At 67.2% G+C, this 57671-nt stretch carries 43 protein-coding genes and 1 riboswitch (2 of these 44 cut by a window edge); of the genes, 23 read left to right on the plus strand and 20 right to left on the minus strand.

What is annotated here, in order from left to right:
- The 3 genes from ACIBK2_RS29700 to ACIBK2_RS29710 form a co-directional block, all read left to right on the plus strand.
- Positions 1-10826, plus strand: partial view of a non-ribosomal peptide synthase/polyketide synthase gene (locus tag ACIBK2_RS29700; RefSeq protein ID WP_396971819.1) — the 3' portion only. Its footprint begins 14422 nt before the window's first position; only the last 10826 of its 25248 coding nucleotides appear in the window; its start codon lies beyond the left edge, outside the window; its stop codon occupies positions 10824-10826.
- Between the two features lie 41 nt (positions 10827-10867).
- Positions 10868-11086, plus strand: coding sequence for an MbtH family protein (locus tag ACIBK2_RS29705; protein ID WP_396971821.1), 219 nt, complete (start codon positions 10868-10870; stop codon positions 11084-11086).
- A gap of 123 nt (positions 11087-11209) precedes the next feature.
- Positions 11210-11371: a hypothetical protein gene (locus ACIBK2_RS29710; protein ID WP_396971823.1), complete on the plus strand. Its 162-nt coding sequence runs from the start codon at positions 11210-11212 to the stop codon at positions 11369-11371.
- A gap of 99 nt (positions 11372-11470) precedes the next feature.
- Here the strand turns inward: ACIBK2_RS29710 and ACIBK2_RS29715 are convergent, their stop codons facing one another.
- On the minus strand, positions 11471-12817 hold the full coding sequence (locus tag ACIBK2_RS29715; RefSeq protein WP_396971825.1) for a helix-turn-helix domain-containing protein: 1347 nt from the start codon (positions 12815-12817) through the stop codon (positions 11471-11473).
- A 256-nt stretch (positions 12818-13073) separates the two neighbouring features.
- Here ACIBK2_RS29715 and ACIBK2_RS29720 point away from each other — a divergent pair, with 256 nt between their 5' ends.
- Positions 13074-13262 carry a hypothetical protein gene (locus tag ACIBK2_RS29720; RefSeq protein ID WP_396971827.1) on the plus strand — a complete coding sequence of 63 codons (189 nt, stop codon included), beginning with the start codon at positions 13074-13076 and terminating at the stop codon, positions 13260-13262.
- A gap of 49 nt (positions 13263-13311) precedes the next feature.
- On the opposite strand, the gene ACIBK2_RS29725 is transcribed toward ACIBK2_RS29720, so the two are convergent.
- The 3 genes from ACIBK2_RS29725 to ACIBK2_RS29735 form a co-directional block, all read right to left on the minus strand.
- Entirely contained in the window at positions 13312-14184 is an 873-nt protein-coding gene (locus ACIBK2_RS29725) for an aldo/keto reductase (RefSeq protein ID WP_396971829.1), read from the minus strand.
- Between the two features lie 142 nt (positions 14185-14326).
- A complete protein-coding gene (locus ACIBK2_RS29730) occupies positions 14327-15022 on the minus strand; it encodes a type 1 glutamine amidotransferase domain-containing protein (protein WP_396971831.1) in 696 nt (231 codons plus the stop codon).
- 51 nt (positions 15023-15073) lie between these two features.
- On the minus strand, positions 15074-15895 hold the full coding sequence (locus tag ACIBK2_RS29735; RefSeq protein ID WP_396971832.1) for a carboxymuconolactone decarboxylase family protein: 822 nt from the start codon (positions 15893-15895) through the stop codon (positions 15074-15076).
- Between the two features lie 133 nt (positions 15896-16028).
- Here ACIBK2_RS29735 and ACIBK2_RS29740 point away from each other — a divergent pair, with 133 nt between their 5' ends.
- Positions 16029-17156, plus strand: a complete 1128-nt coding sequence (locus ACIBK2_RS29740; RefSeq protein WP_396971834.1) for a serine hydrolase domain-containing protein — start codon at positions 16029-16031, stop codon at positions 17154-17156.
- A gap of 76 nt (positions 17157-17232) precedes the next feature.
- Here ACIBK2_RS29740 and ACIBK2_RS29745 read toward each other — a convergent pair whose 3' ends face one another.
- Complete coding sequence (locus tag ACIBK2_RS29745; RefSeq protein ID WP_396971836.1) at positions 17233-18132, minus strand: oxygenase MpaB family protein; 900 nt, start codon at positions 18130-18132, stop codon at positions 17233-17235.
- Positions 18133-18422: 290 nt separating this feature from the next.
- Here ACIBK2_RS29745 and ACIBK2_RS29750 point away from each other — a divergent pair, with 290 nt between their 5' ends.
- Genes ACIBK2_RS29750 through ACIBK2_RS29795 form a run of 10 tightly spaced genes read left to right on the plus strand, consistent with a single transcriptional unit; the run spans position 18423 to position 27856 of the window.
- Positions 18423-18647 carry a hypothetical protein gene (locus ACIBK2_RS29750; protein ID WP_396971838.1) on the plus strand — a complete coding sequence of 75 codons (225 nt, stop codon included), beginning with the start codon at positions 18423-18425 and terminating at the stop codon, positions 18645-18647.
- A 14-nt stretch (positions 18648-18661) separates the two neighbouring features.
- Positions 18662-19516 carry an MlaE family ABC transporter permease gene (locus tag ACIBK2_RS29755; protein ID WP_396971840.1) on the plus strand — a complete coding sequence of 285 codons (855 nt, stop codon included), beginning with the start codon at positions 18662-18664 and terminating at the stop codon, positions 19514-19516.
- 1 nt (position 19517) lies between these two features.
- Complete coding sequence (locus ACIBK2_RS29760) at positions 19518-20381, plus strand: ABC transporter permease (protein ID WP_396971842.1); 864 nt, start codon at positions 19518-19520, stop codon at positions 20379-20381.
- An 8-nt stretch (positions 20382-20389) separates the two neighbouring features.
- A complete protein-coding gene (locus ACIBK2_RS29765) occupies positions 20390-21751 on the plus strand; it encodes an MCE family protein (protein ID WP_396971844.1) in 1362 nt (453 codons plus the stop codon).
- Between the two features lie 2 nt (positions 21752-21753).
- Positions 21754-22776: an MCE family protein gene (locus ACIBK2_RS29770; RefSeq protein ID WP_396971845.1), complete on the plus strand. Its 1023-nt coding sequence runs from the start codon at positions 21754-21756 to the stop codon at positions 22774-22776.
- Positions 22776-23798, plus strand: a complete 1023-nt coding sequence (locus tag ACIBK2_RS29775) for an MCE family protein (RefSeq protein WP_396971847.1) — start codon at positions 22776-22778, stop codon at positions 23796-23798. Before ACIBK2_RS29770 ends, ACIBK2_RS29775 begins: the two co-directional genes overlap by 1 nt.
- On the plus strand, positions 23798-24898 hold the full coding sequence (locus ACIBK2_RS29780; protein ID WP_396971849.1) for an MCE family protein: 1101 nt from the start codon (positions 23798-23800) through the stop codon (positions 24896-24898). Before ACIBK2_RS29775 ends, ACIBK2_RS29780 begins: the two co-directional genes overlap by 1 nt.
- 59 nt (positions 24899-24957) lie before the next feature.
- The gene (locus ACIBK2_RS29785) at positions 24958-26028 is read left to right on the plus strand and encodes an MCE family protein (RefSeq protein ID WP_396971850.1); all 1071 of its coding nucleotides are present in this window, start codon (positions 24958-24960) and stop codon (positions 26026-26028) included.
- A complete protein-coding gene (locus tag ACIBK2_RS29790; RefSeq protein ID WP_396971852.1) occupies positions 26025-27203 on the plus strand; it encodes an MCE family protein in 1179 nt (392 codons plus the stop codon). Before ACIBK2_RS29785 ends, ACIBK2_RS29790 begins: the two co-directional genes overlap by 4 nt.
- Before the next feature lie 11 nt (positions 27204-27214).
- Positions 27215-27856: a hypothetical protein gene (locus ACIBK2_RS29795; protein WP_396971854.1), complete on the plus strand. Its 642-nt coding sequence runs from the start codon at positions 27215-27217 to the stop codon at positions 27854-27856.
- Here ACIBK2_RS29795 and ACIBK2_RS29800 read toward each other — a convergent pair whose 3' ends face one another.
- The 3 genes from ACIBK2_RS29800 to ACIBK2_RS29810 form a co-directional block, all read right to left on the minus strand.
- Positions 27857-29101, minus strand: coding sequence for a TetR/AcrR family transcriptional regulator (locus tag ACIBK2_RS29800; protein WP_396971856.1), 1245 nt, complete (start codon positions 29099-29101; stop codon positions 27857-27859).
- A 188-nt stretch (positions 29102-29289) separates the two neighbouring features.
- Positions 29290-30534, minus strand: a complete 1245-nt coding sequence (locus tag ACIBK2_RS29805) for a TetR/AcrR family transcriptional regulator (protein ID WP_396971858.1) — start codon at positions 30532-30534, stop codon at positions 29290-29292.
- A gap of 211 nt (positions 30535-30745) precedes the next feature.
- Entirely contained in the window at positions 30746-32086 is a 1341-nt protein-coding gene (locus ACIBK2_RS29810; protein WP_396971859.1) for a cytochrome P450, read from the minus strand.
- 132 nt (positions 32087-32218) lie between these two features.
- A riboswitch (M-box (ykoK) riboswitch) is annotated at positions 32219-32388 on the plus strand.
- 259 nt (positions 32389-32647) lie between these two features.
- Here ACIBK2_RS29810 and ACIBK2_RS29815 point away from each other — a divergent pair.
- Positions 32648-32824, plus strand: a complete 177-nt coding sequence (locus ACIBK2_RS29815; RefSeq protein WP_357385732.1) for a hypothetical protein — start codon at positions 32648-32650, stop codon at positions 32822-32824.
- Between the two features lie 33 nt (positions 32825-32857).
- On the opposite strand, the gene ACIBK2_RS29820 is transcribed toward ACIBK2_RS29815, so the two are convergent.
- From ACIBK2_RS29820 to ACIBK2_RS29845, 6 genes are read right to left on the minus strand one after another with little or no spacing between them, the layout of a single operon-like run.
- Positions 32858-34840 (minus strand): acetoacetate--CoA ligase, encoded by a 1983-nt coding sequence (locus tag ACIBK2_RS29820; protein WP_396971861.1) that lies wholly within the window; start codon positions 34838-34840, stop codon positions 32858-32860.
- A 30-nt stretch (positions 34841-34870) separates the two neighbouring features.
- Positions 34871-35683 (minus strand): HpcH/HpaI aldolase/citrate lyase family protein, encoded by an 813-nt coding sequence (locus ACIBK2_RS29825; RefSeq protein WP_396971863.1) that lies wholly within the window; start codon positions 35681-35683, stop codon positions 34871-34873.
- Positions 35680-36180, minus strand: a complete 501-nt coding sequence (locus ACIBK2_RS29830) for a MaoC family dehydratase (protein WP_396971865.1) — start codon at positions 36178-36180, stop codon at positions 35680-35682. The genes ACIBK2_RS29825 and ACIBK2_RS29830 overlap by 4 nt, the downstream gene beginning before the upstream one ends.
- Positions 36177-37337, minus strand: a complete 1161-nt coding sequence (locus tag ACIBK2_RS29835) for an acyl-CoA dehydrogenase family protein (RefSeq protein WP_396971867.1) — start codon at positions 37335-37337, stop codon at positions 36177-36179. Before ACIBK2_RS29835 ends, ACIBK2_RS29830 begins: the two co-directional genes overlap by 4 nt.
- A complete protein-coding gene (locus ACIBK2_RS29840; protein WP_396971868.1) occupies positions 37334-39373 on the minus strand; it encodes an acetyl/propionyl/methylcrotonyl-CoA carboxylase subunit alpha in 2040 nt (679 codons plus the stop codon). Before ACIBK2_RS29840 ends, ACIBK2_RS29835 begins: the two co-directional genes overlap by 4 nt.
- Positions 39374-39378: 5 nt before the next feature.
- On the minus strand, positions 39379-40977 hold the full coding sequence (locus ACIBK2_RS29845) for a carboxyl transferase domain-containing protein (RefSeq protein WP_396971869.1): 1599 nt from the start codon (positions 40975-40977) through the stop codon (positions 39379-39381).
- Between the two features lie 144 nt (positions 40978-41121).
- Here ACIBK2_RS29845 and ACIBK2_RS29850 point away from each other — a divergent pair, with 144 nt between their 5' ends.
- Positions 41122-41715 (plus strand): TetR/AcrR family transcriptional regulator, encoded by a 594-nt coding sequence (locus tag ACIBK2_RS29850; RefSeq protein ID WP_396971871.1) that lies wholly within the window; start codon positions 41122-41124, stop codon positions 41713-41715.
- An 8-nt stretch (positions 41716-41723) separates the two neighbouring features.
- Here ACIBK2_RS29850 and ACIBK2_RS29855 read toward each other — a convergent pair whose 3' ends face one another.
- Together ACIBK2_RS29855 and ACIBK2_RS29860 are read right to left on the minus strand one after the other, a co-directional pair.
- A complete protein-coding gene (locus tag ACIBK2_RS29855) occupies positions 41724-42470 on the minus strand; it encodes a 3-hydroxybutyrate dehydrogenase (protein ID WP_396971873.1) in 747 nt (248 codons plus the stop codon).
- On the minus strand, positions 42467-43849 hold the full coding sequence (locus tag ACIBK2_RS29860; protein WP_396971875.1) for an MFS transporter: 1383 nt from the start codon (positions 43847-43849) through the stop codon (positions 42467-42469). Before ACIBK2_RS29860 ends, ACIBK2_RS29855 begins: the two co-directional genes overlap by 4 nt.
- Before the next feature lie 140 nt (positions 43850-43989).
- On the opposite strand from ACIBK2_RS29860, the gene ACIBK2_RS29865 reads away from it, so the two are divergent.
- Positions 43990-44925 (plus strand): LysR family transcriptional regulator, encoded by a 936-nt coding sequence (locus tag ACIBK2_RS29865; protein WP_396971878.1) that lies wholly within the window; start codon positions 43990-43992, stop codon positions 44923-44925.
- Positions 44926-44946: 21 nt separating this feature from the next.
- Here the strand turns inward: ACIBK2_RS29865 and ACIBK2_RS29870 are convergent, their stop codons facing one another.
- The 4 genes from ACIBK2_RS29870 to ACIBK2_RS29885 form a co-directional block, all read right to left on the minus strand.
- A complete protein-coding gene (locus tag ACIBK2_RS29870; protein ID WP_396971880.1) occupies positions 44947-45234 on the minus strand; it encodes a hypothetical protein in 288 nt (95 codons plus the stop codon).
- Positions 45222-45698 (minus strand): hypothetical protein, encoded by a 477-nt coding sequence (locus ACIBK2_RS29875; RefSeq protein ID WP_396971882.1) that lies wholly within the window; start codon positions 45696-45698, stop codon positions 45222-45224. Before ACIBK2_RS29875 ends, ACIBK2_RS29870 begins: the two co-directional genes overlap by 13 nt.
- A 142-nt stretch (positions 45699-45840) precedes the next feature.
- Entirely contained in the window at positions 45841-46581 is a 741-nt protein-coding gene (locus tag ACIBK2_RS29880; RefSeq protein WP_396971883.1) for an ABC transporter ATP-binding protein, read from the minus strand.
- Positions 46582-46614: 33 nt separating this feature from the next.
- Positions 46615-47673: an ABC transporter permease gene (locus ACIBK2_RS29885; RefSeq protein WP_396971886.1), complete on the minus strand. Its 1059-nt coding sequence runs from the start codon at positions 47671-47673 to the stop codon at positions 46615-46617.
- A gap of 130 nt (positions 47674-47803) precedes the next feature.
- Between ACIBK2_RS29885 and ACIBK2_RS29890 the strand changes: the two genes are divergently transcribed.
- The 5 genes from ACIBK2_RS29890 to ACIBK2_RS29910 all read left to right on the plus strand — a co-directional run.
- Positions 47804-48991: a sensor histidine kinase gene (locus ACIBK2_RS29890; RefSeq protein WP_396971888.1), complete on the plus strand. Its 1188-nt coding sequence runs from the start codon at positions 47804-47806 to the stop codon at positions 48989-48991.
- The gene (locus ACIBK2_RS29895) at positions 48988-49605 is read left to right on the plus strand and encodes a response regulator transcription factor (protein WP_364723167.1); all 618 of its coding nucleotides are present in this window, start codon (positions 48988-48990) and stop codon (positions 49603-49605) included. The genes ACIBK2_RS29890 and ACIBK2_RS29895 overlap by 4 nt, the downstream gene beginning before the upstream one ends.
- Positions 49606-49674: 69 nt before the next feature.
- Positions 49675-50100, plus strand: coding sequence for a PPOX class F420-dependent oxidoreductase (locus ACIBK2_RS29900; RefSeq protein WP_396971890.1), 426 nt, complete (start codon positions 49675-49677; stop codon positions 50098-50100).
- Positions 50101-50127: 27 nt separating this feature from the next.
- On the plus strand, positions 50128-50877 hold the full coding sequence (cobM, locus tag ACIBK2_RS29905) for a precorrin-4 C(11)-methyltransferase (protein ID WP_396971892.1): 750 nt from the start codon (positions 50128-50130) through the stop codon (positions 50875-50877).
- Positions 50878-51254: 377 nt separating this feature from the next.
- Positions 51255-57671 carry the beginning of a non-ribosomal peptide synthase/polyketide synthase gene (locus ACIBK2_RS29910; protein WP_396971894.1) on the plus strand. Its footprint extends 37395 nt past the window's final position, so the window shows 6417 of its 43812 coding nt (coding positions 1-6417); its start codon is at positions 51255-51257; the stop codon falls past the right edge of the window.

The raw sequence follows: 57671 nt of genomic DNA on the forward strand, positions 1-57671 counted from the left end.
TGCGCATCGAACTCGGCGAGATCGAGACGGCACTGACCGCCGTGGATACGATTTCGCACGCGGTTGTCGTGCTGCATTCCGATGATCGGCTCGGTGACCGGCTGGTGGCGTACGTCGTTGCCGCCGAGGGGCATTCAGTGGACGGCAACCGGTTGCGGTCGGTGTTGGGCACGGAATTGCCCGCGTACATGGTGCCTTCGGTGATCATGTCGCTGGCCGAGTTCCCGCTCAACGGATCCGGCAAGCTCGACCGCGCAGCACTGCCCGCACCGCTTATCGAGGCGACCGACTATCGCGCGCCGGCGACCGACGCCGAACGTACGGTCGCGGACATCATCGGCGAGCTACTAGGCCTCGACCAGGTCGGCGCGGACGACGATTTCTTCGCCCTCGGCGGCAACTCCCTGATCGCGACACAGGTCGCGGCCCGGCTCGGCACCGCGTTCGACGCCGAGATCCCGGTGCGGATGCTGTTCGAGGCACCGACCGTCGCCGGACTCGCGGCACGGGCCGGACGGCACATCGGTACCGGCAACAGGCCGCCGCTCACGGCACGTCCGCGCCCTGAACGGGTGCCGCTGTCGCCCGCCCAGCAGCGCATGTGGTTCCTCAACCGCTTCGACCCGACCGGCACCGTGCACAACATCCCGGTAGTCGTCCGGCTCACCGGCTACCTCGACCCGAATACGCTGACCGCCGCCATCGCCGATGTGGTCGGCAGGCACGAAACGCTGCGCACCGTGTACCCGGATATCGACGGCACCGGCTACCAACGGATTCTCGACGCCGACCATGTACCGCCGCTGCACACGCTGGATTCGGCCGCATCGCTGCCGGAATTCGTCGCTACGCCGTTCGATGTGACCGGCGAGGTGCCGTTGCGTATCAGCCTGATCCGCTTGACGGATCGTGCGCACCTGCTCGCCCTGGTCGTGCATCACATTGCCGCCGACGGCTTCTCGATGGCCCCGCTGGCGCGCGACATCGCTACCGCATACGCGGCGCGCGCCACCAGAACAACACCCGCCTGGGCCGAATTGGCGGTCCAGTACGCCGATTACGCGCTGTGGCAACGGGAAGTTCTGGGTGCCGAGGACGATTCGGACTCGGTCGCCGCCCGCCAACTGAGCTACTGGCAGGAAGCGTTGCGCGCCTTGCCCGTACAGCTCGATCTGCCCACCGACCGACCGCGCCCGGCGGTCGCCACCCATCGGGCGGCCAGCACGACCATCGCGCTGGACAGCACTGTCCGCGACGGCATAGCCGCCGTGGCGGCCCGCTATGACGCGACCCCGTTCATGGTGGTGCACGCCGCGCTCGCCACCCTGCTGGCGCGACTGTCCGGCAGCGGCGACATCGCCATCGGCGCGCCGATCGCGGGCCGTGGCGCCGCTGCCCTCGACGACCTGGTCGGCATGTTCGTCAACACCCTCGTGCTGCGGGCCGAGGTCGCCGGGGCGGATCCGTTCGCCGCGGTCCTGCGCCGCGTGCGTGCCGGCGACCTCGACGCCTTCGCCAACGCGGACGTGCCGTTCGAGCGACTCGTCGAGGTGCTCGATCCGGTGCGATCCGAGGCGCGGCATCCGCTCTTCCAGATCGCGCTGTTCTTCCAGAATCTCGCCGACGTCGAGCTGGATATGGCGGGAGTCGCCGTCGCCGAGCACGAGCTGGATTACGAGACAACACCATTCGATCTGCAGCTGACCGTGACCGACGACGTGCTCCGGTTCACGTACGCCACCGACCTTTTCGACGAGAGCACCATCGCGACCCTCGGCTCCCGATTCGTCCGGCTGCTGGGTGCCGTCACCACGGATCCCGAGCAGGTGATCGGTGACATCGACCTGTTCGGCACCGGCGAGCTGCATCGAGTGGTGACCGAGTGGAACGACTCGGCGCACACCGCCTGCCTCGCCGAGATGCTCCTCGACGAATTCGAGGCACAGGCCGCGGCGACACCGGACGATCCGGCGCTGATCTACGTTCCGGACGACGCCACGGCCGCGACGACGATGACCTACGGCGAGCTCGACCGCAGGACCAACCAGCTGGCCCGCCATCTGATAGCGGCCAATGTCGGACCGGAATCGTTGGCGGCGTTGGCGATCCGGCGTTCGGTGGACTTGGTCGTCGCCATGTACGCGGTGCTCAAAGCGGGCGGCGCCTACGTACCGATCGATCCGGACCATCCGGCCCGGCGGATCGCGCACATCCTCGATACCGCCCGGCCCGCAGTGCTGCTCACCACCACGGCCGATCGGGCGAGCATCGATTACACCGGTCCGATCATGTGCGTGGACGGTCTTGCGCTCGACGGATACGCCGATGACCCGATCGCCGTGCACGAACGCATCGCGCCGATCCACCCGCAGCACCCGGCGTACGTGATCTTCACCTCCGGCTCCACCGGAAAACCCAAGGGCGTCAGCGTCTCCCACGCCGCGATCGTCAACCAGATGACCTGGATGCAGTCCGAATACCAACTCGCCGCCGAGGATGTGTATCTGCAGAAGACGGCCACCACCTTCGATGTATCGCTGTGGGGTTATTTCCTGCCGTTGCGCATCGGCGCCACCCTGGTGCTCGCCGCCCCGGACGGCCATCGCGATCCGGGCTACCTGACCGAGGTGATCGCCGACCATGGCATCACTGTCACCGATTTCGTGCCCTCGATGCTCAGCGTCTTCGCTGGGCACATCGAAACCGCCGGTCTGCGTACGGATCTCGCCTCGCTCCGCACCGTCTTCGTGATCGGCGAGGCGCTACCCGCCGAGACGGTGCGGGCCTTCAGTGCCGTCAGTCCGGCCGGGCTGCACAACCTGTACGGCCCGACCGAGGCGGCGGTGAGCATCACCTACCGCGACGTCACCGGCGAAATCGACCGCACAGTCCTCCCGATCGGCAACCCGGAGTGGAACAGCCGGGTCTACGTGCTGGATTCGCGGCTACGCCCGACCCTGCCCGGCGTCGCGGGCGAGTTGTACCTCGCCGGTACCCAGCTGGCGCGCGGCTACCACGCAAGACCTGATCTGACCGCGGATCGGTTCGTGGCCAACCCCTTCGGCACGCCTGGTGAGCGCATGTACCGCACCGGCGACCTCGTGCGCTGGGATACCCACGGTGACGCCGCAGAGCTGATGTACCTGGGCCGCACCGACTTCCAGGTGAAGTTCCGCGGCCAGCGCCTCGAGCTGGGCGAGATCGAGGCGGCCCTTGCCGCCGTACCGGGCGTATCCCAAGCAGCCGCAGCAGTAGTCGCCACTCGCACCGGTGACCAACTTGTCGGTTACGTGACCACGCAAGCCCTGGTGGCCGAAAGTGACGTGCTGGGCGCAGTCGGTGAGACCTTGCCGTCTTATATGGTCCCGTCGACAGTCGTTGTGCTGGAGGCTTTCCCGCTCAACGCTTCCGGGAAGCTGGACCGAAAAGCGCTGCCGGAACCCGTGTTCGATCGAGTGACCTACCGTGCGCCGATCACCCCGGCCGAACGTCTAGTGGCCGAAGCTTTCGAGACAGTGCTGGCGAACGGTCCGATAGGCACCGATGACAGCTTCTTCGACCTGGGCGGCAACTCCCTGATCGCCACCCGTGTGATCGCCCGGCTCGGTGCGCGCCTCGGCCATCGCGTTCCTGTCCGGTTGGTCTTCGAGGCGCCGACCGTGCGCGCGCTGGCCGCTCGGATCACCGATGAGGCTGCCGCGCTGGAACACTCGGTGCCGCTCATCGCGGGTCCCCGCCCGGCGACGATTCCACTGGCACCGGTGCAGCGCGGCATGTGGTTCCTCAACCGGCTCGACCCCGCCTCGGCCACCCACAACATCCCGGTCGCGCTGCGCATCGCGGGCGAACTCGACGTGGTGGCGCTGCGTGCGGCGTTCGCCGATGTCGTTGCCAGGCACGAGGTGTTGCGCACGCGGTACCCGGTGGACGCCACCGGCAGCGGCCATCAGGTGATCCTGCCCGCCGAGCCGACACCGGTACCCCTCGTCACGGAGGAGCTCGACGGGCGCCCGGTTGCCGAGCGGATCGCCGAATTCCTGGTCGCCGGTTTCGATGTCACCACCGAAGTGCCGGTGCGCGCGGTGCTCCTACGTGCCGACGCGTCCGAGCACGTGTTGGTCGTGGTGCTGCACCACGTCGCCGCCGACGGCTATTCGATGAGCCCCCTGCTACGAGACCTGCTGTCCGCCTACCTATCTCGCGTGCTGGATACAACGCCGAACTGGCCGGAACTTCCCGCGCAGTACGCCGACTACGCCCTGTGGCAGACCGATGCGGTGAATTCCACGGCAGCGGAGCAACTCTCGTATTGGGCGGAGACGCTGCACGACCTTCCCGCGGAACTGGCGCTCCCGGCAGACCGTCCGCGCCCGGCCATTGCCACCGAGCGCGGTGCGAGCGTGCGGGCCCGAGTCGGCCGCGAGGTCGCCAGCCGATTGAGTGACATCGCGTTGCAGCACAACGCAACTCCGTTCATGGTGGTGCACGCTGCCTTGGCCGTGCTGCTGGCCCGGCTGTCCGGTTCCGGCGATATCCCGATCGGCACCCCGGTGGCCGGACGCGGCGAGGCGGCCCTCGATGACCTGGTCGGTATGTTCGTCAACACCGTGGTCCTGCGCACCCGGCTGGATCTCGACCGATCGTTCACCGACCTGATCGCCCAGACCAGGGCCACCGACCTGGCCGCATTCGACAACGCGACCGTGCCGTTCGAGCGCGTCGTCGACGAATTGGGTATCGAACGCTCCCCGGCCAGGCATCCACTTTTCACCGTCGCGCTGAGCTACCTGAATACCGGCGCGGCCACCTACTCGGTGCCCGGCCTCGACCTCACCGCGGTCGAATTCGACGAACCCGTTGCCCGGTTCGATCTGCAGTTCACCGTCGCCGCCGAGCCGGACGCAGACGGACACCTTGCCGTCGAACTCGATTACGCCACTGACCTTTTCGACGAGGCCACCGCAGCGAGCCTGCTACGCCGGTTCGGTCGTCTACTCGGCACACTCACCGCTGATCCGGATAAGCCGATCGGCGCAGCGGACCTGCTCGCCCCGGCCGAACGCGCCGAGTTACTGGCCAGGCGCGGTGCGGAACCCGTCGAACCGCGCACCCTCGCCGAACTGATGACCGCAGCGGTGGCCATGAACCCCGACGCCACCGCACTGATCGCGACGGATCGCACGCTGACCTACCGCGCACTCGACGAACAGTCCTCGCGCCTGGCCAGAATGCTGATCGGGCACGGGATCGGTGCCGAGGACGTGGTCGCCATCGCCATACCCCGCTCGGTCGAGTCACTGCTCGCCGTGTGGGCGGTAGCAAAGACCGGCGCCGCTTTCGTTCCCGTCGACCCGACCTATCCCGCTGAGCGCATCACCCACATGCTCTCGGATTCCGCGGCCGCCATCGGACTGACGACGAGCAGGTCGTCCCGCGCCCTACCGGCAGACACCGAATGGCTGGTGCTCGACGCACCCGCGACCGCAGCGAGGATGCGGCACACCAGCGCGGCCCCGATTGCTGTCAACGAGCTGATTCGCCCTGCGCACGTGGGCAATCCGGCCTGGATGGTTTACACCTCCGGGTCGACCGGAACCCCGAAGGGCGTGCTCGCGACGCACGCCGGTCTCGCCGGAGTGGCCTGCGCCCAACGCGATCGGTACGAGATCACCGCCGCCGCCCGGATCCTGCACGTGGCCTCACCGAGCTTCGACGCGGCCATGCTCGAACTGCTGCTCGCACTGTCGGCGGGCGCCGCACTGGTGATCGCGCCGGCCGGCGTCTACGGCGGCGCCGAGCTGACGACACTCCTGCGCGAGCAACGCGTGTCGCACGCCTTCCTCACCCCCGCCGTGGTGCGCACCCTGGACCCGACCGACCTCGATGACCTCCGGCACCTGACCGTCGGCGGCGAGTCCTATGGCCCGGACATGGTGCGCCGCTGGGGAATCGATCGCGCCTTCTACAACACCTACGGCCCCACCGAGACAACGATCATCGCCACGATCAGCGCCCGCCTGCGCCCGGGCGACCAGTTCGATATGGGCACACCGATCCACGGCATGTCCGCGGTGATCCTCGATGCCCGGCTGCGGCCGGTCCCGGTCGGCGTCACCGGTGAGCTGTATCTGCGCGGCCCTGGCCTGGCCCGGGGGTATCACACGCGACCTGGACTTTCGGCCGAGCGGTTCGTCGCCGACCCGCACGGTCCCGCGGCCGGACGCCTCTACCGGACTGGGGATCTGGTCCGGTGGACCACGGCGGGCGCGATCCGCTACGTTGGGCGCTCGGATCAGCAAGTGAAGGTACGTGGGTTGCGCATCGAACTCGGCGAGATCGATGCGGTGCTCACCACGCACGCGTCGGTCGAGGCAGCGGCCACCCTGGGGCACACCGATGCCGCAGGCGTGACGTCGCTGGTTTCCTATGTGGTCGGCCGGGCGATAGACACCGAAGAGCTGCGGACCTTCGCCGGTCGCTCGCTGGCGGCCTACATGGTGCCCGCCACCGTCATGGTGCTCGACGAACTCCCGCTGACCCCGGTCGGCAAGCTCGATCGGAAGGCACTGCCGGAGCCGGAATTCCGGGTGGCCGAGTTCCGTGCGCCACGGACCGCTGCGGAGCAGACCGTCGTCGAGGTCATCGCGGATGTGCTCGGCTTTGCCGGGCCGATCGGACTCGATGACGACTTCTTCGCCCTCGGCGGAAACTCGTTGACCGCAACACAACTCGCCGCTCGACTCGGCAACAGGCTGGCCGTCGATATCGGTGTGCGGCAGGTATTCGAGCACCCGACCGTCGCCGCGCTCGCTGCTTGCGGTGCGGCGCAGTCGGGTCCGGTGTTGACGAGGCGCGTCGAAGCCGGTCCGGTGCCACTGTCGCTGGCACAGCAACGCATGTGGTTCCTCAACCGCCTCGATCGGCAATCCACCGCGTACAACATCCCACTCGCCGTCCGACTGACCGGCGATCTCGACATCGCCGCACTCAATGCCGCGATCGCGGACGTGGTCGACCGGCACGAGGTGCTGCGCACCGTCTACCCGCAGCATGACTCGGGTCCGGTGCAGGTGGTGCTCCCGGCGGGGGAGTCGGGGACGCCGGTGCTCGCGCCCATCGCCATCCCCGCCGACGACCTCGCCGCCGCCGTCGCGGACTTCGTCGGCGACGGATTCGATGTCGCCGAGGCGGTTCCGGTGCGGGCCCGGTTGTTCGTGCCGGTCGAAGCCGACGCGGTGGCGCGCGAGCACGTGCTGGTGGTCGTCGTGCATCACATCGCCGCCGACGGTTCGTCGTTGGTGCCGCTGGCCCGCGATGTGATGGTCGCCTATGCCGCCCGCAGGCAAGGTCACGCGCCCGAATGGATGCCGCTTCCGGTCCAATACGCCGACTACAGCCGATGGCAGCGCGAGCTCCTCGGCACCGAGGACGAATCGAATTCGCTGGTCTCGCGCCAACTCCGGTTCTGGACCGACACCCTGGCCGGGCTGCCCGCCCAATTGCCCCTGCCCACCGATCGGCCGCGTCCGGCCATCGTCGCCACCCGGGGCGGTCATGTCGACTTCGCGATCGACGCGCGGTCGCACGCCGGGCTGATCGTGCTCGGCCGGGAGTCGGGGGCCACGCTGTTCATGGTGTTGCACGCCGCGTTCGCGGTGCTGCTCGCCCGGTTGTCGGGCACCGCGGACATCGCGGTCGGCACCCCGGTCGCCGGGCGCGGTGCCGCCGAACTCGATGACGTGGTCGGCATGTTCGTGAACACGCTCGTGCTGCGAGCCCGGGTCGACGCGGGCAACGGGTTCACCGAGCTGCTCGATCAGGTGCGCACCGCCGACGTGGCCGCGTTCGCCAACGCCGACGTCCCGTTCGAGCGTCTGGTCGAGGTGCTGAACCCGGAGCGATCCACCGCGCGGCACCCGCTGTTCCAGGTCGGTTTCTCCTTCCACAATCAGGCCGGAGCAGACTTCGCCTTGGACGGATTGACTGCCACCGCAGTCGATTTCGACGCCGAGGTGGCGCAGTTCGATCTGCATCTGGTGGTCACCGATCGCTACGACGCCGACGGTGTCCCGACCGGGCTGGCGGCCTCGATCACCTACGCGACCGCGCTGTTCGACGAGAGCACCGTCGCCGGCTTCGCCGGTCGGCTGCAACGACTGCTCGACGCGGTCTGCGCCGCCCCGCAGCTGCCCGTCGGCGATCTCGCCCTGCTCGACCCGGCCGAGTCCGAGCGCATGTTGGTCGCCTGGAACCGGTCTGAGCGGGAATTCGACTCGGCCACACTGACTACCGCCTTCGAGGCACAGGTTGCCCTTACCTCGGACGCGGTGGCCATCGTCGACGACGCCGAGACACTCACCTACGGCGAATTCGGTGCGCGAGTGAACCGGTTGGCCCGCGTGCTGATCGGCCGCGGCGTCGGACCGGAATCGATTGTCGCCCTGGCTATTCCACGTAGCGTCGAGCTGCTGGTCGCGATGTACGCGGTGGTTACCGCAGGCGGTGCCTACCTGCCACTCGATCCGGCCCACCCCCTGGACCGGACCGTGCGGATACTCACCGCGGCGAGCCCGGAACTGGTGCTGACCTCGGCAACCCAGCCGATGCTGCCCGTCACCGTGTCGAACCACGCCGTCGTGCTGGATATCTCGATGATCGACCCGTCCGTCGACGCGCGGCCGGTGCGCGACAGCGAGCGGTCGGCGCCGCTGTCGCCGTCGAACACCGCGTATCTCATCTTCACCTCGGGCTCCACCGGAACCCCGAAGGGCGTTGCCGTTCCGCACGCGGCGGTCGCCCATCAGCTGGCCTGGATGCAATCCGAATACGCCCTCGGCGCCGACGACGCCACCCTGCTGATGACATCGGCGGCCTTCGACCTCTCGATCTGGGAATTCTGGTGGGCGCTCCGGACCGGCGCCCGGATCGTGCTGGCTCCGGCCGCCGCCCACCGTGATCCGGCGCGGGTGCTCGAGCTGATCCGGCGTGCCTCGATCACCACGGTGACGCTGGTGCCGTCGCTGCTCGCCATGCTGGCCGAGGTGGCAGGCGATCGGCTGCCGGGCAGCTTGCGCAGGCTGCTCGTCATCGGTGAACCGCTGCCCGCCACCACGGTGCACCGGGTGAGTGGCCGGACCGGCGCCCGGATCGACAACCTGTACGGGCCTACCGAGGCCGCGGTGTCGGTGACGCGATATCGGACCGGACAGGTGACACGACACACACTGGTGCCCATCGGCACGCCGGAATCCGGCAGCCGGGTCTATGTGCTTGACGATCGACTGCACCCGGTCCCGACCGGCGTGACCGGCGAGTTGTATCTCGGCGGCGCGCAATTGGCCCGCGGCTACCACGGCAGGCCCGAATTGACCGCTGAGCGGTTCGTGGCGGATCCGTTCGGCGCGCGGGGCACCCGGTTGTACCGCACGGGTGATCTGGTGCGCTGGGGCGCCGATGGGAACCTCGAATACGTCGAGCGCCGCGACTTCCAGGTGAAGGTCCGCGGTTACCGCATCGAACTGGCCGAGATCGAGCATGCGTTGCGGTCGCGGCCCTCGGTGTCCGAGGCGATCGTCGTCGCGCAGCACACCGGCGACGAGAACGCCATGTTGGCCGGGTATTTCACCGCCACCGAGGCGGTCGATACGGACCTGTTGCGGGCCACCGTTGCGGAACTGCTGCCGAGCTACATGGTGCCCGCCGTGCTGCGGCAGCTGGAAACGCTGCCGCGCAACGCCAACGGCAAGGTCGATCGGGCCGCATTGCCCAAGCCCGAGGTGCGCACCACCGAGTTCCGCGCCCCCGCGACCGAACTGGAGCGGCAGTGCTGCGCCGGCTTCGCCGAGGTGCTCGGCGCCGACCGGATCGGCCTGGACGACAACTTCTTCGAACACGGCGGCAATTCACTGCTCGCGACCCGCCTCGTCACCCGGCTGAGCGCCGCTCTCGGCGAGCCGATTCCGGTGGTCTGGCTGTTCTCCGCGCCGACGCCGGGGGCCATGGTGACCCAATTGACACAGCATCGGTCCGGCCGTGGCCGAGTCGACACGGCCGCCGCGTTCGACGTGCTGCTGCCCTTGCGGGCCGGCGGATCGCGTGAGCCGCTGTTCTGCCTCCATCCGGCGGGCGGCGTCGCGTGGTCCTTCGCCGGGCTCGCCGCCCACATCGACCCGGAGCGCGGCGTCTACGGCATCCAGTCGCCCGCACTGAGTTCCGCGGCGCCGCTGCCGGAGTCGATCGAGGACTGGGCGGCCCGGTATGTGCGCGAGATCCGCGCCGTCCAGCCGGAGGGGCCGTACCACCTGCTCGGCTGGTCGCTCGGCGGCGTGCTCGCGCACGCGGTCGCGGTCCAATTGCAGGCCGCCGGGGCGCATGTCGCGTTGCTCGCCATGATGGACAGCTCGCGGCACGCCACCGTCGACGAATCCGCGAAGATCCCGCTGGCGGATCTACTCGGCGGGCTGCTCGGCGAACAAGACGCCGAACTGAACCTCGACCAAATGGCGCGGCGGATGGCCGATTTGCCCGAACCGCTAGCCTCATTCGGCACCGAGCGGCTCGGCCGGGTGCTGGCCGCGGGAGCCCGCGCGCCGCACCTGATCACGCGCTACCGGCCCCGGCCCTACAAGGGCGACCTCGTCTATTTCACTGCGGCCCTCGACGATCCCACCGGCGCGACCGGGGCCGCGACCTGGGCGGATGCCGTCGACGGCACCGTGCACAACCACGCCGTGCACACCACGCACTGGCGGATGACCACCGAGTCGGCGCTGGCCAGGATCGGCCACGTCCTCACCGCCCTGCTGGAGCTCGCTGACCGCACCTGAGACCCCTCATACCTGACCCAACCAGGAAGAAGGAAAACCGGATGAACAACCCTTTCGACGACGATGGCGCACAGTTCTACGTGCTGATCAATGTGGAGGGCGAGCATTCCCTCTGGCCGATCTTCGCCGCCGTACCGGGCGGATGGACCATCGCCTACGGTGCCGCCCCGCGTAAAGCCTGTCTGCACTACGTCGAAACCCATTGGCTCGATATGCGACCCAAGTCACTCATCGAGGCCATGTCCAACGAAAGTCCCTGAGGTTCAGGGAAACCGCCCAAATCCACCCGTATAGGCGGGGCACGTCGGTCCACATCCCCCCTGCTGACCGGCGCGCCCCGCCCCCTACTCGTACTTCGCTGCGCCCCAGTGCATCATGGACGTATGACGAATCAACGGTTCACCCCCTCGCTGCCGGAAACGTTGATCGAAGCGGCCCGTCGCTGGGCGGGCGGGCGGCCGACACCCGCACAAACGCAACAGATCAGCGGCTGGCTGGACGCGATCATGCAGCGCGGCCGCACCGAGGACGCCGCGAAGTCCTAGCGCCGCAGCGGCGCCCGGCAGCGGGCCGCCCGAGACCTCACCGACGAGCAATTCCAACGGTGAGCTCCGGCAGACCCGCCGGTGTCGAATGCCGCTCCGCTATGCCTTCGTTCGCGCCGACTCGATCACCGAGCGGGCATGCTGGCGCCACTCGGTGACCGTGCGCCCGCGAAATCCGGTGAGCGCCGCGTCGAACTGCCTGGCGCGCTTGGTGACGGTCAGCCCGATATAGGTGTGATGACTGGTGATCGCTTGTGTCGCAACGGAACACGCTTCATCGATCTCGCCCGCACTCAGCAACGCGGTGGCGTGCTCGAAGCGGACCAGCGCGGGCTCCATTGTTTCCTGCGGGTCGTACAGGGTGAGTGCGCGGGCCGCGGCCTTGGCGGTTTCGGCCGCGCGGCCGAGATTGGAGTAGCCGATCGCCTGATAGAAGGCGAGCTTTTCCGGGCGATAGGAAAAGATCCCCACCGTAAGCTCTTCTTGCCCAACATTTTCCAATGCGCGGCCGGATTTCTCGATACACCGAGCAAACTGGACGGCATTTCCCAAGCTGGCGTGCGCCCTGGCCGCCATTCCCCACAACCAGGCCGCCGCGGGGCCGTGTGCCGGATTTTCTTCGAGACGTCCGCCGAGCAAGTTCAAGACTTCCTTCGGCTTGTCACTATACGTCGGTAAATAAGCGAGACCGGCAAGCGCGATATCCTCGGAATAGCGATCACCGATGTCTTGCGCGGCGTGGATCGCGGTGCCGTACCACATCCTGGCCTGTCCCAAATGTCCTTCGTTGAACAGGATTTCGCCGACCACGTTGGCCAGCCTGCCCGCCGTGCGCACCAGCCGGACCTGATGGTGGGTGGCCTGCCGCTGCGCGAGAGTGCCACGGACAGTACGGAATTGCTCGAGTGTGGTCTGTAGCAGCTCGTGCGGCGGCACCTGCACCACGCGTTTACCCAGCGCCTCCGCCGACTGCTCCAGCAGCCCGAGTCGCCGCTCGCTGATCGAGCCCGCATCCAAGGTGGCCAGCATCTTCTCCGGCTCGCCCGCGACCAGGTCGGCGGCCTTGCCGGTCAGGCCAACCCCGATGCAGGCCAATAACTCTCGCCTTCTCACGTCGTCATCCTCGACTTCCTTGTCGAGCCCGATGTCCCTACCGAGCTGGGTTTCCGTATCGAGCGCCGAGTCGATGACTTCGGGTTCGAAGTCGGTACCCCGGCCCGCGGTGACGGCACGCTCGAATCGTGCGACGACGACCGGATCGGCTTCTGACACAACTCGGTCGAGCAGACGTTGGCTTGCGGCATGCATCCGGGTTGTCCGGCCGTTTTCCCACAAGACCACGGTGCGCGGGGTGACGCCCACCAGACGCGCGAATTCGTAACGACTTCGCCGCATCGCGGCGCGAAGCGCACGGACATCCTCGCCCGTCCAGTCGATCTCAACCATAGGTCCTGACTCCTCGCACCAGGCTGATACAAACGGAAACTACCCGCAATTACCGCATTCGGGTCTGTTATCTACCGAATCGCAACATGCACGCTGAATCAGCACCCGGCGCCGGGGTTCTGCCCAAACCCTTACCAGGGCGCCGGCATTCCGGAATCTGACGCACGGTCCTGACACGGCCCGATCCATCCGTGTCGAGCGGGATTCCGGGGCGCCTTTAGGCGCCGGGTGCACTGACTTTACGTGGAGGTGAACAATGGACGTATTGCACTCGGATGTACGAGAATTGTGGCTGGTACAGAGCCGGGACTGCACACAAGATCCGGTGGGCCTCAGCTACGAACGAGCGCGGTTCATCCTCACCGTGCACGGTGGTCACGGCGCCCGCTGTCACCAATACCTCGCCGCCTCCGCCTACTGCTTCCACAGGTCCCTCGGCAAATGAGCAAGGCGGGCCCGGCCGAAGCCGAGCCCGCCCTGTTTCGGAGATTGGTTCAGGCTGCCGCGGACAGCGCCTCGAACTCCTTGTCGGTCAGCGTGATCCGCGCGCCGTCGGTGTTCTCCTCGAGATGCGCGATGCTGGAGGTGCCCGGAATGGGTAGCATCACCGGCGAACGGCGCAGCAGCCAGGCCAGCGCGAGCTGTGCGGGAGTCGCGCCGTGTTCCTTGGCGATCGCGTCGAGCGGCCCGCCCGGCTTGGCGAGTTCACCGGTGGCGATGGGGAACCACGGGATGAACGCGATGTTCTCCCGCTCGGCGTAGTCGAGCACATCCTCGTCGGTGCGGTTGGCCAGGTTGTAGAGGTTCTGCACCGAGACGATGGTGGCGATCTCGCGGGCCTGCCGCAGCTCCTCGACGCTCACCTGGGACACGCCGATGTGGCGGATTTTGCCCTCCTGCTGGAGCAGCACGAGCTCGCCGAGCTGATCGGCCAGCGGCACCTTCGGATCGATGCGGTGCAGCTGGTAGAGGCCGATCTGTTCGAGGCCGAGGTGGCGCAGGCTGAGTTCGGTTTGCTGGCGCAGGTATTCGGGCCTGCCCACCGCACGCCAGTCGCCGGGACCGCTGCGGGTGAACCCGCCCTTGGTGGCGATCACCAGGTCATCGGCGTAGGGATGCAAGGCCTTTCGAATGAGCTGCTCGCTGACGAACGGACCGTAGGAATCGGCGGTGTCGATGAAGTTGATGCCGAGTTCGGCCGTCCGGCGCAGCACCCGGACCGCCTCGTCGGGATCCTTCGGATCACCCCAGACGCCGGGGCCGGTGAGCTGCATCGCCCCGTAGCCGAGCCGGTGGACGGGGAGGTCACCGCCGAGCGCGAAGGTGCCGGACGCTTCGGCGGGCCGTGCGTGGAGGTTGGTGCTCATAAGTTCGGTTCCTTCCGAAGTGGAATTACGCGAAAGCGGACGAGCCGATACGACGTCGCGCGGCGACGTTGCTTCCGCAAGCAACGTCTGTACCGCGCCGTCGATTCCCCGCACGAGGGTTGCGTTCGCAGCGAGCGAAACCTCAGCCGATCGCGCGCAGCAGTTCCGCCGCCACCTCGGCGGACGAGGCCGGGTTCTGTCCGGTGATCAGGTTGCGGTCGACGACGACCTTCGGCGCCCACGGCTCGCCCTCCTGGAAGTCGGCGCCCAGCGCTACGAGGCGATCCTGCAGCAGCCACTTGGCCTTGTCGGCCAGGCCGCCCTGCCGCTCCTCCTCGTTGGTGAAGCCGGTGAGCGTGTAGCCCGCGAAGGCGTTGCTACCGTCGGCATCGACGGCGGCCAGCAGCGCGGCGGGGCCGTGGCACACGATGGCCAGCGGCTTGCCGGATTGCAGTGCGGCCGTGAGGAGTTCGCCGGACTCGGCGTTCACCGCGAGGTCCTCCATCGGCCCGTGGCCGCCCGGGTAGAAGACCCCGGCATAGTCGGCGAGGTCGACCTCGGACAGCTTGATGGGGTGCTGTAGTTCGGTGCTTGCGGCCAGTACCGCGGCCCGCTGGTCGGCACCCTCTTGGCCGCCGTTGAAGTCAGGGGAGAGGCTGCCCTGGTCGACCGGCGGCACGACCCCACCGGGGGTGGCGATGACGATCTCGTGCCCTGCGGCCTTTGCTGCCTCATACGGCACGGCGAACTCCTCGGCCCAGAATCCGGTCGGATGAGGGGTTCCGTCGGCAAGCGTCCAGGTGTCGGCACCGGTCAGTACAAAAAGTAGTTTCGCCATGTCACCGACACTAGGACTGTCTCCGTAGACTAACCAATGGGATCGCCGATATCAGACATCGGAATTCTGATGGGTCTTGCGCTCGGCGAAGACCGTGCGGGCCACCGCGATTCCGTTGAGCGCGGCCGGGAATCCGGCGTACCCGACCATCTGGATCAGCACCTCGACCACCTCGGTCTCGGTGCCGCCGACATTGAGCAGGCCGTGGATGTGCACGCCGAGCTGCGGCGCGACGCCGAGCGCGGTGCACATGGCCACCGACACGATCTCGCGCGTCTTCAGGTCGAGCCCGGGCCGGGAGTAGATGTCGCCGAAGGAGAATTCGATCAGCAGGCGGGCGAAGTCCGGGGCGATGTCCTGCAGCGCGGCGATGACCTGCTCGCCCGCGTGCCCGTCGACCTCGGCCAGGGCGGCCGAACCGCGCTCGAACCGGTCGCCGTCCGGTGCCCCGGCCGCGGCGGGCTCGGCGGGCAGGTCGGTTCGCGTCGCGAACACCTCCTTGGCGGCGTTCAGGCCGTTCAGCGCGGCCGGGAAGCCCGCGTAGACGCTCGCGTGGATGAGGACCTCGACGATCTCGGTGCGAGTCGCGCCGACGTTGAGCGCGCCGTCGATGTGGAACCGCAGCTGCGGTGCCGCGTTGCCGAGCGCGGCCAGCGTGCCAACGGTGGCCAGTTGCCGCTCGCGCAGCGTCAGGCCGGGGCGGGAGAGGATGTCGCCGTAGCCGAACTCCACGGTGATGCGGCCCAGGTCGGGGGCGATATCGGCCAGGCTGTCCAGCACGGCCGGGCGTTCCTGCCCACCGATCTGCTGGAGCAGCGCGAGTCCGCGCTCGAAACGATCGTTCTGGCCGGTGGTCTGCTGAGTGCTGGTCATGGGGACGACTGTAGAAGTTGGAGTGCGCTCCAGCGCAAGTGCTGACTCATCCTTGCCAGTGAGGTGAGATCAGGGGAATCTCAGGGTGCGTCCCCGATGTGGGTGTGGGCGTGCGGTCCATAGCGTTTCGGGTATGCGATTCGGACCGATCATCGTCGCCATTTCCGCGGTTGCGCTGCTCGCAGGGTGCACGACGGACAAGGAGGCGGCTGCCGTGCCTGCTGTGTCGGACAACAAGATTCGTGCCGTGCAGGCCGATATCGACGGTGTGGTGGCAACCGGAGTTACCGGGGCGATCGCCACCGTCACCGATAACGGCAAGACGGTCGCGCTCACCAGCGGTGTCGCCGATATCGCCACGGGCGCACCGATTCCGACCGATCCGGCGCAGCAGGTCCGGATCGGCAGCATCTCGAAAACCTTTGTGAGTTCGATCGTGCTGCAGCTCGTCGCGGAGGGGAAGGTGCGGCTGGACGAGCCGGTCGAGACTTATCTGCCCGGACTGCTGAGGGGCGATGGCATCGACGGGCATCGGATCACGGTGCGGCAGGTCTTGCGGCACCAGAGTGGATTGCCGGAGATCACCAAGGATCCGCGTGTCGACGAATATCGTGCGGCACAGGAGAACCGGATCATGACGCCCGCCGAGGGGATGGCGATCGCGTTGGCGCGGCCCGCCGACTTCGCGCCCGGGGCGCGGTACCAGTACAGCAACACCAACTACTACGTCGCCGCCATGCTCGTCGAAAAGGTCACCAGCGCAACGTATGTTGATGAGTTGAACCGGCGCATCCTGCAGCCGCAAGGGTTGGCCGACACCTACCTGCCCGGTCCGGGTGATCGTGAGATCCGTGGACCGCATCCCAAAGGCTATGCGGTGGTGGACGGTACGCTCACCGATGTCACGCGCATCGAGCCATCGGTGCCGTGGGCCGCGGGCGGAATGGTCTCGACGGGCGCCGACTTGAACCGCTTCTATTCTGCGCTGCTCGCAGGCCAGGTGGTCCCTGCTGCGGAGTTGCGTGAGATGCGCGACGGCGTGCTGACGGATGAGGGCGCGCAGATGTACTACGGACTCGGTCTCGGATACGCCAAGTTATCGTGTGGCGCAGAGTATCTCGGCCATTCAGGTGGAATCTACGGTTACAACACCCTGTCCGGCGCGACCCCGGACGGTCGCGCGGTGACCTTTGCGTTCACTGAATCGGTGGATGCGAAGCCCGACCTGATGGCCATGCTGAGTCACGCGCTCTGCCCGTAGTACTTGCTCGCATCGAGGGGTCTCCGCCGTCCGGGCGTCTGTCGTCCGGACGGCGGTGTCATCTCGCCGCTGAGACTCAGATGAGGTTCTTCTGCTTGCTGATTCGGCGTCGGACATCCGCCATCAAACTGTAGGTTCCGCCGTGCCGGAGGAAGCGCGGGATGAATCGGTTGACGAAGGCGACGAATACGAAAAGGTGCTCGAACCGGCGCTGATCGGTGGCGGTCCATTCGACCTGGAGTTGTTCGCGGAAGATGGGCGCGAGGAAGCCGATCGTGAGGAACTTCAACAGGTTTCGGAACGGCAACCGCAGATACCAGTGGATCATTCGCAGGTTCAGCAGGTCGTTCAGGTAGCCGCGGACGAACTCGTCGATCGCGACCTGCTCGCAGGCCTCGTTCCAGTACTGATCGAATTCCGCTCGGGTGGCAGGCCACATCTGCTCGGTCACCTGGAGCGTGGTGCCGAGTGTCGATGATGATGCGTAGAACGCCTCGGCCTGCTCGTCGCTCATCCGGCCTTGCAGCAGTTGATAGGTGTCCTCGAAGCCGATGTACAGGCAAGCGGCGACCCATAATTGGAGATTCCGGTCGAACGCGTTGTACTTCACCGGTGCGCCCGGCGCCGAATGCACTTGCCGGTGTGCGACATTCACCGCCTCCCGATAGGCCAGGCGCTCCTCCTCGGTGCCGAGAATGGCGACGGCCAGATACTGCGTTGTGGTGCGGGCTCGCTTCCACGGGTGTCGCATCAGTGATCCGGACTCGACCTTGCTCTCCGCGACGCCGTATCCGACGCCGGGCCGGGCCATCTGCATCGCGACATTGGCCGCGGCGCCCGCGAAGGACCAGAAGTCCAGCGCGTCGGTCAGCTCGAGCGCCCGCTTGGTGACCGGGCGGTGGGCGGTGCCGATGTGGATTCGCGTGCGGTCCTTCGTCAGCGGCGCGGCGTGCTCCGAGGGGTGGGCGGCGGTCATGGAGGAGTCCTTTCGTGTCCGGAATCGACTCCACAAGGCGTGAACAAGCTGTGAACTATTGATAACTTAAGTCCAGTGGGACTCGCACGTCAACAGGTCCGGCTGCATGGGGATATTCCTGCATGTCTGGCTATGAATGTAGGCAAAAGGCTTACATAGAGTCCGGAATCGTGCGTAACATACGGGCCCATACCGGACCGCGAGGTGTTCGGCTGGATCCAACGGCGGATCCCCATTCGGTCCCGCCGTGGGCGGCCGGTCACCGTCGACCGGCACGCGAAAGGACGCGCATGCTCAAGAGGCTGGATCGGATACTCAGCTACGAGATGAAGGTCTCGGAGTTCCTCGGGACGCTCATCATTCTCGGCATCCCGTACGGCTTGATCGGTGTGGTCTGGACGCTGACGCACACCAGCCACCTACGCGATATGCACGGCATCGACGTGGTCATCTCGTTCCTCGGATCGATCGTGTGCTGGCCGGTGCTCACCTTCTCGAACGTGTGCATGACCTGATGAGGCGGTAACTCGTGACCATCACCGAACGACCGCCGGACCGGACCGATCTGGAGAAAGCCGTCGACGACCTGCGCGGTCTGTGGCAGCGGCACCCACAGCGCTCGCTGGAGACGCTGGGCAGGCAGGTGCGGCTCGGTCGCGACGCGGTGCTGGAGATGTTCCGCGCGCTGCTCACGCGCCGGTTCCCGTTCCAGGAGTTCATCAAGCAGTGCGCGTTCATGGCAAGCGTGTCCGCCGCGCCGACGGTGTTCGTCGCGATACCCGTGGCAGTGGTGGTCTCAATTCAGTTGGGCGCGTTGGTGAGTCAGGTCGGCGCGACCACCTTCATCGGCGCGGTCAGCGGGCTCGGCATCATCCGGCAGGGCGCGCCGCTGGTCACCTCGCTGATGATCGCGGGAGCGGTCGGCTCGGCCATCTGCGCTGACCTCGGCTCCCGCACGATCCGGGAGGAGATCGACGCGATGATGGTGATGGGCGTCGATCCGATCCGCAGGCTGGTCGCGCCGCGGCTCGCGGCCGCGGTGCTGGTGAGCATGCTGCTGTGCGGATTCGTGGTCTTCGTCGGCTTCGCGACCGGCTATCTGTTCAATGTCTATGCGCAGGGCGGCACGCCGGGCTCGTTCATCAGCACCTTCGCCTCTTTCGCCGTCGCCAACGACCTGATCGTCGCGCTGCTGAAGGCCGCCATCTTCGGTGCGCTCACCGCGATCATCGCCTGCGATATCGGCCTGCACACCAGGGGCGGACCCGGCGGCGTCGCGAATTCGGTGAACGCGGCGGTGGTCAATTCGGCGCTGATGCTGTTCGCCACCAACATCATCATCACCCAGGTGTACAACACGTTGTTCCCGGCGAAGGTGCTCTGAGATGGGCTCGCGCTATACGCCACCGGCGTTGCAGCCCTTCCGCATTGTCGGCGGTGCCGTGCGCGGACCGGTGCGGGCCAATCAGCGGCTCGGTCATCAGGCCATCACCTTTGTCGCGGCGATCGTGGCGATACCGTTCGCGCTCAGGCACTATCGCAAGGAAGTCTTGCGGCTCACCGCGGACGTCGGGTGGGGCAACGGGTCGCTGATCGTGGGCGGCGGCACCGTCGGTGTCGTCGTCATTCTGTGTGGCTTCGGCGGGATCACCGTCGGCATGGAGTCCTACACCGCGCTGAATCTGCTCACGATGAACCCGCTGACCGGGGCCATCTCCGGGTTCGCCACCACCCGTGAGATCGGACCGATCCTGGCGACGCTGGCCTTCGCGATTCAGGCGGGCTGCCGCTTCACCGCGCAGCTGGGCGCGATGCGGATCTCCGAGGAGATCGACGCGCTCGAATCCATTGCCATCCGCCCTCTTCCGTACCTGATCACGACCAGGATGATCGCGGCGACGCTGACCATCGTCCCGCTGTACAGCGTGGGTCTCGCGGTCGCGTACCTGATGACCAAGCTGTCGGTGCTGTTTCTCGGCGGCACCTCCGCGGGCACTTACGACCACTACTTCTTCCAATTCCTCAACGGCGCCGACGTTTTCTACTCGGTGCTCAAAGTGGTGGTGTTCGTGCTGATCTCGACGTTTCTGCAGTGCTACTACGGATACGTCGCCACCGGCGGTCCGGAGGGGGTCGGGCAGGCGGCGGGACGTGCGATCAAGATGGTGATCGTCGTCATGGTGTTCGCGAATCTGTTTCTCACGCTGGCGATCTGGGGCATCGACCCCGGCATCCGGATCTCGGGATAGGCGGCGCCGTGATCATCGATCCCAGTGGCCGCGGGCCGAGCCCGCGCCAGCTCTCGCTCGCGGGCATCGCGCTCACGACGGTGATACTGCTGCTGCTGTTCCTGCTCGGGTTGCGCTACACCGGCCGCTTCGAGGACAAGGTGGGTGTTGTCGCGCTGCTCACCAGCACCGGTGACGGACTGCCCGAACACGCCGACGTGAAGTTCCGCGGCATGATCGTCGGTTCGGTGGCCGGTGTGGAAGTCGTGGCCAAGGGAGAGCGGCAGCGCGCCGAGATCGACCTGAAACCGGCTGTCGCATCAATGATTCCGGCGGCGGTGACGGCGCGGGTCATCCCGAACAACATCTTCGGCGTGACCGCGATCGAGCTCGTCGACAACGGGCACACCATCGAAACCCTGCGCGCGGGAGCGGAGATCCCCGAGGACACCAGCGAGGGCACCGTTCAGCTGCAGACCACACTCAGCGTGCTGCGGGATGTGCTCGACCACATCCAGCCGGAGAAGCTGGGCCGGGTGCTCGCCACGCTCGCCGACGCGCTCGACCCGACCGTGCGCGCTCCAGGGTCCACCATCGAACGCCTGGACCTCTGGCTCACCCAGATGCATGCCATTCCGGGAATCGGCAACCTGCTGGGCGATCTCGGCCGCGCCACAACGGCATTGAGCGTGTCCGCGCCTGATCTGGTCGGGGTGCTGTCGGATTCGGTGACCACCGCCCGGACGCTCACCGAACGACGCGACCAGCTCGTCGCGCTGCTGACCAACGCGAGCGGGGCGGTCGACTCGGTGAATTCGCTGTTCGCCCGAAACCCCGACGCGGGTAAGGAAGTGGTCTCGGGTCTCGGTGGACTGTTCGGCAGCTTGGCTGAGGATCCACAAGCGCTCCAGCAGACGGCCGCCAATCTCAATGTCTCCCTGCGGAAGTTGCGCTCGGTCTTCGGCTTCGGACCGAGTCGCCAGATGATCTGGAAGATGGACGTGTCCTTCACCCCGTTCCAGCAGTACACGGCCGCCGATTGCCCGCGTTACGGCAGTATGGCCGGGCCACGGTGTGGCGGCGCCTCGGTGCCGGAAGTCGCGCCACCACAGGAGTATCCGGCGCAGTTGACGCCGAATTGGTTGGACGCGGCCGGGCCCAAGCCGGTGGTGCCAACGTTGCCCGCCATTCCCGGTATCCCGATGATTCCGGGACTCACCGCACCGGCCGCCGCGAAAGATCCAGCACCGAATAACCAAGGGGCCAACGGTTTACGTGGTCCGGATGCGGTCGCAGCGATCGTCGGCGGTCAGCCAACCGCGGCGCAGTATCTGCTGCTGTCGCCCCTGCTGGCCGGTGGCTCGGTCACCCCTGCAGACAAGGGGCGATGACCATGAAATCAGGTAAGGCGCTGATCGGCTTCAGCCTCTTCGCCGTGGTCGCGGTCATGCTGACCTACACGATCTGGTCCACCTTGCAGCGCTCGGTGACCGGCGACACCGACTCCTACTCCGCCACCTTCTCCGACGTCCTCGGCCTGCGCGTCGGCGACGACATCCGAATGGCGGGCGTGCGGGTCGGCCGGGTGGACGGCATCGACTTCGACGGTGACTATCGCGCGCGCATCGAGTTCCGCATCCAGCGCAGGCAGCGGCTGACCAGCACCACGAAAGCCCTGGTGCGCTACCAGAACCTGATCGGCCAGCGCTATATCGCGCTGGTGCCCGGTGCGGGCGACGGCCAGGTACTAGCCGCGGGTTCGGCGATACCGCTCGACCACACCGAGCCCTCGTTCGATGTGTCGGCGCTGCTGTCCGGGTTCGAGCCGCTGTTCAGTGTGCTGCAACCGGATCAGATCAATTCGCTGTCGGAGACGCTGATCCAGGCCCTGCAGGGGAACAACGTCTCGCTCAGCGCGTTGATCACCCAGGCCGCCGAGCTCGCGGGCACCTTCGGGCAGCGCGACAAGATCCTCGGCGATGTGATCAGCAACCTGAGCAGTGTCATCGCCGGGCTGGCGCATCGCAGCGGCGAGCTGGAAACGCTGATCACCCAGGCACGTTCGCTCGTTGAATCGCTCTACGCGCAGGGTGAGTCTTTGAAGGGTTCGGTCGATCAGGTGGCCACCTCGACCGACTCGCTGGCTCGGCTGATCGGTCAGGTGAAGCCGAATATCGCTCGGGCGCAGAATGATGCGACGAGTGGCGTCGCGCTGCTGCTGCTCAACGGCGCCTCGCTGGACCAGGCGGCCGTCGAGCTGCCGAATCTGCTCAATGGCATCGCCCGGTTCACCAGCTACGGCGCCTACGGCAATGCCTACATCTGCCGCCTCGATGTCTCGCTGTGGGGTGTACTGCTGCCGCCCGGGCTCTTCTCGCAGGTCGGCGGCAATTCGCAATCGGAGGTGTGCCGGTGATGACACGAGCGCGGTCCCTGGTCGGCCGGGTCCGATTGCCGCGCAACAGGTTGCTGTGGCTCGGCCTGCTCGCGGCGGGTTCGGTGGTGCTGCTGCTGGTCGCCTCCAGTGCGCTGTCCCAGGCGCGGCTGGGGGACAAGACGATTCAGGCTGAGTTCGCTCAGGCGGCGGGACTGCGGACGGGCACGTCGGTAGACGTGTCCGGTATCGAGGTCGGTTCGGTGCGCGCGGTGCGGCTCGATGGTGCGAAAGTCGTGGTGGACCTGAGGGTGCGCCGGGACCTACGGCTGGGTCCGGACGCGCACGCGGCCATCAAGATGACGACCATTCTCGGCAAGCTGCACGTCGAGCTGGTACCTGGCAATGGAAAAGGGTTGCCGGGCAACCGGATCACGCTGGCGAATACCTCCGTGCCGTACAACCTCGGCAAGGTCATTCGTGATCCGGTGTACAAGTCGTCGTTCGAGCGCATCGAGCGGATCGATCCGGTCAAGCTGCGTCAGTCGTTGGACCTGCTCAGCACGCAGATGGGTGATTCGCCGCAGCTCACCGTCGAGGCGCTGAACAGTGTCGGTGCGCTGGCCAAGGTGATCAACGATCGCCGCGACGAGGTCGACGTGCTGTTGAAGGGCATGGATCAGGTCTCGCAGCTGGTGTCGGACAATCGAAACAGCGTGCTGCTGTTGCTGACTCGCGGCGAGGCGATCGGGAACGCCGTCGCGCAGCGCCAGACCATGCTGAAGTCGTTGCTGGACAACGTCGCCGAGCTGTCCCGGCTGCTGCAGCAGATGGGCCTGGAGAACAACGATCAGCTCGGGCCGATGATCCAGAGCCTGAACACCATGTCCGAGGGCCTGGAGAAGAACCGGGACAACCTCGACTCGCTCTACGAGATCATGCCGGTCGCCTTGCGGCAGTTCAACAATGCGCTCGGCAACGGACCCTACGGCGACGTGTGGGCGCCGTGGATCTTCCCGGACAACTGGTTGTGTTTCGCCGGCGCGGTACAGGGGTGCAACTGATGAAAATAGGTACTTTTCTGAAAACCGCCTTGTTGTGCTGGGTGGCTGCGGTGGCCTCCGGCTGCTCGCTGCTGCCGGACAGCCTGAGCGGGCTGCCGGACCAGTATCTCGGCGAACATCTGCGAATCAGCGCCGATTTCGAGAATGTCGCCGGTCTGTACGCGGGCAACGACGTCGCGATCCTCGGTGTCCCGGTGGGCCGGGTCGACACGGTGACGGCCAAGGGCAGCTATGTCGAGGTGACCATGTCCATCGACAAGAACGTCAAGGTGCCCGCCGACGCGATCGCGGCTCTTGTTTCGCCGCAACTGATCACGAACCGGCACGTCGAACTCGCGCCCGCCTATGAAGGCAACGGCCCGGTGCTCGCCGACGGCGCGCACATCCCGCTCGAACACACCCGCACGCCGGTCGAACTCGACCGCATCCTGGATAATTTCGATCAGCTCGGCCGAGCGTTGAAGGGCGACAACGAGACCGGGCCGATGGCCAGCCGAGTGCTCTTCCCGCTGCTCGACGGCAACGGGGACAAGCTGCGCGCGACCCTCGACGCGATGTCCTCGGCGTTCGAGGTGAGCCTGGCCAATGGCGACCAGATCTCCAACACCATCGTGAAACTCAACGAGATCACCCAGATCATCGCCGAGAACGACCAGACGGTGCGGGATTTCAGCGGCAGGCTCACCGACATGGTGCAGCTGATGGGTGATCAGGCGCCAGGGCTGCAGGCGGTGCTGACTCAGCTCAACGACTTCGTCACCAACACGTCGACGGTGGTGGGCACCAATCGCGAGCAATTGCTCGGCGCGCTAACGCGTTTCACCAATCTCACCGCACAGATGCGGGCCAACGCGCGCTCGGTCACCGAAATCGCCGACGTCACACCGCTGTTCTTCCAGAACCTGGCGAATGCGACCAGCCGGGAACATCAGGCGCTGCGCCTGCACGGCTTGCTGGACAAGTCGGTCCTCGACGGCGAGGCACTGTCGGTGTTCTGCGAACGGGTGCAGATGCGCCTGGACGGCTGCCGGACCGGCAAGATCCAGGACTTCGGCCCCGACTTCGGACTCACTGCCGCGCTGCTCGGACTGACCAAATGAGGACCCGCGCGCTTGCCCACCCGTCGCCCGACCGCCGCCCCCCACGGAATCGCTGCGCGATGCTGTTCACACTAGCCGTCGCGGCGGCGATCAGCGCGACCTCGGGTTGTGCGGTGACAGTGGACAACGTGCCGCTGCCCAAGCCGGGCATCGGCGGCCCCGGCTACACCCTGCACGCGGTGTTCCGGGACGCCCTCAACCTGCCCGCGAACGCGCACGTCAAGATCGGTGGCACCGACGTCGGCATGGTCTCCGCGATCAGCACCACCGACTTCCTCGCCGACGTGGAGATGCAGATCCGCGAGGACATCCAGCTGCCCCGCGGCACCACCGCCGAGCTGCGCCAGGCCACCCCGCTCGGCGACATGTTCGTCGCGATGACCCTGCCCACCAAGCAGGACAGCGCCGAGCTGCTGCGGCCGGGCGACACCATCGCGCCCGACCACACCGCGACCGGCGCCTCGGTGGAGCAGCTGATGATGTCGGTCTCGCTGCTGCTCAACGGCGGTGGCCTCAACCAGGCGGCGCGGATCACCGCCGAGATGAACTCCATGTTCGCCGGGCGCGCGCCGGAGCTGTCGCACCTGATCACCGAGATGACCGACGTGCTGGCCGCGCTCAACCGGCGCACCGCCGACGTGGATGGCGTGCTGTCCGGCATGAACACGCTCACCGGCGAATTGGCCAGGCGTAAAGCCGAATTGGGCGCTGCCGCGGACACCTTCCCGCCGCTGATCGGCCTGGTCGCCGAAAACAACAGGGCCATCGCCGATCTCATCGCCAAGGTCTCGGTGACCATGGCCGCGCTCGGCGACTTCACCGATACCACCGGCCCGGATTTCCTCAGCCTGTTCGACAGCATCCAGCGGCTCATGTCCGGATTCGCCCAGATGGGTGACGATCTCGCGGGCGCACTGGACGGCCTGCACGCCATCTACCCGTCGATCTCGGCCAGCCTGGACGGCCCGGCGCTCGCGGTCGCGGCCACCGTGTCCTATCTGAGCGTCGGCGCGCTGACCGATCCGAAGGGCAGCAGGGCACCCGAAATCGGTGATGTGCCTGCGTTTATCGGCAGTCTGGCGCAGGTCATCGAGAAAGTCATCGGCCGACTGCAGGGCGGCGGGCGATGAATCCACCGTTGTGGCAATGGCTGGTCCGGCATCGAGTCGCGGTGGCGAATATCGGCCTGATCCTGGTGCTCGTGCTCGGGGTGTCCTATCTCGGCGTGAACGTGCTGCGGATCAATCCGCTGCCGAGCACGTACACGGTGCGGGTGGAGTTGCAGAATTCCGGCGGTCTGGCGGCCAACAACGACGTAACCTTCCGCGGCACCCGAGTCGGCCGGGTCGAGAACGTCCGGATCTCCGGCGACGGCGTCGCGGCGATCGCCGAAATCGACAAGACGGCAAGGATTCCGGTGGGCGGCACCGTCGCCGTCGGCCGGCTCTCCGCGGCGGGGGAGCAGTATCTCGACTTCCGGCCGGACGTGGACAGCGGGCCGTACCTGGGCGACGGCTCGGTGGTCGAGCGCGCCCGGACCACGACACCGGTGACGGTGCAGTCGGTGCTCGGCAGCATGAGCGGCTTGATCGGCGGAATGAATCCGGCGCGGCTCAATGTGATCGTCGACGAGCTCGACAAGGCCCTCGCCGGTGGCCCGGATCGGTTGCGCAACATGATCTCCGGCATCAGCAGGGCCATGGCCGGGCTCACCGATCTGCTACCGCAGACCAGGCAGCTCATCGAGAACCTCGAGGTGATCGCCGACACCACCGCGCACGCGCAACCCGACCTGACCACGCTGACCACCGGCTCCAGCGCGCTGTTCCAGCAGATGACCGCCGCCGATCAGGAGGTCCGCAAGTTCCTCGATCTCGGGCCGGGCCAGCTGGCCACCCTCGGCGGCATCGTGCGCGACACCGAGGACCCGATGACCAACCTGGTCACCAACTTCGTCGCGATCACCAGGGCCGCGAAGCTGCGCGCACCAGCCATCGCCGCGTTGTTCCCCGCGCTGCGGACCGGTTCGGAGGCCATCGGTATTCCGGCGCACGACAACGCCTATCACACCCTCGTCGATCCATGGCCGCGACCGAGCTGTGACTACGACACGATTCCCGTGGTGCCGACCGACAAGACCGCCGATACCAGGGTGCGGCTCTACAACTACTGCGTCACCAGCAATCCGTCGCTGCAGGTTCGTGGCTCGGCCAACGCGCCGCGACCGAACGTGCCGGACAACGGATCCGGCCCGCCGCCCGGCGTCACCGGCAACGAGCTGTCCCGACCGGCACCTGGCAGATAGGAGCACATCTGATGAACGACAACGATGGCGAGATCGACGCGCTGACCGAGGATTCGGCGCCCGTCGAATCGAGTAATTTTGTGGCAAAGGAAGATTCGGCGGATGCCGCACAGCCGGTCGAGACGAAACGCGGTCGGCTCATACCTGGTCGAGCCGGACGGATTGCGCTCCGCGCGGCGGCGGCTGTGTTGCTGTGCGCCGCAATAACTTCCACGGTCGCCTGCTACATACAGAACCAGGGCAACAAGGCGATCATCGACGCCAATGCGGACGCACGCACCGCCGCCTGCAAGTACGCCCCGGTCCTGGCCGACTACGACGCCAAGAAGCTGGACGCCTACTTCGCCGCCGTCCTGGCCGGCGCGACCGGCGACTGGAAGAAGCAATTCGACAGCACCAGCAAGGAATTGCGCGACGTGCTCACCCAGGGCGAGGTGGTGTCGAAGGTCAACGACGTCCAGTGCGCGATCAAGACCGGCGACGAGACCTCCGCCGAGGCCATCGTGGTGATCGGCCAGACCATCACCAGCACGGGCACCCAGGGCAAACCGGCACCCGGCCAGCTGTCCATGGTGATGCGCCTGGAGAAGGTCGACGGCCGCTGGCTGGTGAACAAGGTGAACTCGCCGCTCGCCCCGCCGCCGCAGCAGTAGCTACCCGCCCTCGCGACCGAACAGCACGACCCGCATCAGGTGAACCACCCGCTGCCGCGAGCACACCGGGTCGTCGGAGCCGAAGCGCTGGCCCAGATCGACGACCAGGGCCAGCGCCGCGTGCACCAGCAGCCTGGCGTCGGCGGCGGACAGCTCGGGCCGGACGCCGACGAGCAGCTTGGCCCACTCTTCGACGTTGAGCCGCTGGATGTTTCGCAGCACCGTCCGATCATCGGCGGGCACATTGCTGATCTCGGCGTAGTAGACGAAGGTCAGCTCACGCTCGGCGAACGAGCCCGCCACGTACAGCTCGATCAGTGTCGTCAGCGCGTGTTCCGGCCCGTCCGCCGCCGCGACCGCCGGGCCGATCGCGGCCGAAACCCGTTCCGCGGCACGACGGAACGCGGCCGCGAGGATATCGCCCTTGCTGCGATAGAAGCGGTACACCGCCGACGAGGCGGGCAGCCCGGCGGCGATGGCGATGTCCTCGACGCTCACGTTCGGATAGCCGCGCTCATGGAACAGTTCGATCGCACGCGCGAGCAGCAGCTCGTGCTTGAAGGTCAACGGAATCTCTATTGCTGCAATGGTTTCGGTGTCCTCGGCGGAGGGTGGCAGGGCACAGTGGGCGGCCGTCCGGCAGGCGGCGCCGAGCAGGGTGGTCAACGCGCGCACCGGGATCGATACATGATGATCGCCGATGCTGCTGAGCACGCTCAGTACCGCCGCCGACAACACCGCCCGGTCCGCCTTGTCCAGCTCCGGCCGCGTCTCGGCGAGCAGCGACATGAGGGCCGAATTCACCTTGGCCAGTTGGCTGTCCAGGACCGCGGCATCGGCCTCGTCGAGATAGCGACGCTGCCAGCGCAGCAGTGCGGCGCTGCGGCGATTGGCGATCGAGGACGCGATGAGCGCGTCGATGACCTGCCCGAGTCGTACTGCGGCGGGCAGCCCGTCGGCCGAATCAGGCAGGCGCACCGCCATTTCGCTGAGCGTGCCGAGCCGCAGGGCTTCCTCGCGGAACAGCGCGTACTTGCTCGGATAGTGGCGGTACAGCGCGGCCGAGCTGATGTCGAGCCGGGACGCGATGTCCTCCATGCTCACGCCGTGGTAGCCGAGCGACCCGAACGCCTCCGCCGAGGCCGCCGCGATCTGCGCCCGTCGATCACGCGGCCGCCGCCGGACCACGCGCGCCGCCGCCGGGTCGGACGCCTTGTCCGCGGCACGGCCTTCCTGGGCACCCATGCCGCGATCGTAGCCGAACCGGACGCTCGGCAGCGGAGCGTTTCCTGCCTGAAATCAAACTGAATCGAAGATCACAATGCGAGTATGATTCGGGCTACTACCTCTAGCTCTTCCGAGTCATCTCTGTGGAATATCGCGTAACATAAGCGACCGGTCGGTACCTCGGTCGCGCCCGTCTGTCCGGGTGCCTAGACCGCTGCGGGACGGCCGAAAAGAACCACCTGCATCAACAGGCGAACTCGGCCCTGCGCCGCCATCGGCTGGTTGTCGAACGCGCGCCCCAGATCCACCACCAACGCGAACGCGGCGTGGATGAGGAAGCGCGCCTCGGCAGGCGACAGCTCTGGCCGCACCTCGCGCAGCAGCCGCGCCCACTCTTCGACGCTGAGCCGCTGGATGTTTCGCAGCACCGTGCGTTCCTCCGCCGGAACATGCTGGAACTCGGTGAAATACACGTAGGTCAGCGCGCGCTCGGCGAACGACCCCGCCACGTACTGGTCGATCAACGCGGTCAGGGCGCCCTCCGGGCTCGCCGCGGTCGCGACCGCCGGGCCGACCGCGCCCGAAACCCGTTCCGCGGCACGGCGAAAGGCCGCGGCGAGCAGATCGCTCTTGCCGCGATAGAACCGGTACACCGCCGAGGCGGCGGACAGTCCGGCGGCGGTGGCGATGTCCTCCACGCTGACATTGGGATACCCGCGCTCGTGGAACAGCTCGACCGCTTTGCGCAGCAGCAGTTCGTGTTTGAACGAGTCCGGGATCTCGACCACCTGGAGCGGCTCGACGGGCTGCTCCGCGGGCAGTTCCGTGCCGATCAGCGGCTGGCACGCCGAACTCAGCAGTCGGGCAAGGGATTTCGCGGGAAGCGTGGCGTGGTGGTCGGCGATGCTGGTGATCGTGCTCAGCAGCGCCATGCGCAGGACGCGCGTGTCGTCCTCGGTCAATTCCGGCCGCAGCTCGGCGAGTTGGCTGCCGAGCGCACCGAGCACGGCGAACTGCTGATCGTTCAGCAGCGTCAGATCGTCGGGCTCGAGGTAGCGGCCCTCCCAGCGCACCAGGGTGATGGTCGGCCGGTTCTCGATGGTGACGGCGATGAGTGCGTCGAGCACATGCCGCAGCCGCCGCTCGGGCGACCAGGCCGCGGCCTCGGCAGGCAGCTCGACGGACTCGGTCATCGCCCGGCCGACCCGCAGCAATTCCTCCCGGAACAGCGCGTATTTGCTCGGATAGTGGCGGTACAGCGCCGCCGAACTGATGCCGAGGCCGGTGGCGATGTCCTCCATGCTGACGCCGTGGTAGCCGAGCGCGCCGAACGCGGCGGCCGAGGCCGCGGCGATCTGCGCCCGTCGATTCTTCGGCCTGCGCCGGATCTCCCGGGGTGCCGAGTCGCCGGTACTCGCCTTCCGCGCCGTACGGCGATTGTCGACACTCATGCGGACATCGTACTGATCAGGGCAGGTGGGACGGGCTACGGCTCGGTACCGGGCGGCCGCCGGATCGGCCGGGTGCCCCAAGTCACCCGGAATCCGGGGCGGTACCTGCACCGAAGGCAGTGGCCGTCGACCCGACCCGTAGGCGCGGGTCGTCGCAGGTGAGGGGCGCCACAGCCGATCGGCCGCAGGTGCGTCGAGCGTTGTTGCCCGATCAGTCGCGCGGCGTGATGACCAAGCGGGCCCCGCCCTCGGGGACCGTGGTGATGTTGCGGGTCTTCGCGCGTTCCGGCGCCGCGCCCTCGGGGCGCGAAAGGGCGTGCCGCGCAATGACTTCCCGCAGCACCACGGTGCCTTCCATGAGGGAGAAACCGGCGCCGATGCAGCGCCGGACCCCGCCGCCGAAGGGCAGCCAGGTATTCGGCGCCACCTCGCCGGAGAGGAAGCGGTCCGGTCGGAAGACGGCGAGGTCGGGATAGTTGTCGGGATCGCGGTGCGCGAGCAGGATCGAGGTGTTCACCACCGTGCCCGCAGGCAGTCGCCGGCCGCCGACGGTCATGTCCCTGGTCAGTTTTCGGTTGGTGCCGTTGATGATGACGTGCAGCCGCATCGCTTCCTTCAGCACGGCTTCGAGGTACTTGTCGTCGCCGGTGCGCGCGGCGGTGACGGCCGCCTCCTGGATGTCGGGATGCGTCGCGATCTCGTACAGCGCCCAGGACAGCGCCGACGCGGTCGTCTCATGACCGGCGAGCAGCAGCGTGACCAGCTGATCGCGCAACTCGGCGTCGGTGAGCGGCGGATCGTGATCGTCGCCGGTGCCCGCGTGCAGCAGCCTGGACAGCACATCGGTGCGTTCGGCCAGGTCCGGTGCGCGCCGACGGCCGGCGATCTCGGCGTAGAGCAGGGCGTCGACCGCGCGCAGATTCTCGGTGAAGCGCTTCCACGGCCCGATTCGGCTGAGCATGGGCGACTTGATCCCGAGGAACACCAGCGGGTTCAGGTGCACGATCCGCCGCAGTCGCGGCGCGAGCTCGGCGCGCGCCTGTTCGTCGGAGACGCCGAATACGACCTGAATCATCACCTCGAGGGTGAGCGCGTTCATCCGGTCGAGCGTGCTCAGCGTGGAACTCGGTGTCCAGCGGTCGATTTCGGCGACGGCGATGTCGGCGACCAGGTCGCGGTAGGCGCGCAGCGCCGAGCCGTTGAAGGCGGGCATCAGCAGTCGTCTGGCGCGCGCGTGCTCGTCCTCGTCGGTGAGCAGCAGGGAGTGCTGGCCCATGACGACGCCGAGGATCTGGTTGCCTTCGCCCGCGTGCAGGTCGCGCGGGTTGCCCGCGAAGATCTCCTTGATGTGTTCCGGGCGGGAGTACACCACCGAATGGTCGGCGACCGGCGGGATGCGCAGCGTGAAGACCTCGCCGTACCGGCGCGCGACGGCGGGAACGAAGCGCTGGCGGTTGAGCTGGAACAGCAGGCTCTGCACGAAGGCGGGCAGTCGCGACCCCGGCGGATAGGTGGCGGTCTCGTCGCGTTCTCGAACATCCTGTGCGGCCACAGTGCCACCTTCGTTGAGTATGAGACGAACCTGTTTCATACCACGCTAGGAGATATATCCCACCGGGTCTATAACGCGGCAGGTAATCAACCGTACTTGACGCGGCCGCGCCGAACGGCCATCCTGAGTCGGTCAGCACCTCGCTAGGCGAGGCTCCTGCGCGAACACAGGCCACTGATCCGACGACGTCGAGAGACGCCCAGGATCAGGACAGATCGCTTCGGATTAAGGGGCGATCCCAGGTGGCTTCCCGGTACGGGATACGTCGTGCAGTGCCGAAGCTCTGACGAGAGGGGTGCCCGCCCAGCCGTTTCGGTTGGCGTCCCCTGCCTTGCATGGTCCGACACCGGTATTCGGCGACGCGTGTGCGTCTCGGCAGCAAGGAGGTGAGGGACGTGAAGTCAGGCGATAGTCCGTATCCGAGTACGGATTCGACCTCTCACTCGCTCCCGGCCCACCGCCGCCGTGTGATCGACTGAACCCGAAGCGTTTTCGATTCGGGCGTTCGGTCGTATCCGAAATCGGTTGTGGTGGTGGGCCTTTCTCCTGAAGGAGTCCATCATGACGTTCGCATTCCCCCGTGAGCTACCGGTGTGGCCCGCGCTGATCCACTCGGCCCGCCGAGTACTGGCCCGGTACCGCCTCACCCCCGAGGAACACCGCAATCTGGCCGAGGCCCGCGCCGCCCGGGCGGCCATCTTCACGGCCTCCATGGGCGGGCATCCCTATTACCGGTAACCCCGGCACTAGCGGCCCGTGCCGGGCGGGCCGCTAGTTTCCGGTGTTCGGGCGCTGCGCGGAGTACCAGTCGAGCAGGTCCGGGTTGTCGACGGCGCTGCGTTCGACGACCCGGGCGGCCTCGGCACCCTGGAACAGCTTCTTGATCGGGACCTCTAGCTTCTTGCCGGTGCGGGTGTGCGGGATACCGGGGGCGAGGAGGATCTCGTCGGGAACATGGCGCGGCGAGACCTCCGTGCGAATGGTGTTCTTGATGCGAGTCTTCAGATCCTCGGTGAGTTCCGCGCCGGGGGCGAGCACGACGAACAGCGGCATCCAGTAGCCGCCGTCCGGTTGCTCGGCACCGATCACCAGGGCCTCGGCGATCTCGGGGAGGCGTTCGACGGACTGGTAGATATCGGCGCTGCCCATCCGGATGCCGTGCCGATTGAGGGTGGAGTCGGATCGGCCGTGCACGACGATGGAGTTGCGGTCGGTGATCGTGATCCAGTCGCCGTGCCGCCACACGCCGGGGTACATGTCGAAATAGGCGTCGTGATAACGCTTTCCGTCCGGATCGTGCCAGAAGCGGACCGGCATGGACGGCATCGGCTTGGTGAGCACGAGCTCGCCGACCTCGCCCCGGACCGGCTGCCCGGTGCCGTCGAAGGCTTCCAGCGCCGCGCCGAGGAAGCGGGTCGACAGCTCGCCAGGCCAGACCGGGACGATGCGGGACGCGCCCATGAAGGCGGACACCACGTCGGTGCCGCCGCTGATCGAATTGACCTGGACGTGGTCACCGGCGTTCTCGCCCAACCAGAGCGCCGACGAGGTGGGCAGCGACGCGCCGGTGATGCCCACCGAGCGCAGCGCGGACAGGTCGTGCTCGGTGCGCGGCACGGCGCCCGCCTTGATGCAGGCGAGCACGTAGCCGGGACTGGTGCCGAGCACGGTGGTCCGCGTCTCGGCGGCGATGCGCCACAACCCATCCGGTGCCGGGTAGGTGGGGCTGCCGTCGTAACAGACGATGGTCGCGCCGACCAGCAGGCCGGAGATCTGGAAGTTCCACATCATCCAGCTCGGGCTGGTGTACCAGAAGAAGGTGTCGTCGGGCCCGATATCGGTTTGCAGGGCAACGGCTTTGAGGTGTTCCAGCAGCACGCCGCCGTGGCCGTGCACGATGCCCTTCGGCAGTCCGGTGGTGCCGGAGGAGAACACGATCCACAGCGGATGGTCGAAATCGACCGGCTCCGTGGTGATCACGGCGGGCGCGGCCTCGTCGTTGGCGATCGCGTCGGTCCACGAGGTCGCGTCCGCGACTTCGAGACCGAGCTGGGAGACGGCGATCGTGCCGCGCAGCGTGCCGAGACCGGCTTGCAGCGCGGCGATGTCGGCACGCTTGTCGTGCGCCTTGCCGCCGAATCGGTAGCCGTCCACGGTGATCAGCACGGTGGGTTCGAGCTGGCCGAGCCGATCCAGTGCGGCCTTGGGGGAGTAGTCCTGGCCGCAGGCGCTCCAGACCGCCCCGATGCCGGCGGTCGCCAGTAGCGCGACGACCGTCTCCGGGATGTTGGGCAGATAGCCCGCGACTCGATCGCCCGCCTGCACGCCCATGGCGCGCAGGGTGCGCGCCAATGCCGCTGTGTCGTCGATCAATTCGGCCCAGGACACCTCACGCGGCGATGCGTCCTCGGAGACTCCGATGATCGCGGGCCGATCGCTGCGGAACTGACGGATGAGCTGATCGACATAGTTCAACCGGGTGCCGGGAAACCATTGCGCGCCGGGCATTTCGGCGCTGGCGAGGACCTCGCCCGCGACCTCGCCGAGCTCGAAGTAGTCCCACACCGCCCGCCAGAACTCGGCCAGCTCATCGACCGACCACTGCCAGAGTGCCTGGTAGTCGGGGGTGGCGACACCGGTGTTCACCCACCCCGCCGACTGCCGTCCCCCAGTGCGCCCCTCGACGAACTTCGCGAAGTCGGTGATCCTGGCGTCGGCGATATCCTGCTCGGTCGGCACCCACTGTGGTTGCACCGCGTTCCTCCTGGCTGTTCGAACTGGTGGTCAGGCGCGCGCTGCGCGCCGCACGATCTGCTCGGCATGCCGCAGCACGGGGGCGTCGACCATGCGGCCCTCGAAGGCGAACACGCCACGATGCTTCGGTACTTCGTCGAGTACCCTGCTGGCCCAGTCGATCTCGTCCGCCGACGGCGCGTAGGCCGTGCGCAGGACGGCTACCTGGCTGGGATGGATGGCGACCTTCGCGTCGAATCCGACGGCGACCGCGTCCAGTGCCTCGGCCCGTAGGCCGTCGAGGTCGCGGATGTCGAGATACACCGAGTCGAGCGCGAACTTTCCGTACGCCTTGGCCGCGAGCAGCGAGGTGGACCGGACATGGCGTGCGACATCGCGATAGCTGCCGTCGGCGTGCCTGCTCGACTTGCCGCCGAGCCCGGCGACGAGGTCCTCGGCGCCCCACATCACGCCGATCGCGTTGCCAGCCCTCATCGCGTCGCTGACCGTGAGCGCGCCGAGCGGCGACTCGATCAGCGCGATCACCTCGTACTCGGCCAGCATCGTAATCTGTTCGGCCGATTCACATTTCGGCAGCATGACGCGCCGATACCGGGTTTCGGCCAGCGCGGCCAGATCGAGCGCGTGCTCGTCGGTGCCTGCGGCATTGACCCGGACCACCGTGCGCTCGGGATCCAGCGGAGTCGCTACGAGGGCCTTGCGCGCCGCCGCCTTGTCGTCGGCGGCGACGCCGTCCTCGAGGTCGAGGATCACCACATCGGCTGCCGCGGCGGCCTTTTCGTAGCGTTCCGGTCGATCCGCCGGGCAGAACAGCCAGGCCGGGCCCGGCATCTCCCACGTCACGGCTGACCGGATTCGGGTCGCAGGCGAATCATCGCGTTGCGCACCGCGACCGCGACGATCGTGCCGTGCTGGTTGCGCGCGGTGTGGCGGAAGGTCACGATGCCCTCGCCCGGCCTGCTCTTCGACACCCGCTTGTCCAGCACGACGGTTTCGGCGTAGACGGTGTCGCCGTGGAACAGCGGGGCCGGGAACTTCACCTCGGAGAAGCCGAGATTGGCGACGGTGGTGCCCTGGGTCAGGTGCGCCACCGCGAGGCCGACCATGGTGCCGAGGGTGAACAGCGAGTTGACCAGGCGCTGATGGAACGGCTCCTGGGCCTCGCTGTAGGCCGCATCGATGTGCAGCCCTTGCGGATTCATGGTCAGCGTGCTGAACAGCACGTTGTCGGTCTCGGTCATGGTGCGGCCCGGCCGGTGCTCGTACAGCACGTCGGTTTCGAGTTCCTCGAACCACATGCCGGTCTGCACGACTCGGCGCAAGTTCTCGGTGTCAGTCACAGTCCGAGCTCCCGTCCGATCAGCATCAACTGCACTTCCGTTGTGCCCTCACCGATTTCGAGGATCTTGCTGTCCCGGTAGTGCCGGGCCACCGGGTATTCGTTCATGAAGCCGTAGCCGCCGAAGATCTGGGTGGCGTCGCGGGAATTGTCCATCGCCGCCTCGCTGGCCACCAGTTTGGCGATGGACGCCTGCTTCTTGAACGGCTTGCCCGCCAGCATCAGCGCCGCGGCGTCATAGTAGGCGGTGCGGGCCGTGTGCGCCCGCGCCTCCATCCGGCCGATCTTGAAGGCGATGGCCTGATTACGGCCGATGACCTGGCCGAACGCTTCGCGCTCCTTGGCGTAGCGCACGCTCTCGTCGACGCAGCCCTGCGCGGCGCCGACCGCGAGCGCCGCGATGGCGATGCGGCCCTCGTCCAGGATGCGCAGGAAGTTCGCGTAGCCGCGGCCCCGCTCGCCGAGCAGGTTCTCCTCCGGCACTCGGACGTCGGTGAAGCTCAGCGGATGGGTGTCCGAGGCGTTCCAACCGACCTTGTTGTAGGCGGGTTCGGCGACGAAGCCCGGGGTGTCGGTGGGCACCAGGATGGTGGAGATCTCCTTCTTGCCACCGTTCTGGCCGGTCACCGCCGTCACCGTGACCAACGTGGTGATGTCGGTGCCGGAGTTGGTGATGAACTGCTTGCTGCCGTTGATCACCCAGTCGCCGCTGTCGACGATCGCGGTGGTCTTGGTGCCGCCCGCGTCGCTGCCCGCGCCGGGTTCGGTGAGCCCGAACGCGGCCAGGGATCGCCCACTGGTCAACTGCGGCAACCATTCCTGCTTCTGCTTGTCGTTGCCGTAGCGGTAGATCGGCATCGCGCCGAGCGAGACGCCGGCCTCCAGGGTGATGGCCACGCTCTGATCGATCTTGCCGAGCTCCTCGAGCGCCAGGCACAGCGCGAAGTAGTCGCCGCCCATGCCGCCGTACTCCTCGGGGAACGGCAGGCCGAACAGGCCCATGTCGGCCATGCCCGCGACCACCTCGTACGGGAAGGTGTGCTTCGCGTCGTGCTCGGCGGCCACCGGCGCGACCACCGTCCGCGCGAAATCCCGGACCGTCATGGCCAGGTCGCGGTACTCCTGCGGCAGTGCGCCGGTGGACAGGAAGTCGGTCATGCTGGGTTTCCTTCTCGCTCGGCGGTATCGGGCGTTTCGGCGACAGGCGTCGCGGTAATGCGGGCAAGTACTTGATCGAGGCGCACCTGGGTGCCCGGCGTCACCAGTATTTCGACGGTTCCGGCGATCGGCGCGGTGAGTGAGTGTTCCATCTTCATCGCCTCCACGATGACGACCGGGGCACCCGCGGCGACGGTGCTGCCGGTGTCGGCCTGCACCGCGATCACCGAACCCGGCATGGGGCTCTTGATTTCGGCGTCGCCGACATGTTCGGTGGTGCCGCGCACGCTGGCCTCGGCGACCTCGCGCAGCATCGCGATGCCGGATGGTCCGGCCAGCCACAGTTGTCCGTCGTGTTCGGCGATCCGGTATTCGCGACGGATGCCGTTCAGTGTCAGTGACAGCAGGTTGTCATCGAAAGTCGCTGTGATCGAACTGGATTCGCCCTCGTCGATGCGGGCCGTCGCGTCGGTGGGGGTGCCGGTGAGGTAGACGTGCTCGATCCGGTCGCCCCCGGCCAGCCGGATAGCGGTCGGAGCGGCGTTGCCGATGCGCCAGCCGGAGGGGACGTGCCAGGGATCGGCCAGTGCCGTCGGCCAGCGTCGCAGCCAGCGGTAGGTGGCGGCCGCCAGGAACAGTTCGTCGCCGACCGGGGCGGGGTGGAAGTCGGCGACTCGGCGATCCAGCAGTCCGGTATCCAGATGTCCCGCCGCGACATTCGGGTCGGCGAGCAGGAAGCGGAGGAACTCGATATTGCTGGTCACCCCGAGTAGTACCGTATCGCCCAGTGCCCGATCGAGTTTCGCGATCGCCGCGGTCCGATCGGCACCGTGCGCGATGACCTTCGACAGCATCGGGTCGTAATCGCTGCCGACCACAGTGCCGACGCGCAAGCCCGAATCCACCCGGACCCCAACGCCTTCGGGCTCGGACAGGTCGAGCACCGTGCCGCCGGTGGGCAGGAACCCGCGACCGGGATCCTCGGCGTACACCCTGGCCTCGATGGCGTGCCCGATCATCCGGATCTCGGCCTGCTCCACCGCGAGCTTCTGCCCGGCCGCGACCCGGACCTGGGACTCCACCAGGTCGATGCCGGTGACCAGCTCGGTCACCGGATGTTCCACCTGCAGCCGGGTATTCATCTCCATGAAGAAGAACTCGTCCGGCCGGTCGGCGGAGACGATGAACTCGACCGTGCCCGCGCCGACGTAGTCGACACTGCGCGCGGTGTTGCAGGCGGCGGCGCCGATCCTGGCCCGCGTCGCGGCGTCGAGCAGCGGGGACGGCGCCTCCTCGATCACCTTCTGATGCCTGCGTTGCAGGCTGCATTCGCGTTCGCCGAGGTGCAGCACGTTGCCGAACTGGTCGGCCAGCACCTGCACCTCGATGTGCCGCGGGCGGGTGACGAAGCGTTCCAGGAACAGGGTGTCGTCACCGAACGCGGCGGCGGCCTCGCGGCGCGCGCTGAGCAGCGCGTCCGGCAGCTTGGTGGGATCCTCGACCAGCCGCATGCCCTTGCCGCCACCGCCGGCCGACGGCTTGACCAGCACCGGGTAGCCGACCTCGCGGGCCGCGTCGATCAGGTCGGCGTCGGTCAGACCCGGCCTGGCGATACCGGGCACGACCGGGACATTGAAGGCGGAGACGGTGTTCTTCGCCGCGATCTTGTCGCCCATCACCTCGATCGCGCGGACGGGCGGGCCGAGGAAGACGATGCCCGCGTCCGCGAGTGCCGCGGCGAAAGCGGCGTTCTCGGAAAGGAATCCGTAGCCGGGATGGACGGCTTGCGCGCCGGTGCGCACGGCGGCGGCCACCACTTTGTCGATGGCGAGGTAACTTTCGCGCGCGGGCGCCAGACCGAGCCGCACAGCGGTGTCGGCCTCGTGTACGTGCCTGGCGTCCACGTCGGCGTCGCTGTAGACCGCCACCGAGCGAATCCCCATGGCGCGCAACGTACGGATGACACGCACCGCGATCTCGCCACGATTGGCGACGAGGATGGTGTCGAATCCGACGGGATGAGATTTGTTCAGCATCACACTCACATCCGGAAGACGCCGTAGGAAACGGGTTCGAGCGGCGCTTGCGCGCACACCGAAAGGGCAAGTCCGAGTAGGGTTCTCGTGTCCGCGGGATCGATGACGCCGTCGTCCCACAGGCGAGCCGTCGAGTAGTAGGGGTTGCCCTGACTCTCGTACTGGTCACGGATCGGCGCCTTGAACGCCTCCTCGTCTTCGGCCGACCACGGCTGTCCCGAGCTGTCGAGCTGATCGCCGCGCACCGTCGACAGGACCGAGGCCGCCTGCTCGCCGCCCATCACCGAGATCCTGGCATTGGGCCACATCCACAGGAAGCGTGGCGAATACGCGCGCCCGCACATCGAGTAGTTGCCCGCGCCGTATGAACCGCCGATCACCACGGTCAGCTTCGGCACCCGTGCGCAGGCCACCGCGGTGACCATCTTCGCGCCGTGCTTGGCGATGCCGCCCGCCTCGTAGTCGCGGCCGACCATGAACCCGGTGATGTTCTGCAGGAACAGCAGCGGGATCTTGCGCTTGTCGCACAGCTCGATGAAATGCGCGCCCTTCATGGCGGATTCGCTGAACAGCACGCCGTTGTTGGCGACGATGCCGACCGGGTGGCCGTGGATATGCGCGAAACCGGTGACCAGGGTCTTGCCGTACTCGGCCTTGAACTCGTGGAAGGCGCTGTCCCCGTTCGGATCACCGTCGACGAGGCGATGGATCACCTCGCGGACGTCGTACGGGGTGCGCAGGTCGACCGGCACCACGTCGTACAACTCCGCCTCGGGCGCGGCGGGCGCCACCGTCGGCAGCACCGCCCACGGGCTCGCCGGGCGCGGGCCGAGGGTCGCGACGATGCGGCGCACGATGCGCAGCGCGTCCTGATCGTCCTCGGCCAGATGATCGGTGACACCCGAAGTGCGCGAATGCAGTTCGCCGCCGCCGAGCTCCTCCGCGGTGACCACCTCGCCGGTCGCCGCCTTCACCAGCGGCGGGCCGCCGAGGAAGATGGTGCCCTGGTTGCGCACGATCACCGCCTCGTCGCTCATCGCGGGCACATACGCGCCGCCCGCGGTGCAGGAGCCGAGCACCGCGGCGATCTGCGGAATTCCCTTGGCGCTCATGGTCGCCTGGTTGTAGAAGATGCGCCCGAAGTGTTCGCGGTCGGGGAACACCTCGTCCTGCTCGGGCAGGTAGGCGCCGCCAGAATCGACGAGATAGACACACGGCAGCTGGTTCTGCAGCGCGATCTCCTGGGCGCGCAGATGCTTCTTCACCGTCATCGGGTAGTAGGTGCCGCCCTTGACGGTGGCGTCGTTGGCCACGATCACGCACTCGCGGCCGGACACCCGCCCGATTCCGGTGATGATGCCTGCGCCGGGGGATTCGTCGCCGTACATCCCGGTCGCGGCGAGTGGGGAGAGTTCGAGAAAGGGGCTGCCGGGGTCGAGCAGTTGGTCCACCCGCTGGCGCGGCAGCAGCTTGCCGCGCGCCACGTGGCGGTCCCGCGCCTTCTCGGATCCGCCGAGCGCGGCTGTGGCAAGCCGAGCGCTCAGGTCGTCTACCAGTGCCTTGTGGGCGACTTGGTTGTCGACGGCCTGTTCAGTAACGGTCATCACTTGATCCTCGGGGTCAGCGTCGCGGAGCGACTCGATGAGGGGTGGTGGTCGGGCGACGGGCGGGCCAGTTAGTCGCCGATAACTGGAATCCAGGTTAATCTTGGTTAACCGAGATGTCCAGGTAGGGCGAAAGGAGCGCGTGTGACCAGCACTGACCACGGCACGCTCACCCGCCGTGAACAGCTGAAGGCGCAGCGGCGGGAACAGCTTCTCGATGCCGGTGCTCGGCTCATTGCCGACCGCGGCTTCCTCGGCATGCGCCTCGACGACCTCGGTGCGGCCGTCGGCATCAGCGGACCTGCGGTCTACCGCCATTTCCCGAACAAGGAAGCGTTGCTGGTGGAACTGCTCGTCGGCGTCAGCCAGCGGCTGCTCGACGGCGGCAAGGCGGTGGTCGCGCGCACCACGACCGCGGCGGAGGCGCTGGACGGTCTCGTCGACTTCCACCTGGACTTCGCGCTCGGCGACCCGGATCTGATCCGGATCCAGGACCGCGATCTGGAGAACGTGCCAACCACCGCCCGGCGGGAGCTGCGCCGTACCCAGCGGCAATACGTGGAAATCTGGGTCACGGTACTGCGCGAACTGCATCCCGGGCTACCCGAGGAGACGGCGCGGGTCCAGGCCCACGCCGCCTTCGGGCTGATCAACTCCACCCCGCACAGCGCGAGCACGGCGACCGCCGTGCGCGCCAGGCCGATCCTGCGCCGAATGGCACTGTCGGCCTTGGGATGAGCGCTCGGTCATCGAGCGCTCCACCCACCGTCCATGGTGTAGGAGGCGCCGGTCACCATGCCCGCGTCGGCCGAGGCGAGCCAACCGACCAGTGAGGCAACCTCTTCCGGCTCGACCAGGCGCTTGATCGCGCTCTCGGTGAGCAGGATCTTCTCCAGCACCTCTTGCTCGGCGATGTTGTGTGCCTTGGCCTGGTCGGCGATCTGCTTGTCCACCAACGGAGTTCGGACGTAGCCGGGACTGACGCAGTTGCTGGTGACGCCGTGCCTGCCGCCCTCCAGTGCGGTGACCTTGGACAGGCCCTCCAGGCCGTGCTTGGCCGTCACGTAGGCGGACTTGTACTCCGACGCCCGAATCCCGTGCACCGACGAGATATTGATGATCCGGCCGAAGCCCTGCTGGTACATGTGCGGCAGGGCCGCCCGGATGAGCAGGAACGGCGCTTCGACCATCAGGGTGAGCAGGGTGCGGAACTGTTGTGGGGCGAAGTCCTCGATCGGGCTGATGCTTTGCACCCCTGCGTTGTTCACCAGAATGTCCGCTTCGAGGTCGAGCTTTTCCAGTGCCTCGACGTCGAGAAGATCTACCGCCCACGACCTTCCGTCGAGTTCGCGGGCCAGCGCCTTGGCGCCGACCTCGTCGATATCGGCAATGGTGACCAGCGCACCGCGGGCGGCGAGGGTCCGTGCGCAGGCGGCGCCGATACCGCTGGCGCCGCCGGTGATCAGGGCGGAACGGCCGGTGAGGTCGCTCATTTGGCGGCCACCGTGGCGGGCTTACCGGCCAGGTATTCGGCATCGGCCAGGTCGACTGTTTCCAAGTCCAGACCTTTCGTTTCACGGGCGAAGAAGACGGCGACCACGGTGACCGCCGCGGCGATGGCCAGGTAGATCGCGATGGGTACCGCGGACTTGTAGGTGTTGAGCAGGCGCACGGCGATGATCGGCGCGAGCGAGCCCGCCACGATCGAGGTGACCTGATAGCCCAGGGACACACCGGAATACCGCATGCGGGTCGGGAACATCTCCGCCATGATCGCGGGCTGGCCCGCGTACATGAACGCGTGGAATACCAGGCCGATGATGATGGCGAACAGGATGATCGCGTTGTGCCCGCTGTCCATCATCGGGAAGGCGAAGAAGCCCCAGGTGCCCGCGGTGAGCGCGCCGATCAGGTAGATCGGTCGCCTGCCGAAGCGGTCGGAGAGCCGCCCGACCAGTGGGATCGTCATGAAATGCACGGCGTGCGCGGCGAGCAGCCACCAGAGGATGACCTGGGTGTTGACGTGCACCTGCACCTTGAGATACGTGATGGTGAAGGTGACCACCAGGTAGTACAGGATGTTCTCACCGAAACGCAGTCCCATGGCGGTGATGACGCCGCGGGGGTAGCGCTTGAGCACCTCGACGACACTCAGTGAGGTCGCCTTGATCTGCTCCACTTCCTGTTGTGCGGCAACGAAAATGGGCGCGTCGGTGACCTTCGTGCGGATGTAGTAGCCGACGAGTACGACCACCGCGGACAGCCAGAAGGCCACGCGCCAACCCCAACTGAGGAAGGCCGCGTCCGACAACCAACTGGTCAGCACGAGCAGCACGACCGTCGCCAGCAGGTTCCCCATCGGTACCCCGGCCTGCGGCCAGCTCGCCCAGAAACCGCGACTGCGGGTCGGACTGTGTTCGGCCACAAGGAGAACCGCGCCACCCCATTCACCGCCGACCGCGAAGCCCTGGATGAAGCGCAGCACCACCAGCAGCGCGGGCGCCCAGTAGCCGATCTGACCGAACGTCGGCAGACAACCCATCAGGAACGTCGAGGCACCCACCAGGATCAGACTGAATTGCAGCAGCTTCTTGCGTCCGTACTTGTCGCCGAAATGCCCGAAGACGACACCGCCCAGGGGGCGAGCCGCGAAGCCGACCGCGTAGGTGACGAAGGCGGCGAGGATCGCGTCCAGGTCGCTGGTGTCCTTGGCGAAGAACACCTTGCTGAACACCAGCGTCGCGGCGGTGCCGTAGAGGAAGAACTCGTACCATTCGACGACCGTGCCCGCCATCGATGCGGCTACCACCCGTCTCAAGCCGGTCGGCACCCCATCCGGGTCACTCGGCCACAAAGCACTGCGCACGCTCATCGAACTCTCCTTCGTGCCAGGGGTCACATCAGGGTGTAGATGTGATGGCCCCCACAAATCTCGGCTGCAACGAAGTATTAGTGCAGATGGGTTTGTCCGCAATGACCAGATGTGCAGTAGGTATCTGCGAGTATGCAGATATGAGCGCGGTGTCATCGGGGGTGAACCGCCGGCCGAGCGCGGACGACCTCCTTGTTCTGCTGGCAGTCGGCCGATCGGGCCGTTTCGTCTCCGCGGCCGAGGAGCTCGGCATCAACCACACCACCATCTCCCGCCGCATCGCCGCGCTCGAACACTCCCTCGGCGGCCGCGTACTGACCCGCGCCGCAGGCGGTTGGGAACTCACCGAACTCGGCAGGGAAGCACTGGCCGCCGCCGAACTGGTCGAATCGGCTGTCAAATCCCTCGCCGCCGACGCGAGCGGCAGCCGAGTCCTCGAAGGCGTAGTACGCATTTCGGCCACTGACGGCTTCAGCGCCTACCTCGCCGCCCCCGCCGCCGCCGAAGTCCAACGCCAACACCCCAAGATCACCGTCGAAATAGTCGCCACCACCAGAAGAGCCTCCAACCAACGCTCCGGTTTGGACCTAGAAGTGGTAGTCGGCGAACCCCAAGTTCATCGCGCCACCGCAATCCGCCTCGCCGACTACTGCTTAGGCCTCTACGGCAGCCGCGACTATCTAGCCGAACGCGGGACTCCAACAACAATCAACGAACTGGCCGCCCACCCACTCGTCTACTTCATCGACTCCATGCTCCAGGTCGACGACCTCGACTTGGCCTCCAGCTTCGTCCCTGCCATGCGCGAATCCGTAACCTCCACAAACGTTTTCGTGCATCTCGAGGCAACCCGAGCCGCCGCAGGCATCGGCTTACTGCCCTGCTTCATGGCCGACCGCCATCCTGATCTGACCCGAATCCTCCCCGGCAAGGTCTCCGTCCAACTCGCCTACTGGCTAGTCGCTCGCTCGGAAACCCTCCGCCGCCCCGAGGTAGCCGCCTTCGTAGACGCCCTCCGTGCAAAGGTTCACCGCGAACGAAACGCCCTACTCGGCAATCAGCACAATATCGAGTGAGTTGTGCGACGAGACTGCCACTTATTCGCTGAAGATCTCCTCTACCTTCTTGGCGGTAGCAACGCGGTCGATCCACGAGTTGAGCAGCTCGAGGTCCCAGCAGTTGTCAATCCGCGAGTCGAGCGACCACGGCACGATCAATCCCGCGTCGTCGAGGGCTCTCTGCAGTGCCCAGCGCACTTCAAGGATCATGCCATCAGCCATACCCTCGAAGTAGTACATCCTGGCGACGATGCTTCGGTACGGGCATTCCTCAGTGATTGACACGTAGTGGACAAGATCGTCCCGGGTGCGGGTCAGGCGTTCCATTCGCCGAATACCTCGTCGAGGGAGTCGGCATCTACGGCGCGGTCCAGCCAGACGTCGAGCTGTTCGGTGTCGGTGTGTCCTTCAACTCGAGCAGCGAGGGCGTCTGAGATTTCGAATCCGCGTTTGCGGAGGACCTTCAGGAGCGACTTGGCCTCTCCCTTGGCCTCTCCCTTGGCTTCGCCTTCGAAGAAGTAGGTTCGGATGAGCTCATTTTGGTACTCGTAGCCGGCGGTCATGAGGCTCTCCAAGAAGTGTCGGGCGGCCTCGGGCAAGAGGCCCGTTACCTGGTCAATGTACATCTTGCCGTGTGGCGCGGCGAGTACGTGAGTGGCCAGAACGGTCAGGATGGTTTCGCTTTCGGGATCGTCGCCGTGCGCGATGGCGGAGAGGACCGCAAGCTCGGGGTTGGCTTCCGCGGTCTCTGAGTCGGAGACCACGGGGATATCGGCAGGGCTCAGCACCAAGGGTTTGAGTGTGAACTCGGGGTTGCTGGGCGTGCAGGGACGCTATCAGTTGCCAACGACAGAAAACAAGCCTATGTTCGCGCTGGCGTTGGAACGAATCATGTTGGAACGTTCCACTTTTCGTTGATTTGTAGCTTGAGCGCTACGGAGTTGCGGATGCGATTTGGGCGAGGTGGCCGTCGGTCATGGTGTAGACGGCGTCCATGCGGTGGAGATGGGTGCGGTCGTGGGTTACCAGGAGCGTCGCGGTGTTGTGGTCGTGGGCGATGGTGAGGATGAGATCGATGATGGCGGAGCCTCGTTCGGTGTCGAGGGCGCTGGTTGGCTCGTCGATGACGAGTAGAGCGGGGTTGTTCATGAGGGCTCGGGCGATGTTGACGCGTTGGCGTTGGCCGCCGGAGAGATGGGCGGGGCGTTTGGACTTCTGGTCGGCCAGGCCGACGGCGTCGAGGAGTTCTATTGCCCTGGTGCGGGTTTCGCGGCGCTGTTGAGTCGAGACATGCAAGTGCTGGCCGAGGTGGGACATCACTTCGAGTTGTTCGAGGGCTGTGAGGGCGGGGATCAAGTTCGACTGCTGGAAGACGATGCCGATGGAGGAGCGGCGGAGGGCGGCGGCTTCGCGGCGGCCTACGGTGGCGAGATCGGTGGTGCCGGTGGGAGTTTCGAGAGTTATGTGGCCCGAGTCGGGGTGGATGAGGGTGGCGGCTACGGCTAGGAGGCTGGATTTGCCCGAGCCGGAGGGGCCGGTGATGGCGGCGATGGTGCCGCCGGTGACGCGGAGGCTTACTCGGTCCAGCGCGGTGAGTCGGCCTGTGCCATCGGGGTAGGTGAGGGTTACGTTGTCGACGGTGAGGGCGGTGCTGGTGCGGATCGCGGTGGTCATACTCGAAAACTCCAGTGGCTCAATGCTGATGGGTCAGCGTGCGGCGCCGAGTGCGGTCAGGGGGTCGGTGGTGAAGAGGAAGCGGAGGGCGAAGGCGGCGCCTATCAGGCCGAGTGCGATCAGGGCTATGGCGGGGAGCAGCGTGGTGGCGGGGGTCAGGACGAAGGGGAGGGCGTCGCCCATGAAAGCGGCTGCGGCGACGGTGATTCCGAGGCCGACGGCGACGCCGGCGGTCAGCACTATGGCGGCTTGGGTAAGGGCGTCGCGGACCAGAGAGCCGGAGGTGGCGCCGAGGGCTTTGAGGGTGGCGATGTCGGGCATGCGCTGGACGGTCCACACGGTGAAGAAGGCGCCGATCACCAGTGCCGAGATGGCGAACAGCAGCACGGTCATCAGGGTCAGGGAGCCGTTCTCGGCCTTGTAGGCACTGAGTGCGGATAGTGCGCCGGATGGATCGGTTGTCTGCGTGTGGGCGGTGGCGTTCACCGCTGTTCGGTCGGCGACGCCGGAGACCGCGAGCACGGTGGCCGCACCGGAGCGCGGGCTCATCGACTGCCAGTCGGCCAGGGTCGTCCAGACCACCGGTGTGTGGCTGTACCAGTCGTCGCCGCGTACCGCTGCAACGGTGAAGGTGCGGCCGCTGATGGTGACGGAGTCGCCTGCGGCGGCGCCGAGGTCGTTGGCCGCGCCGGTGCTGAGCACCACGCTGCCGTTCTCGGTTGCGGAGCGGTTGCCGAATGCTGTTCCGGTGGTGCCGAAGAAGGCGACCTGCACCGAGGCCCGGCCGCTGGGATCGACCTTGCCGTGGCTGATGCCGATCGGGTCGACGGTGCCGTTCGGGCCCGCCGCCGCCTGCCATGCGGCGACCTGTTCCGCGGTCAGCGTCGAGGCGTCGAAGGAGGGGGCGGCGCCGGTGTCGGCGAAGACGATGGTGTCGCCGGGGAACGATTCGACGGCCGAGATGTTCTGGTGCGCGAGCCCGGCGGTGAGCCCGCTGAGGAAGCTCACCAGCAGCGCCACCAGGGTGACGACCAGGGTGATGAGCAGGAAGCGGCCGCGGGCGGCGCGCAGATCTCGGAGTGCGACGAACATGCCTTCACTGTTCCGCGCGCCGCGCCGTCGGCCATCGCGCGCGGGAAGGAAAGGCGCACCATCGAAGGGTGGGTGGCGGTTTACACCTTTCGATGGATGCCGCCCGAGTAGCCGCACATAAGCTGGCAGGGTGCACTCGTCCCCGCTCACCCCGGTCTTCACCGCGCTGCGGCTCGGTCTGCATGTGCTGGTGACGGCGTTGGCGGTGGTGATCGCCGTGCGTGCGCTGCTGCCCGGTGCGCCGCATCCGATCCCGGTCGTGGCGTTGACGGTGGGCTTCCTGGCGACGTACTTCGCCGGGCATGTGTTGAGCGGGCGTCGCGGCGGGATCGCGATCTGGTTGATCGCCCTGACGGCCTGGTGGCTCGGCCTGGTCCTGCTCGCTCCGGACGCCGGTTATCTGGCCTTCGGCCTGTTCTTCCTCTACCTGCATCTGCTCCCGCGCCCGTGGAACATGGTCGCGGTAGCGGCGGCCACGGCGATCGCGGTGATCGGCTTCGGGGTGCACCGCGGCTGGTCGGTGGCGGGCGCGATCGGCCCGATGTTCGGCGCGGCGGTCGCGGTCGGCATCGGCCTGGGCTACCAGGCGCTGTTCCGCGAATCCGCTGAACGACAGCGGCTGATCGACGAATTACTCAGCACCCGAGCGATACTCGCGGACCAGGAGCGCACGGCAGGCAAGTTGTCCGAACGCGAACGACTGGCGCAGGAGATCCACGACACCGTCGCCCAGGGCTTGAGCAGCATCCAGCTGCTGCTGCATGCCGCGGAACAGTCCGCACCGGATCATCCTGCGCTGCAACGGATTCAGTTGGCCAGGGAGACGGCTGCGGAGAATCTTGCCGAAACCCGAAGGCTCATCGCCGAATTGGCCCCGGCCGCACTCGACGGCCAATCGCTCGCCCAAGCGCTGGAACGAATCTCCTTACGCGCCAACGCCCCCGGCCTCGCCACCCAACTGGTGGTCGAGGGAACCCCCGAGCGGTTACCGATGCCGATCGAGGCAGCGCTGGTGCGCATCGCGCAGGGCGCGGTCTCGAATGTGGTGCAGCACGCAAAGGCCGACCGAATGCGCCTGACGCTGACCTACGCCGACGCCGAGGTTTTGCTCGACGTGGTGGACGACGGCATCGGGATAGAACCCGACGTCCTCGACCACGCACCGTCCGGCTCGTTCGGTCTCGCCGCCATGCGGTCGCGCGTGGAGCAGCAGGGCGGCACCATGGCGGTGGAATCGGAACCGGGCCACACCGCGGTCACCGTCTCCTTCCCACTCGAACCCGCTGCACCGGAACCGGATTCGGGAGAGCACGCATGATCCGCCTGCTGCTGGCCGACGACCACGCCATCGTCCGCGCCGGCCTGCGCGCGCTGCTCGACGGCGGCGACGACATCACCGTCGTCGGCGACGTGCCCACCGGCGAGGCGGCCGTCGCGTTCTGCGCGACCACCCCGGTCGATCTGGTGCTGATGGACCTGAGCTTCGGTCCCGGCCGCTCCGGCGCGGACGCCACCGCCGAGCTGCGCGCCCTCCCGCAACCGCCGAATGTCTTGGTGGTCACCAACTACGACACCGACGCCGACATCCTCGGCGCCATCGAAGCGGGCGCCTGCGGCTACATCCTGAAGGACACCCCGCCCACCGAACTGCTCGCCGCCGTCCGCTCCGCCGCGGCGGGGGAGAGCGTGCTGTCGCCCGCGGTCGCCTCGAAGCTGATGACCAGGGTGCGCCGCGCCGACACCACCTTGAGCGCCCGCGAAATCGAGGTGCTGCGGCTGGTCGCCGACGGCCGCTCCAATCGTGAGATCGCCAAGGAGCTGTTCCTCAGCGAGACCACCGTCAAATCCCACCTGGTGCACATCTACGCGAAACTCGGTGTCCGCTCCCGCACCTCGGCCGTCGCCCGCGCCCGTGAGCAAGGTGCGATCTGAGCGACGAAGACCGCGACATGCGCCCGCGGCTGCCCCGTTCGACTGCCTGCATGCCCCTAGGGTGAAGCAATGGCCTCTCTCTCGGATCCTCAGGTGCGCGAGTTCCTCTCCGAAGGTACGCGGACGGGCAAGGTGGCCTTTGTCGCCGCCGACGGACGGCCGGTGGTGACCCCGGTGTGGTTCGTACTCGAAGGTGACGAACTGGTTTTCAACACCGGCAAGAACACCGCCAAGGGCAAGGCGTTCGCCCGCGACGGCCGCATCGCGGTGATCGTCGACGTCGAGGCGGCGCCGTACCCGTCGGTGCAGTTGCAGGGCACCGTGACCCTGTCCGAGGATCCGGAAGAACTGGTCCGCACGGCCACCGAGATCGGCGGGCGGTACATGGGTGCCGACCGGGCCGAGGAATTCGGCAAGCGCAATGGCGTGCCCGGCGAACTCGTCGTCCGCCTGCGGCCGACCAAGGTCCTCGCGCACTTCGACGCGACGGCCTGACCCGACCAGCGTTTTACACTCACCCGCATGACCGTGCACTTCATCGGCGCCGGACCGGGTGCGGCCGACCTGCTCACCGTCCGCGCGGTCGCCCTGCTCGGCTCGTCCCCGATGTGCCTGTACGCGGGTACCTATCTGGATCCCGAAGTGCTCGGTCATTGCGCGCCCGACGCCGAACTGATCGATACCCAGCACCTGGACCTCGACCAGATCACCGAACACCTGGTGCGCGCCGATCGATCCGGCAAGGACGTGGCCCGACTGTGCTCGGGTGACCCGTCGCTCTACTCGGCCCTCACCGAACAGACGCGCAGGCTCGACGCACACAGCATTCCATGGGACGTCACCCCCGGCGTTCCCGCCTACGCCGCCGCGGCCGCCTTGCTCGGCACCGAACTCACCGTCCCCGAGGTGGTGCAGTCGGTCGTGCTGACCCGCACCCGAGCCCGCTCGACCGCCATGCCCGACTCCGAGGCACTGGCCAACTTCGCCGCCACCGGCGCCACACTCGTGCTGCACCTCGCGATCACCCGCGTCCGCACCCTGGCCGCCGAACTCGTCGCCGACTACGGCCGGGACTGTCCGGTCGCCGTGGTCTACCGCGCCAGCCAGCCCGACCAGCTGATCCTGCGCGGCACCCTCACCAATATCGCCGATCAGGTCGAGGCCGCCGAACTGCGGCAGGCCGCGATCATCCTGGTCGGCAAGGCCCTCGCGCGCACGGTGTCGTGTGCCGAATCCCACCTCTACGACCCGGCTCGCACCCGCCATCGGTGACCCGCCGCGCCGCCCGCACAGCGCGTCGCGCAGGATGTGAGGTCTGCAACATGAGCCCTGCAAAGTACTGACAACCCGACTGCCTGTGATGATGTCGGTCAGCTATCGAGGTTGGTTGGTTCGGCGCGGGCGACGACGGTAGATTGGTTCGGTGATCTGCAGCGAGATTCCCGGCATTGCCGGTCGGTGGGTAATGGGCGCGGTCGCGCCTATGTAACAAGGTCACCCTGGCGAACAGATAGTGCCAATGAGCTTTTTTTGTCTGATTGATTAGAGAATTGAACCCCGAGACGCGGGCGCCACGCTGGGATAGGTGAGCGTCCTGTCCGGGTGTCGTCGGGGAGCGCTTGCGTGGTGTTCCGGAAGCGAGGTTACGGTTGGACCGGCTGGATTTCGGCGGAAACGGCGAAGCTGGTGGCGAACGGGCGGACGCTGGTTCGGGCTACTTCCCGCTGTCTCCTGCGCAGCTGGGCATCTGGTACGCGCAGCATGTTGACCCGCAGGTGCCGGTCAACATCGCGCAGTACGTGGATCTGCACGGTGAGCTGGATGTCGAGATCCTGGAACAGGCGAGCATCGACGCGTCGCACGAGCTCGGTTCGGGCTTCCTGCGCATCATCGAACGCGACGGCGAGCCACTGCAGTTCGTCGATCACAGCATCGCCGACTACGACAAGGTCACCTATGTAGACCTGCGCGCCGAGGCCGATCCGGCCGCGGCCGCGATGGCGTGGATGCGGGCCGAGTACAGCCGTCCGATGGACCTGACGACCGACCGCCTGATCGCGGTCGCGGCGCTGCAACTGGCCGACGACCGCTGGTACTGGTACTCGCGAGCGCATCACGTCACGCTCGACGGCTTCGGCGCCATGACCAACCTGAACCGGATCGCCGAGCTCTACACCTCGTACGCGAACGGCACCGAGCCCGCGGTCTCCAAGGCCACCGACCTGCACACGCTCTATGAGCAGGAAATGGCCTACCGCGAGAGCAAGCGGTTCGGCACCGACAAGGAGTACTGGACCGAGCGGGTTGCCGGCTTGGAAGACGGCACCAGCCTGACCGGCCGGTCCGCCCCGCCCGCCGCGATCAACGGGATCGCCAGCGCGGCACTGTCCGATGACCAGAACACGCTGCTGGATGCGGCTGTGCGGCGCCATGATTCGTCGCCCGCCGGGCTGCTGCTCGCCGCGTTCGCCGGTTACCTGGCGCAGTGGAACGGCGTCGAGGACGTCATCCTGAGCCTGCCGGTGACCGCGCGCACCACCGCGGCGATGCGTCGCTCGGGTGGTGTCTCGTCGAACATCGTGCCGCTGCGGCTGCACGTCGGCCACGACACGACGGTCAGTGAACTGCTCAAGCAGGTGACGGTCGAGGTGTCCGGCGCGCTGCGGCACCAGCGGTACCGGCACGAGGACATCCGCCGCGATACCGCCGGCGACGGCATGGTGACCACGGAGTTCTTCGGCCCGTGGGTCAACATCATGCTGTTCCACGACGAGCTGGTGATGGGCCCGATGGTCGGCCAGCTGCACGTGCTGTCCACCGGCAGCATCGAGGATCTCGGCGTCAACTTCTATCAGTCGGTCGCGGGCACCCGCTCGCACATCGACTTCGAGACCAACCCGAACCTCTACACCGAAGACGAAGCGCAGCGGCATCATTCGCGCTTCCTCGAGTTCTTCGACCGCTTCCTCGCGGCCGACGACGACGCCGCGATCTGGGCGCTGGACGTCACCACCGCCGATGAGCGGGAACGTTCGCTGCTGGAGTGGAACGACTCCGACCAGGACGTGCCCGACACCACGCTGTCGGCGTTGCTGGATGCGCAGATGCCGTTGGCGCCGAACAACATCGCGCTCGATTTCGAGGGCGCGACCCTGACCTACGCGGAGTTCGACGCGCGGGTCAACCGGCTGGCCCGGTTCCTGATCGCCGACGGTGTCGGCCCGGAATCGCTTGTCGCGCTGGGCATGCGACGCTCGCTGGAGCTGGTCATCGGCATGCACGCGGTGCTCAAGGCCGGTGGCGCGTACGTGCCGATCGATCCGGATCATCCGGCCGATCGCACCGCCTACATCCTCGACAGCGCGGCACCGGTCTGTGTTCTGACGCTCTCCGCCGATGCGCTCGACCTACCGGAGTCGGTGCGGCAGGTGCCGATCGACACCCTTGATGTGTCGGCGTACTCCGCCGAGCCGGTGACCGACGGGGACCGGGTCGCGCCGCTGCGGCCGGACAACACCGCCTACGTCATCTACACCTCGGGTTCGACCGGACGCCCCAAGGGCGTTGCGGTCACTCATCACGCGATCGTCAACCAGCAGCTGTGGATGCTCGACGAGTACCGGCTCACCGCGGATGACGTGTATCTGCAGAAGACCGCGACCACGTTCGACGTGTCGCTGTGGGGCTACTTCCTGCCGCTGCTGGTCGGCGCGAAGCTGGTCATCGCCGCGCCGGACGGTCACCGCGATCCGCTGTACGTCGCGGAGATGATCGAGCGGCACGGGGTCACCGTGACCGACTTCGTGCCGTCCATGCTGACGGTGTTCGTCTCGCACGCGACCAAGGCGCAATGTGCCACGCTGCGTGCCGTTTTCGTGATCGGCGAGGCGCTGCCGCCGGAGACCGCCGTCGGTTTCCGCGCGATCACCACCGCCGGTCTGCACAACCTGTACGGCCCGACCGAGGCCGCGGTCTCGGTGACCTACTGGGAGGCGACCGCCGCCGACACGGTGACCGTGCCGATCGGTATCCCGGAGTGGAATGTCTCGGTCTACGTGCTGGATTCGCGGCTGCGACCGGCCGCGATCGGTGCACCGGGTGAGCTCTACCTCGGTGGCCGTCAGCTGGCCCGCGGCTATCGCGGCCGCCCGGACCTGAGCGCGGATCGCTTCGTCGCGAACCCGTTGTCGGACAGCGGCGAACGCATGTACCGCACCGGCGACCTGGTGCGCTGGAACGACGCGGGCACGCTGGAATACATCGGCCGCACCGACTTCCAGGTGAAGTTCCGTGGTCAGCGCATCGAGCTCGGCGAGATCGAGACCGACCTGCTCGCCCATCCGGCGGTCAGCCAGGCCGTGGTGCTGGTGATGGATACCGCCACCGGTCAGCAGCTGGTGGCCTATGTTGTTCCCGCGCCGGGACATTCGGTCGATCCGACCGAGTTGACCAGGTTCGCGGCCGAGAAGCTGCCCAGCTACATGGTGCCAGCCTCGGTCATGGTGCTGGACGCCTTCCCGCTCAACACCTCCGGCAAGCTGGACCGAAAGGCGCTGCCGGAGCCGGTGTTCAGCGCGGACGCGTCGAGCTTCCGTGCCCCGCGCACCCAGGCCGAGCAGATCGTGGCGGGCATCTTCGCCGACGTGCTGAGCCAGGACCGCATCGGCATCGACGACAACTTCTTCGATCTCGGCGGCAACTCGCTGGTCGCGACCCAGGTCGTGTCGCGGATCGGCGTGGCGTTCGGTACCCAGATCGGCGTGCGCGCGCTGTTCGAATCCCCGACCGTGGCCGGGATCGCCGCCCGCGCGGAAAACGCCAGCCAGACCGAGGGCGCCCGGCCGCCGCTGGTGGCCCAGCAGCTGCCCGAGCGGGTGCCGCTGTCGCTGTCGCAGCAGCGGATGTGGTTCATCAACCAGTTCGACTCGACCGTGCCCGCCTACAACCTGCCGTTCGTGGTGCGGTTGCGTGGCGAGGTCGACCTGGACGCGTTGCAGGCCGCGCTGATCGATGTGGTCGCGCGCCAGCAGTCGCTGCGCACGATCTTCCCCGAGTCCGGCGACGGCGGCTACCAGCAGGTGCTGCCGGTCGACCAGGTGGACCTCGGCATCGCGATCGAGCCGATCGCCGAGACCGAATTGCACGGTGTACTCACCGCTTTCGCGTCCACCGGCTTCGATGTGTCGCGCGAGCTGCCGATCCGGGTCCGGGTCTACGCGGTGACCGGCGGCCGGGAGAACGGCACCGCCGATTACGCGGTCGCGTTCGTGGTACATCACATTGCCGCGGACGGCTTCTCGTTCGGCCCGCTGGCCCGCGACGTCGCCGCCGCCTACCTCGCGCGGGCCGCGGGGCAGGCGCCGAGCTGGGCGCCGCTGCCGGTGCAGTACCAGGACTTCAGCGTCTGGCAGCGCGAGCTGCTCGGCGCCGAGTCCGACCCTGGCTCCATGGCCGCCCGCGAAATCGCCTACTGGCGGCGGGCGCTGGCCGGGCTGCCCGATCAGCTCGACCTGCCCGCGGATCGCCCGCGCCCGCCGGTGCAGAGCTTCAGCGGTGGCCGGGTCACCTTCGACATCGATGCCGAACTGCACCAACGGCTTTCGGCGTTGGCACGGGCCCAGGGCGTCAGCCTGTTCATGGTCATGCACGCCTCGCTGGCCGTGCTGCTGGCCCGGCTGTCCGGCACCAACGACATCGCCATCGGCACCCCGGTCGCCGGGCGTGGTGAGCAGGCCCTCGACGACCTGATCGGCATGTTCGTCAATACGCTGGTGCTGCGCTCGGAGGTCGACGGCAGCGAGCCGTTCACCGAGTTCCTCACCCGCACCAGGGAAACCGACCTCGCCGCGTTCGCCTTCGCCGACGTGCCGTTCGAGCGCCTCGTCGAGGTGCTCAACCCGACCCGCTCGCAGGCGCGGCACCCGCTGTTCCAGGTGATGCTGTCGTTCCAGGAAATGTCGCACGCGGCACTGGAACTGCCCGGGCTCTCGGTCACCGCCGACGAACTCGACGTCGATATCGCCAAGTTCGACCTGCAGTGGACCGTCACCGAAGAACGTGGCGCCCAAGGTGAACCGGCAGGCATGGCGACCGTGGTCTCCTTTGCCACCGATCTGTTCGACGCCGCGACCGTCGCCGAATTCGGCCGCCGCTACCTGCGCGTGCTCGAGGCCGCCGTCACCACCCCGCAGGCCGCGGTGCGCGACATCGACATCCTCGACGACGCCGAGCGCACCCTGGTCCTCACCGGCTGGAACCAGACCGCGCACGAGTTACCCGCGGCGACCGTGCTCGACCTGTTCGAGGAGCAGGTCCGCCTGCGCCCGAACGACATTGCCGTGCTGTTCGACGGCGGCACCCGAAGCGCTGGTGAATTCGGCCCGCAGGTGCAGCTGAGCTATGCCGAGTTCTCGGCGCGCGTGAATCGCTTGGCGCGCAAGCTGATCGCCGAGGGCGTCGGCCCGGAAAAGCTGGTCGCCGTCGGCATCCGCCGCTCGGTGGACATGCTGATCGCCATCTACGCCACCATGACCGCCGGTGGCGGCTACGTGCCGATCGACCCCGACCACCCGGCCGAGCGCACCGACTACGTGCTGGCGAACTCGACGCCGGTGTGTGTGCTGACCACGCTGTCCGATGACGTCAAGTCCGACGACTGCCCGGTGATCGCCGTCGACACCCTGGATTTGAGCGAATTCGGCGACGGGCCGATCACCGACGCCGAGCGCCACGCACCGCTGCGCCCGACGAACGCCGCGTACGTGCTCTACACCTCCGGCTCCACCGGTCGCCCCAAGGGTGTGGCCGTCAGCCATGCCAGCGTGCTCAACCAGATCGCCTGGATCACCGGCGAATACCGGATGAGTCCGGCCGATGTGGTGCTGCAGAAGACGCCGGTCACCTTCGACGTGTCGGTGTGGGAGTTGTTCGGCACCTTGGCCGTTGGTGCCCGCATGCTCATCGCGGCGCCCGACGGGCACCGCGATCCGATGTACCTCTCGGAGATCATCGGACGGCATCAGGTCACCATGACCTCGTTCGTACCGTCGATGCTCTCGGTGTTCGCCGGCGCGGCGTCCACCGCCGAATGCGCCTCGCTGCGTGCGGTTCTCGTCGCCGGTGAGGCGCTGCCGCCTGCCACCGTCGCCGCGTTCCGGCAGTTCTCCACCGCCGCGATGCACAACCTGTACGGTCCGACCGAGTTCACCGTGCACGCCACCGCCTGGCACCTCAACGAGGTGGCACCCACCTCGGTGCCGATCGGGCGCCCGGTGTGGAACGCGCAGGCCTACGTGCTCGACGAGGGCCTGGACCCGGTCCCGGTCGGCGTGCCCGGCGAGCTGTACATGGGCGGCGTGCAGACCGCCCGCGGCTACCACGGTCGCCCCGACCTGAGCGCGGAACGCTTCGTCGCCAACCCGTTCGGCGCGCCCGGCAGCCGTCTCTACCGCACCGGCGACCTGGTCCGCTGGGTCGAGCCGCACGATCCCGAGGTCGGCGCCGCGGGCGTGCTGGAGTACATCGGCCGCACCGACTTCCAGGTGAAGTTCCGCGGCCAGCGCATCGAGCTCGGCGAGATCGAGGCCGCGCTGCTCGACCATCCGGCCGTCACCCAGGCCGTCGTGCTCGTGCTGGACACCGTGGCAGGCGACCAGCTCGTCTCCTACGTGGTCACCCCGGCGGGCCCGGTCGACATCGACAACATCAAGAACGCCCTGCACCGCACGCTGCCCGCGTACATGGTGCCGTCGGCGATCGTGGTGCTGGAAGCGTTCCCGCTCAACCCGTCCGGCAAGCTCGACCGCAAGGCGCTGCCCGCGCCGGTGTTCGAGGTGCGCGAATTCCGTGCGCCGACAACGCCGATCGAGGAAATCGTCGCGCAGATCTTCGGTGAGGTGCTCGGCATCAACCGGGTCGGCGTCGATGATGATTTCTTCGAACTCGGTGGCAACTCGCTGATCGCGACCCAGGTCGCCTCGCGCCTCGGCATCGCGCTGGACACCCGGGTTCCGGTGCGGATGCTGTTCGAGGCGTCCACCGTCGCCGCGCTCGCGGCCCGGGTGGAG

Origin of the sequence: Nocardia sp. NPDC050175 (genome assembly GCF_044459885.1) — a bacterium.
GTDB lineage: Bacteria > Actinomycetota > Actinomycetes > Mycobacteriales > Mycobacteriaceae > Nocardia.

Coding starts and splice junctions, on each gene's coding strand:
- ACIBK2_RS29705 (WP_396971821.1), top strand. CDS start 10,868: ATGAACAACCCTTTCGACGACGATGGCGCACAGTTCTACGTGCTGATC.
- ACIBK2_RS29710 (WP_396971823.1), top strand. CDS start 11,210: ATGACGAATCAACGGTTCACCCCCTCGCTGCCGGAAACGTTGATCGAA.
- ACIBK2_RS29715 (WP_396971825.1), bottom strand. CDS start 12,817: ATGGTTGAGATCGACTGGACGGGCGAGGATGTCCGTGCGCTTCGCGCC.
- ACIBK2_RS29720 (WP_396971827.1), top strand. CDS start 13,074: ATGGACGTATTGCACTCGGATGTACGAGAATTGTGGCTGGTACAGAGC.
- ACIBK2_RS29725 (WP_396971829.1), bottom strand. CDS start 14,184: ATGAGCACCAACCTCCACGCACGGCCCGCCGAAGCGTCCGGCACCTTC.
- ACIBK2_RS29730 (WP_396971831.1), bottom strand. CDS start 15,022: ATGGCGAAACTACTTTTTGTACTGACCGGTGCCGACACCTGGACGCTT.
- ACIBK2_RS29735 (WP_396971832.1), bottom strand. CDS start 15,895: ATGACCAGCACTCAGCAGACCACCGGCCAGAACGATCGTTTCGAGCGC.
- ACIBK2_RS29740 (WP_396971834.1), top strand. CDS start 16,029: ATGCGATTCGGACCGATCATCGTCGCCATTTCCGCGGTTGCGCTGCTC.
- ACIBK2_RS29745 (WP_396971836.1), bottom strand. CDS start 18,132: ATGACCGCCGCCCACCCCTCGGAGCACGCCGCGCCGCTGACGAAGGAC.
- ACIBK2_RS29750 (WP_396971838.1), top strand. CDS start 18,423: ATGCTCAAGAGGCTGGATCGGATACTCAGCTACGAGATGAAGGTCTCG.
- ACIBK2_RS29760 (WP_396971842.1), top strand. CDS start 19,518: ATGGGCTCGCGCTATACGCCACCGGCGTTGCAGCCCTTCCGCATTGTC.
- ACIBK2_RS29770 (WP_396971845.1), top strand. CDS start 21,754: ATGAAATCAGGTAAGGCGCTGATCGGCTTCAGCCTCTTCGCCGTGGTC.
- ACIBK2_RS29775 (WP_396971847.1), top strand. CDS start 22,776: ATGACACGAGCGCGGTCCCTGGTCGGCCGGGTCCGATTGCCGCGCAAC.
- ACIBK2_RS29780 (WP_396971849.1), top strand. CDS start 23,798: ATGAAAATAGGTACTTTTCTGAAAACCGCCTTGTTGTGCTGGGTGGCT.
- ACIBK2_RS29785 (WP_396971850.1), top strand. CDS start 24,958: ATGCTGTTCACACTAGCCGTCGCGGCGGCGATCAGCGCGACCTCGGGT.
- ACIBK2_RS29790 (WP_396971852.1), top strand. CDS start 26,025: ATGAATCCACCGTTGTGGCAATGGCTGGTCCGGCATCGAGTCGCGGTG.
- ACIBK2_RS29795 (WP_396971854.1), top strand. CDS start 27,215: ATGAACGACAACGATGGCGAGATCGACGCGCTGACCGAGGATTCGGCG.
- ACIBK2_RS29800 (WP_396971856.1), bottom strand. CDS start 29,101: ATGGGTGCCCAGGAAGGCCGTGCCGCGGACAAGGCGTCCGACCCGGCG.
- ACIBK2_RS29805 (WP_396971858.1), bottom strand. CDS start 30,534: ATGAGTGTCGACAATCGCCGTACGGCGCGGAAGGCGAGTACCGGCGAC.
- ACIBK2_RS29815 (WP_357385732.1), top strand. CDS start 32,648: ATGACGTTCGCATTCCCCCGTGAGCTACCGGTGTGGCCCGCGCTGATC.
- ACIBK2_RS29835 (WP_396971867.1), bottom strand. CDS start 37,337: ATGACCGACTTCCTGTCCACCGGCGCACTGCCGCAGGAGTACCGCGAC.
- ACIBK2_RS29840 (WP_396971868.1), bottom strand. CDS start 39,373: ATGCTGAACAAATCTCATCCCGTCGGATTCGACACCATCCTCGTCGCC.
- ACIBK2_RS29845 (WP_396971869.1), bottom strand. CDS start 40,977: ATGACCGTTACTGAACAGGCCGTCGACAACCAAGTCGCCCACAAGGCA.
- ACIBK2_RS29855 (WP_396971873.1), bottom strand. CDS start 42,470: ATGAGCGACCTCACCGGCCGTTCCGCCCTGATCACCGGCGGCGCCAGC.
- ACIBK2_RS29860 (WP_396971875.1), bottom strand. CDS start 43,849: ATGAGCGTGCGCAGTGCTTTGTGGCCGAGTGACCCGGATGGGGTGCCG.
- ACIBK2_RS29865 (WP_396971878.1), top strand. CDS start 43,990: ATGAGCGCGGTGTCATCGGGGGTGAACCGCCGGCCGAGCGCGGACGAC.
- ACIBK2_RS29870 (WP_396971880.1), bottom strand. CDS start 45,234: ATGGAACGCCTGACCCGCACCCGGGACGATCTTGTCCACTACGTGTCA.
- ACIBK2_RS29880 (WP_396971883.1), bottom strand. CDS start 46,581: ATGACCACCGCGATCCGCACCAGCACCGCCCTCACCGTCGACAACGTA.
- ACIBK2_RS29885 (WP_396971886.1), bottom strand. CDS start 47,673: ATGTTCGTCGCACTCCGAGATCTGCGCGCCGCCCGCGGCCGCTTCCTG.
- ACIBK2_RS29895 (WP_364723167.1), top strand. CDS start 48,988: ATGATCCGCCTGCTGCTGGCCGACGACCACGCCATCGTCCGCGCCGGC.
- ACIBK2_RS29900 (WP_396971890.1), top strand. CDS start 49,675: ATGGCCTCTCTCTCGGATCCTCAGGTGCGCGAGTTCCTCTCCGAAGGT.
- cobM (WP_396971892.1), top strand. CDS start 50,128: ATGACCGTGCACTTCATCGGCGCCGGACCGGGTGCGGCCGACCTGCTC.